This is a genomic window from Undibacterium sp. GW821-FHT11H02 (assembly GCF_058808015.1).
Genome location: NZ_JBXARG010000016.1, coordinates 1 through 57,671, shown reverse-complemented (window position 1 = coordinate 57,671; position 57,671 = coordinate 1). Strand labels below are relative to the sequence as shown.

Genomic DNA, 57,671 nt, shown 5'->3' with positions numbered 1-57,671 from the left:
AGTTATTGGAATCGAGTTTCGACATGCTACATTAGCGTCACAAATGCATCCGGGCTTCCAATTTGTTGGATATATGGTGCTTCCTTTGATGTCCCAATACGTTCTCGTACGCGTGCCACCGTGTCAGCGAGTCAAGCCGGATCCACCGGATTCAAAAAATACCAAAGCACCTTGTGTAAAGACTTCCACGGCATATTCACTATACCTAGGGCTTTTAGCGTGTATCCGCCTCGGCGCTCAGAATAAGTGATTGGTATTTTCTCGCAATAGCAATTCGAAACGATCAGCGCTGACCGGTTTGCTGAAGTAATATCCCTGTACCTGGTCGCAGCCGTGTGTACGCAAAAAGGCCAACTGATCGGCGTTCTCCACGCCCTCCGCTATGACTTGCAAGCGCAAGCTATGCGCCAGAGAGATGATCGATACGACAATGGCAGCGTCATCATCATCAACCATAATATCGTTGACAAAAGATTGATCTATTTTCAAAACATCGATAGGGAAACGTCGCAAGTACGACAGGCTAGAATAGCCAGTGCCGAAATCATCAATGGCAATATGGACGCCCAAGCCCTTGAGATTACGCAGGATAGTAATGGCATTATCGACATCTTCCATCACCATGCTTTCAGTGAGTTCCAATTCGAGGAAACGCGATTCCAAGCCTGTGTTGTGTAAGGTATCAGCAATCGCCTGCACCAAATTCTTTTGTGTGAACTGCCTAGCAGAAAGATTGACAGCCACGCGCAGCTCACCAAGACCCGCTTGTTGCCATGCCTTGGTCTGAAGGCATGCTTGCTTGAGTACCCAGTCACCGATCTGGATGATGATACCCATTTCTTCAGCCAAACCGATAAATCGTAGTGGAGGGATCATGCCATGTCGTGGATGGTTCCAGCGGATAAGTGCTTCCATGCCAACGATACGACCATTCAATGCATTGATTTGTGGCTGGTAGTGCAAGGAGAATTCTTGTCGTTCCAATGCGTGACGTAGATCAGCTTCGATAGAGAGTCGGTCGAGTGTTCGCTCGTTCATCGATGAGGTATAAAACTGAAAGCTGTTACGACCCGTTTCCTTGGCGCGGTACATGGCAATATCAGCGTGTTTTGTCAGGAGCTCAGCACTTAGCCCGTCGTTAGGGTAGACCGCCACTCCTATGCTGCAAGTGAGAAAAAATTCATGCTGCTCTAAGACCAAAGGCAGTGCTACCGCATCCATAATTCTATGCAGGACTTCAATACCCGTGCCTTCTTCTGCGCAATTGGGCAGTACCAAAACGAACTCATCGCCGCCCACGCGCGCTACGGTATCCGCATCGCGCGCGACGGATTGCAAGCGCATCGCTACCGTTTTGAGTAAGGCGTCGCCCGCCTCATGACCTAGCGTGTCGTTGATAAATTTAAAGCGATCCAAGTCAACAAACAAGATCCATACTGGTAATGTATTTCTTTCGGCATCAGCAAGTGCGTGTGTCATTCGTTCGCGCAAGAGATTTCGATTAGCCAGACCAGTTAAGGTATCGTGCTTTGCTTGAAAGTCTAATTCGGCTTCATAACGCATCACAGCAGTGATGTCATATTGTGCGACTACAAAGTGGCTGATGACACCCTCGTCATCTTGCACAGGTGCGATAAACAAATCATTCCAATACCCTGTCCCATCTTTTTTATAATTACGCAGCAGAGCATGCCCTTCTCTTTTCTCGCGCAAGGCGGCACGAATTTCTTCCATGTTTTGCTGATCTTGGCTATTGCCTTGTAGGGATTCCAATCTTCTTCCCACCACATCGTCAGCTCTATAGCCGGTAATGCGCTCAAATGCGGGGTTGACATATTCAATCGCAAAATCGGGTGCATTGGCACTGCAAATGATGATCGCATTTGATGAGACTTCAATGACACGTTCGCGCAATCGCAAGGATTCTTCGCTCGTTTTTTGTAGCGCTTGATTTTCGGATAGCCGTAGATTGGCAAATTGCAGGGCAGTAGTGTGTTCAGCAAGACGCTCTACACATACGCGCTCTATTGTTTCAGTGCGCGATACCACAACATAAACATAGGCAGCGACCAGCAGGCTAGATAGAAAACCGCCGATTAGCACAAATAGGGAGCCACTGTTTGCCGCAGTGAATATCGTCGCTGCCCGTGCTATTTCTATGTGCCAGGGCTGGTCGCCTATCTCAAAGTTTGCGCTGATCGGGCTGGACTGATCAAATAACAACCAGCTTGGGAGTAACAGCGTGCCACCGGTTGGGGGCAGCTCAGTGCCATTGCGAAAGGCTAGATTATCTTTGTCAGCCTTGTTACTGGCGTAGACGCTGATGGTTAAATTGGAGAGCTGCAAAAAACCTGCCTTACTGACGATGGCATCGAGCAAAAGATCGACACGAAAAACAGCGGCGGTCTCGCCTATCGTCGCACGTTGACGTGCGTTCGCCGTGTCTAGTGGCGCACCTTGAAGGTAAACAGGCGCCAGCACCAAGAAGCCGGTATGCCAACCTTTGTGCTGCGCCAATGTGAGTAAGCCGGTAGCGGTGACCCGTCCTGTCGTACGTGATTGGGTTCGAGCTTTTATCTGATCCTTTGTCAGTAAAGTATTGAGCCCTAATGCTGCTTCATTGCCCGCGATCGGCTCGATATAGTCAACCACGTTGTAGCTATCTCTGTTTTCCGCGCGCTGTTGAACTCCATCGATAATTTCAGTGATATTAAAATCACGATTATTTCGTCGCATCGTGGTTTCATAGGCGTGCCGTTCAGCATGCATAATCATACGTTGGAAACTGAGCGCCTGTATCTGGGGATAGCGTTCTAAAAGTGGCGTCGTAAAGACATGAAACTGCTCGCGCGTAACGACGCCGACAGTTCGAAAGACTTGGTTCAATACCACCAATTGTTCGACGGCATCTTGCAAGCCGCTGGTGACCGCTGCGATGCGCAGAGTGGCATTTTGCTTGAATAGGACGTTCTGGCGTTCTGCTTCGACTTTGCGGACGGAGGCGAAAAGGAGTGCAGTTAAACTTAAACCAATCAAAAACGCCAATATGGCCGAGACAGAAACGGAAAAGTGGATACGATGGAAAATTTTTTGCATTCAATACCCCAGCAGAAGGAGGTCTGTCTGAGAATAGAGTCGTGCAGACAGCCGCATATCTGAATTCTAGATGGCTAGCGAGATTAACTCTGTACGTTGTCGTACATAGTCCGCATTAAACTGAGTAAAGAATGCATTTTTATCGATGAGGTGCGAGACTTGACATGCAACATTCCCATTGCAAATGGACTATCGCAAAACTTGAACCCATCACTCGCGCCAAATTGAACTGGATGGTCGGACTTAATTAGCCCGACCAATACCGATCAGAAAACTACATCTGCTTAAAATGATGCAAATAGCTACGGCTCACGGGCAATTTATCGGCGCGCCCTTTCATGAAAACGGTGGCGGTCTCATTCTCTCCGCGCGTCACATGGCTCACCATATTGATATTCACGACCACCGAGCGATGCACCTGAATAAAGTGGGTGCCGTCGAGTTGATCTAGCAATTCCTTGAGTGAACTCCGAATTAATGCTTCCGCTGGTTTGCCATCTTCGCCGCGCCAGGCGATTAAGGTGTATTTTTCGTCCGAACGTAAAAAATCGATATCAGCGACAGCGATCATACGCAAAGACTGACCGACCATGGCTTTAATCCAACGTAAAGGTTCAGGTGCAGCTTTCTTTTGCATCCGTGCTTCCAATTTGTCCAGCAAGACTTCGATATCTGGTGCTTCCTGTGATGTGCCAATACGTTCTCTCACGCGGGCGACGGTGTCAGCCAGGCGGGCAGGATCTACAGGTTTCACCAAATAGTCCAAGGCACCTTGGGTAAAGGCTTCGACGGCATATTCACTATAGGCCGTGACGAAAACCAAATGCACGCCACGCCCCATTTGACGTGCTGCTTCTATGCCTGTCATGCCTGGCATATGCACGTCCAAAAAACACACGCTTGGTTTGAGTGCTTGATATTGTTCGACCGCTTCGCGTCCATTGCGTGCTTCTGCCACGATGTCTAATTCGGGCCAAGCCTGCGCTAGCATGCGGGTTAATGAGCTCCTCAGTAGAGGTTCGTCATCGGCGATCAGTGCGGTAGGGCGGGTTGAACTCATGTGGTTTCCCTATGATAAATGGGTCGTTGTAGTGTTGATCTGCGCTGGAAAGTTGATTTCTGCAAGAAAGCCATGCGGTTCAAGTGCTGTCAAACTGAGCTGTGCTTGATCTGCGAATACCAATTGTAATCGTTCACGCAGATTTGCCAAGCCGGTGCCCAGTCCCTTGCTCTCATGACCTCCACTTAAGCCTACACCGGTATCGCGCACTTGCGCCACACATCGATCATTTTGCAATTGCACCGTAACATCAATTCGACCACCTTCTTCACTAGGATCAATACCGTGGCGTACCGCATTTTCCACTAAAGTCAGTAAGCTCATCGGCGGGCACGGCACCTTTAGCGCGCTATCATCAACATCAAAAGAAAACTGTAGTCGATCCGGCATACGCATATGCATCAACTCCAAGTAAGCACGCACTAGTTCCAGCTCTTGTTCCAAGGTGCTTGCTGCGCTATTTAAATTCGGAACCGCAGCGCGAAGATAGGCAATCAAACTACCCAATACCTTCGACGCTTGAGAAGAACCAGAATCCACCAACTCACGAACATTCGCCAAGGTATTGAATAAGAAATGTGGCTCGACTTGCGCTTGCAATAAACGCAGGCGCGAATCAAGCGCATCACGCGCTAACTCACTACGCTCTAACTCAAACGATAGCGCCTGTCGCTGTGCTTGCCCATTAATTTGGCGATATAAAGCGGACATGGCTATCCATGGTGAAAATAGCAAACCGGCACCAATCATCTGCCCACAGCCATTCAACTTTGTCTGCACTTTGTACCAAGGGACGGGGTCTCCAATCGTCGTCAAGGTATAAACAAATGCAGCTGCAAATGGAACAACGATCGCTACCGCGGCCACTTGAAGCACCCAACGCGCAACCCAAGCTGGTAGTCGTTTCGGCCAACGTTCAATAATCCCAAACGCCGTCAATTGGATCATGCCTATCAAGGCTAAACGGACAAAAATCGTGATCCACCAAGTCGCCCAAGTGAACTTCATCATAATACTAAGGATAAGTGTCACCGCTAAAACCACTTTGACACGCTGCCAGTTGTACATAGGAGGTGGTGTCGACAATGCGTTTGATAATTCTTTGTTATCCATGATGTGAGCCTATGCGAAGGATGAAAATGAACTGCCCTAATTTTCTTGAGTGACTAAGAATAAGCAGAGTTTACCTTGCTTGATTGAGTACGGCTATGTCAGCCAGACGGTTGACGCCCGGCAGTAGTTAAACGACGCTATAGATAGACCAACTGCGGTCGATCTGTCCTGCATTGAAATACGCGGGTCAAATACAAGAATGAAATAGCGCCATCAAAATGTGGCAATCAAGGGTGGGCTACGTTCATGCAGAGCTTACATCATAAGAAGTAACAATTTGGCAGCGCATCGTGACACCCGCCAAAGTTCTCAAAAAGCATAAGCATGAGCTTGATCCTATGGCCGTGACAGATATGCGGTGAACGACGGCAATCATCGTCCTATACCGCCATTGAATCCACAAGGTCCGTCATTCATCGCAATCAATTTAGTGAGATTTGTCGTTCACTTTATTCTGACGAACATCAATCAAGGCAGGTCAACTAATTACCGAGGAACGCTCATGAAATGGATACATATTATTGCCGGCCTAATGGCCATTGCCTCCGGCTTCATTGCTTTATATGCGGCTAAGGGTTCGCCTTTACATCGCAAATCTGGAACCATGTTCACACTGTCGATGTTATGCATGACGATCAGTGCCGCCATCATTTCGCTATTTTTACGTACTGATCACGTGACTGGTGTTGCCGCAATGTTCACGGCTTATCTCGTTTGCACATCATGGTTAGTGATTAAACGAACCGTTCAGGAAAGTAAAGCCGTATTGGAGGGATTTGCGCTCGCCGCAGCGGTTCTAGGCGTCTATTCGCTGAATCTATGGTTTGACTTTTTGGCCGATCCCAAAACGCTGATCACCAAGAATAGCCCACCGCAAACTTTACTCGTTTTTGGATCGATCAGCTTGTTATGCGCCGCTTTAGACCTTCGTATGATCTGGGTCGGAAACATCCTTGGCTCACAGCGTTTAGTGCGCCACCTGTGGCGCATGGGCTTTGCTATGTTGATCGCAACGGGCTCCTTCTTTACTGGGCAAATGCAAGTCTTTCCAACGATTATTCGTAAAAGCAATTTGCTGGGGATTCCGGCCCTGGCAATCCCCGTGCTGCTGGTGTTGGTGACGACTTTGTACTGGCTAGGGCGCACGCTACTCAAGCGCAAAGCATCTGCTTCAATAGGGCGAAGAAACGCCTAATGAAACACCAACGTCTCCCGTATGCTCAAACGTGCTGAATGCCATGCGGGCATTGCTGAAGCTGCTATGCCAATGAAGTTCGTAATGAGCCACCAAAGTGCCAAAGATTGCCAAGAAACGACTAAGGGGAATGCCTCTTCCATTAATAGGTTGCCGACGAAGTGACCGATGAATGCAGAGAGTGGCAGGGCAAGAATGACCGCAAATAAATAGCTGATAGCGGTAATCATGCAGGCTTCGACGATGATGTTTTGCATGATCGTGCCACGGCTTGCACCCAAACTTCGCATAATGCCAAATTCGCGGGTGCGTTCGACCACATTATTGCTGATGGTCGCGCTTAATCCTAACGCTCCGACGCTTGCCATTATTAGTGCAATAAACAGCAAAGATAGAATCAGCAAATTGAAATGGCCGTCCACTTCTGTTCTTAACATCGTTTCGGTCACAATGGCAGCGACTGGGATCTGATGGTCATTGAGGACTTGGCGTATCGTGTTGGCAAGTGTAGTGAGTTCTGGTTCTGACGGCTTCGCTTGTGTGCTGACGATTTTGTAGTTTCGACTGAGCTCACTCTGGCTCGGCAAGGTGGATAACGTGGCTAGGGTGGCAGGAGATATATAGGCTGTCGCCCCAGTCATTTTTTGTCGCGCAATGCCAGTGACTTGTAAGGTTTTGATGTTTCCGAAACTACGGATTTGTATCTTGTCGCCTACTTGGGTGTTGAGAAAAAATGCCAATGCTCGTTGATTGAGAATGACCGCATCGAGGTCCTCGGCCAACAGCTTTCGCCCCTGCGTGAGTGGTAAGTCGATCAATTGACTCTGCACTGGCATGGCGACCATGGTCAAAGTGCCATGCGCGCCGTCTGGATAGGATCGTTCGATTTCTATGCCCGATTTGCCAACGCGCGCGACACGGCTAGCGGGCCACGCTTCTATACTTTGAATTCCATCGATGCCCTGCAATAGTTGTCGCATTTTTGTTTGATCCTGTGGCATCTTGCTAATCACTTCGAGTTGGTAATGGCGCTCCGTAGCCGCATTGAGCAAATGCTGTTGTGAGGCATTTTTGACGTTGAGACTACTGATAAACATCGCACCTGCACTGCTTAAGAGCACCAAACTTAAGATCAAGCGCCCACGGTGTCGAAAACAGTTTCGTAAGGACATAATCAAACTTCGATTAATCCACGTGAGCTTATCGATGATTTTCCAATTACCCACAGCGGAATAATGTTGCTGACTTGTTCCAAAATTGCTCAAGGCGGAATGAACGCTAACGCGTGTTCTTGTGAGAATGGATCTCGCGGCGATCAACATCGGTAGTAAGATGCCAGTCAGTATGAGTAAGGACAGCGGGATTGCTGGTAAGGCGCTGCTGTGCAAGCTGAAATTTAGGATTTTTAGTAAAACTAATTTGGATAAAGCGAAGCCCGCAGCTAGACCAGCAGGCACCGCAATCGCTGTCGCTAGCGCAGAAATCATCAAGATGAAAGCGAAATACAGTATTGCGATTTGAGAGACGCTGGCACCGATGGCTTTCATTACCGCCATTTGTCGACTTTGTTGCGCCATTAGGCCTTCAATCATGGAGGTACTTAGTACACTGCTGAGCAATAAGGCGAGCAGACTAAAGCACATCAACATGATCAATACGCCTTGCATAATCGCCTGATGCGGATGTTCTCCTGGTGGCGGTATTTGTATCCTTTCTACTTGATAGCCAAGTTGCACCAAGCGTCCCGTCAATTGGGTTACGACCCGTTCGATGTGTTTGGCATCGAGCTTGTTTTCACTGACGATGATGTTCAAGTTTTGTGGATTTTTGCCATCACTGAGACCACGCATCGTCGCTAAGCTCACATACGCAAATGCGGACATGCTGGGTGTTGGCATAGCGGGGTCATGCACAGTGCCCGCAATCAGCAGGGTTTTGCTGCGACCATCACCAAGGTCTATCGTCAAGCGGTCGCCGACTTTGCGTTGCAATTGTTTGAGAGATTCTTGTTCTAAAAGTAGAGAGTCTGGCGGCGGTGGCCACGCGCCTTCTTTAGGGAAAATGCGGCTGATGGTCTTTTCCGAAAAATCGAGATTGGCAAAGATTTTTATTTCTTGCGGCGCGCCGGGTGTCGACCTGTCATTGACAATCGAGGTATGAAAAGTGCTGCTACCTTGCGCTGCGCCTATGCCCGGAAAAGCCCTGACCTCACTGAGCAATCGTTCGTCGATACGATCTAATTTAATGGTCGCTGACGCGGGATTCGTCGCTAGATAATTGAGAGGAATTTCTCGATTTAAAATGACGTAGCTAGTGAACATGGTCGCTAGCCCAAAGACGCCAGCAGCGATCGCTATCATCATCAGAATAATGCGACCAGGTCTAAGCTGTACGTCCCGTAGCAATTTAATCCATCGCGTGCTAAGCATATTGCACCTCTTGCGTTGCGCCAGATGTCGTCGCGACAGTAAGCGGCTCAAGGAGCTGTTCATCGAGCCGTCCATCGGACAAATTAATCGTACGAGAAAAGAAGTCACGATAATCTCGCTCATGGGTGACCATGACCACTGTTTTTCCCTCGCTGACCAAAGCCGAAAATAATCGCATTATGCTTAAGGCCGTTTCGGTATCGAGATTACCGGTCGGCTCGTCGGCCACTAAAATCGGTGGATTATTGGCAAGCGCACGAGCAATCGCCGCACGTTGTTGTTGCCCGCCAGAGAGCGCAGCAGGAAGTTTGTCGGCTTGTTCAAGAATGCCGAGTTTTTTCAACAATGAGAGCGCGCGAGGTCTCCGTGCTTTGGTGGGAAAGGTTTGACAAAAATCCATCGCTAACATGATGTTTTCTGCGACAGTCAAGGTCGGGAGTAATTGAAAAAATTGGAAAATGATGCCAACATTTTTCCCGCGCCATGCGGTGAGGTTTGCCTCGTCGAGACTATGAATCGGCAGCTTGTTAATGATAATTTCACCGCTATCAACACGATCAATCCCGGTCAATACATTCATGAGAGTAGATTTACCACTGCCTGACTTCCCAATCACAGCGACAAACTCCGCGGGATGAATCTGTAGACTGATATTTTTTAATGCCATGAATGCACCAGTTGGGGTATCGTATGATTTACATATGTTTCTGACGTCGATTAAGGGTGTCATATAGGAGCTCAAGAAAGTGTTGATAGAAGTGTGTATTACAAACCTGCCACGTATCCGGTCTATGTTCGTAGCAGACTTTTTTGTCTCTACCTTGTTTCTATTCAAGAACAGAAACATTACAGAAACAAAGTTCAATTAGACTGGATAGCGCTCCAGTAAAATTTTTTAAGACGCAGCCACTATGCAAGCAACAGATCATATTTTGATAGTCGATGACGATGAAGACATCCGTGACTTACTGCGTCAATACTTGGAACGGCATGGTTTCCGTGTAAGTACTGCTGCTGGCGGACGTCAAATGCGCCAAGTGTTGGCGAGCTGTGCAATTGATTTGATCGTTTTGGATTTGATGATGCCAGTAGAAGATGGATTGTTGCTGTGTCGTGAGCTCACTAGTCGGAGCGACCATGCGATTCCGATCTTGATGTTGACCGCTAAAAATGAAGAGGCGGATCGTATACTCGGACTGGAAATGGGGGCTGATGATTACTTGACTAAGCCATTTGCCAGTCGAGAATTATTAGCAAGAATTCGTGCGATTTTGCGACGCAGTCGTATGATTCCTAAACAAGCTCAGGTTGACCTTGCCAGGCACGTTTTAGGTTTCGGCGAATGGATAGTCGACACGCACGCGCATCATTTGATCAACACTAACGGTGCGGTTATTTCTTTAAGTGGAGCCGAGTATCGTTTACTAAAAGTTTTCCTGGATCACCCTCAACGAGTTCTGACGCGTGATCAATTGTTAAATCTGACGCAAAATCGGGAAGCGGAACTATTCGATCGTTCCATCGACATTCTTGTCAGTCGATTGCGTAAACGTCTGCGCTCCTCATCCAAGCTAGTAGCGGAAGACGGCGCTTCTGATTTTGAATACATTAAGACCATGCGCAGCGAAGGCTATTTGTTTGCTTGTCAGGTTAATGTCATGGATGCTTTGCCATGAACAGTTGGAGGGGGCGTCTTGCTAGCCTATGGCCGGGGTCCTTGTTTGCCCGCCTCGCTCTAGTGTGGTTGTTGGCATTGGGCCTTGGGCATTTGATACAGCATATTTATGGCTATGTAAGGATTTATGATGATCAAATTGCCAGAACTGACTATTACTTAACGCAAGATTTGATGGTGCTTCTACCGATACTGGAATCGGCTTCACCAGCGGAACGGCAAGCATGGCTAAAAAAGATGCAGCGTAAGGCTTATCAATACGAATTGAAAGCCATGGGGCGTGATGCATTGCTGAAAGAGACGATCGCATTTACTCCCGAATCGTCGCTCGAACAAGACGTGGCTGTTTCGATGCAAAGAGGACTTGCCGCACACTATGAGATACGGTATTCCGAAGGGAGAAACCCTGAGGAGACGCGTCGTTTTTATTTCGCATTAAAAGACGGTCAGGTACTAATCGCCATTTTGCACAAAACGATCTGGCCTATCGATTGGGGTAGTGGCATCGTATTTAGTCTGCAAGTTTTTGCAGTACTAGGTTTTACCTGGATCGCGGTCAAACAAGCTACTCGCCCCTTACAAAAACTTGCTGAAGCAACGGAAGCACTGGGTACGTCACTCCATAGCGAGGCATTGTCTGAAGACGGTCCTAGCGAAGTCGCGCGCGCGGCGGCGGCATTCAATCTTATGCAGGCACAGATCAAACATCATTTAGCCGAACGGGTACAGATTTTGGCAGCTATTTCACATGACCTACAAACTCCCATCACGCGCATGAGAATACGTACTGAACTAATGGAAGCAGGGGAGTTACGTGAAAAATTGCAAAGTGATTTGAAAGCGATGCAAACCTTGGTGGAGGAGGGAATCACCTTTGCTCGAAGCGCGCAAAAGAGCACAGAACAGCCGTGCAGGGTCGACCTTGACGCTCTGCTAGATAGCTTAGTTTATGACTATCTCGACGCACAACACTCGGTGGTTTTGACTGCTCATTTAGGAGAAGTGATTTGCACTCGCCCCAATACACTGAAACGACTCATCATTAATCTGGTTGATAATGCTTTGAAGTTTGGTGTGGAAGTGGAGTTGTTTGTACAGCGCATCGATAACAAGCATATTGAGATTAGTGTGCGTGACCGTGGACCTGGTATTCCTGAATCAGAATTGCAAGCGGTTCTGGATCCGTTTTATAGGATAGATAATTCACGCAATCGGGGTACGGGCGGCACTGGCCTTGGTTTGGCGATTGCCCAAAGGCTCGCCCATGCACTCGAGGGAGAAATTGTGTTGCGGAATCGTGAAGGTGGAGGTTTGGAAGCACGCTTTGTTTTTGAGTGTCAAATTTAGAGAATTTCAAATAATTTGATTTGCAGGTCAGTGACGTTCAATCTCTTGGAAAAGCAATATTTGCCGTACTCCCCGTAAGCTCAATCGTGCTGAATGCCACGCCGGCATTGCTGAAGCTGCTATGTCAATGATGGTGGTAATGAGCCACCAAAGTGCCAAAGATGGCCAAGAAACGACTAAGGGGGAAATGCCTCTTCCATTAAGAGCTCACCGACAAAGATTTTCTTGGGTACGATGGTAAATCGTCTGCAAAATTTCCTGTTTCATATAGAGGCAGTTTTAATTTTTGCCGACACGTATATTTTCGTCTAAGTGCAGGGCGCTGCATTTACTGCAGCGCCTTGTGACATAGAGCTTACCCTATGCCTTACTATCAGATTTACCCCGCTAAAAGTCGAACAGGCAGTTGGTCGCCAACTTGTGCCACGGGCACAAAGCCTGGCGGAACCGGCAGCCCGGCCAGCTTGGCCATGGTTGTGATGAAACTGGCAAAAGGCCACGCGACAGGCTCATCCTTCGCGCCCAGTATACCGATGCCCAGCCAGGTCTCGCTGACCAGCGCAACGGGCGCCAAGCTTATCTGCATCTTCACCATAATCGGCTCCAGTAGTTTGCGCACTGCCACTGGGTCGGGGTGCTCGGGCAGTGCTTGTAGCAGGCTGGCCGCTTGGGCTGCAAGATGACGTAGACGCATCGGGGTTTGGACAGTAGCTGACAAGCGATGGTAAGCCTTGAACTGCATATAGCCTCTGCTATGCCATTCGCTGTCCCTCGCTACGATGTTGTACTTTTCTTCCAACTCGGTAGCACTGGGCCGGCTAACGTAGCCTTCTGGGAACAACTTCAGGTAATTCAAAATCGCATCATCGCCGGCCAATTTTGCACCGGTCTGCGCCATGATCAGTTCACGCAGATCAGCAACGGGATCCTCTGAGAACAGCGAGTCGGTGATATAGCGCCGCTGAAACTGGGCTAAGGCAACTTCAAGCGATACGCCTTCGATCTGGGCCGCGTCCAATGCGGCAAACCTAGCCCACTGCTGGGGATTAAGCGCAACAGGAACCGCGATGGTCAATGCTTTCCAAAATTTGCGTGCGCCGTCACTGTCGCTGTTGGAGGGGACGTCGAGCAGTAGACCTATATTGCTTCGCTGAGCGCCAGTGGCATCGGCATAGGAATTCAAAAGATCTTGTACTTTTGCTTCGCTCGTTCTTTCGTTCTTCGCAGTGAAGGCGCCGTCCAGCGATACTGATAATTGTTTGAATGTACCAACATCGCTCAGTTCCAATTGGAGACCAAGCCGTGCGCTACGGTTTTTCCAAGGGTTTAGGATCATCGTTTCTCCGACAACGCTTACCTTGACTCCGAGTAGGTTGCCAGTGACTAAATCCGTCTTGACTGCGACTTCCCTTAGCCAGGTCGAACCACTGGCAAACTCTATGCCAAAGAAATTGAGCGTCACGCGCTGCTCTTGAAGCGTTTTCCTTGCCGACAGCAGCCAGCCTTTGGCATCTGCCACCGCACCCATGCTTGCTGCAGCCTGCACCAACTCGGGTAGCGCCAATAGTTGTCCACCATGAAGTGCGCTAAACAGGCGTTCCGCCTCAGGCGTCACGATATCGTCCGGTCGGAACCAGGCCTCGAATGCCGCTTCGGCCACCGTCTCCTGGGCGTATAGCGCAGCTAAAGTTAGCGTCAACTTCTGGCGATGGCTGTCTGCCAGCGCGCCCAGCAGCTTGCTGCGCAGGTCGGCATAGGTCTTCAGAGCATTCCTGATCGCGGCAGAGGCGGTGTTATCGTCCAAGTTTTGCAGTGCTTTTTCAAACTGCGCACCCAGCTCGCCCAAGCGCTTAAGCACGGCATCGACTTCCGCCTCGGCTTTGCCAACGATTTGTGCTTGCAGTGTTTCAATCGCATCTTTGAGGCCTTTGGTGGCCTGAATAAGTGCTTCGGCGACGAACGCTGCGATCTTTTCATCTATAGTCACAAGAACAGTCGCCTTGCCTAGCAGCTGATTTAACCATGCCGCCACAGCTTTATTGATATCTGCCTGGCCACTGGCTAGCTCCCCTAAGGCGCCGTCGAGCATGTCCGCTAGGCCGAAAGTGAGTTTGTTTACCAGATCGTCACGCATTGAGGCTGTTGGTTTGCCACCAATCAGCACCTTGACCAGCGGTTGTAGTGCGTCATTGAGATTACTTTCGATGAGACTGCGTAGACCATCCAAAATGGCTGTTCCCGGCTGGGTCAACGCGTCCAAAAGCTTACTCTTTTGGAGCTCTGGCCACGCCGCACGCAATGCGCGTTCAGCACTGGAGGCCACAGCAGAGAAGTCTGCGCCGGCGGTGAGTGCTATCGAAGCGTTGCGCTGACGCTGGCGCAAATCATGTAGCTTGACGCGCAGGCCGAGGACGGTGGCACCGTCGTCCTGAGTTCTTGCCTCGACCATGGCACTGAGCTTCCAACGACTTACGTGCGCTGCTTTAAATCCAGCTGTGACACCGAACGAGAGGCCTACGTTAGAGGTTTCACCGTTCATGCTGAATGTCCAACCTGGTCCTTGCGCGGACGCATCAATGTCGATAGCCAATTGGGCTTCTCCATTCAGCTCGTACGCCATGCCAAACCAGTCGGTGCGCTGAGCCAGTCGCAGCATGCCCTGAATGTCGCTTGGCCAGATAAAGTGGCTTTGTGCCGCCTTCAAAGACGCGAGCAGAGTGGCGTCATCTTTAGCTTGCACGTACCAGTGCAGGCCAACGCTGCGCTTGCCGTCAGCTTCGATGCCCACTTTCCCCCAAGGCAGCTGATTAGCATGGGCTCCAGCCGTAGCGCCAGCAGATAGCGTGGCACCGTAAGCGATTAGCGTGTGGCCAACATCAGGCTGGATGGGCAAGTGCTTTAGGTCTTCTTCGGTTAGCAGATCCATGCCGAGCGATGCGTTGGCTTCTATCGAGGCGCCCCATGCCCAGTTGCTCGATATCGCCCCACCATCTGTCATTGACTCATCCAGCAATGGCAGTGTCAACTCGGTTTCTTCAGTTTTCGCCAGGTTGGAACCTATTTTTTGCGTGAGCAGATCCCAGCGTCCATTCGGTGCCAGATCTTTTAGCGCTAATGGCAATGCGTTCTTTGGATCCTTGATGATCGATTCCAGATCCTTAAGCGTTTCTGCACTCAGTTTTATCGTGTTCATACTTTATCCATGTTGGTTGTGATTCAAGTTGGAGATAGGATTTCCTTGATTCGGTACGATATTGACGCAGCAATGCTGTTTACGTGCTGTCCCACGCGCCGCCCCAGCAAGAACATAGCTCGAAGGGTTTGCAGTCACGTGTGACAGTGTGCATCTCAAGCCTTAGAAGCTGTCTTTGCGCCAGCCAATCGAATCACATTGTTTAAGATCTTGAACCAGTAATCGCCCCCGAGCGAAGCTGCTACTGCCGCGATAAAAATTCCGAATAGCCAAGATAAACATCCAAATAAGAACTCATATATATTCATCTTTTTATAGTCGGCGATAAACCTTGGAGTGTGTTCCCAGCCCAATACGAAGGATGAAGTTTTATTGGATACTGGCAGCAGAGTGAGTGAATTGCTTAAACTGCATTGCAAGGTTTCAACCGCGGTCAACTTTTCATTTGTCGACTTTTCCTTGCATTCGCTTTGAATTTTGCTGCTAATGTCAGCGCTGAGATTCCTGCCGACATCCATCATGACACTGCGCGCCTTCGGATCCTGCGCCAAGCCCTTTATGAAGTCGATAGCGTTGATATTTAGACCAAGGCATAAGATGAATGCAATGCACATCGACACAATTTTTGCGTTGCGTCGCACCGCACCGATTGCGCGATCCATTGCTGCATCGAACCACATACCAATTTCGGTTTTGAATTTTTCGATCAGCTCGATTTCATTTTGGGCACTCAACTCTGCGTTGAAGTAGAGGCTTTGCATTGCCTTTTTTAGCTCTGGGGATGGAATGGCATTCAAGGCGGCGCGGAATCTTGTTTTCAGTGCGTCAAATGTGGATTCTGCTGCTGTGGCAGCTTTTTGGTCGGTGGATGTGAGAAATATATCGATGATCACCCTTCCAATAAGATCAGTCGGAATATAACTGGGCTTTCTTTTTCCGGACGACAGTGGCTTGATTAAGGGATGATCAAAAACTACATCAAAAAAAGTACTTTGCTTAGTCGTATTTAGAGTTGCAGAGGGCGCGAGCAATTCTCGTAAATATTGCTGTAGATATTTGGCTCGAATTTGCTGCAGGAAAGTTTGAAATGCTTCGGTAAGCGTTGTAACAATGATACCCAGAAGAGTGAACAAAGTCAGACTACCAATGACCAGTTCAATGATAAAAGATTCAAACATATCAATCCTTTTAAAAATGCTATTTATGGTAGTGAAATAGTACTTTTTTGTATTGTCATTGAATTTACTTAGAAGCGCAATTCATTTTTTTAACTAGCAAAGACTTCAGCGAATAGTCTAGGGTGTGACGATGTTTGCATGTCATGTACCGGGTTGGAACTCGTAGTAAGATCGATGCGGCGCTGGTTAGGAATGAAGCTCGTCAGAAAATTTTCGACTTCGTTTATGCCTGTAGAAATCGCGGTTTATTTCAACTTGCAACTTCGCTGAAGGTGAACACAAAAGATTTTGCATCTCAAATGCAGCCACTACCAAGCGCGCTTACGTGAGCAAGGATCAGTTAATTCTTAGGATTGAAATTTGGCTTTAATCCAGACTTTCTATTGGCAACGAAGAGTAACAAAAATGGCCGAAAATGCGCTGTCAGCGCGAAAATCGCACCGCACATGTCCCTAATGGCAAATTTGGGTTTAGCCGTTGAGCTTGAGACGCATCGCTGATTTGGAGAAGATAGGCGCAGCGCAGTCTGTTGGTAGTGAAAATGTTGTGAATTCCACCTGACTTTTAAAATACGGTTTTGTTAGTCCCAACCTCGATCGTGCTGTTAAACATGATTGTTATTTAGTGTTTTTTGCGTGCGGCACGGTTCCTGAACCTAGCTAAAACCTCGGCTTTTGTTGTGTATGCTAATGTCCTTGAGTCTGAATCGATTTTGATCGCAATTTCTTTGCGCCAGTAAAAATAATCAGAATTCCAATGACAAGCCAAAACCAAGCCTTGAAATACACAGCATAAGAGCCGAAGAAATGAATTAATGTTGCATAAAAGGCTTGCGTCTTCCAGCGACCAAATTGAGGAAATTCGTTGGTGCTGGACTGAGCAATGCCAAAACGAAAAGCAATGACGCCCAACAGAATAAAAACGCGCACAAACAATCTTTGTTTATACGATTAGTTCGGCTTAGTTAATATGCAGCGTCGACGTGCTGATCTGTCCATCTTTATCCAGCAAGTATTTTCTCCACGAACTATTATCATTCATCGTGATCCAGCGTCTTTCCTCAGTACGATAGAACCAGTCTTTGTCTTGTTGATAGAAGGCCTGCGCTCCGGTGGTTTCCAAGATGTTCAGAATTTCATTGCCATGCGAATTGACTTCATCAAAGTCTGTCGTGGCGCGCTGTCCCATTTCGCTATAGAGAGAATTCAATTCCAGTAGCAGACCATGGATGTTTTTATCCATAGGTTTCGCATTCATACCTATGGTTTGCGCTTCCTTCAATAAAATTGGATAGCCATGCGATGGATATTTAGAGTTGAGAACCGTAGCGATGTCCATCGCTGTTGCATCGTCACTGATGTGATGGGACAAGATTTCTTTGCAGAGCATGATTGAGAGCGATTCTGCACGATCGACCGCACCGATGACTAAAGGGTGTACATACTTAAACAAATGGCGATATGGGTTAATGCCTTCTTCTTTATTTTCTTTTTGCCATAGTTTGACGGCACGAGATAATTCATCGAGGCTGACACTTACACGGTCATTATCTCTATCAATCGGTGACAAATCATGGGTCAATGAGGTATCAACCGCCGACAAATAAGCCATAGGTCCCATGTGAATTTCATTCGCCCCAATCGCGACCATTGTGGCGGCAGAAGCACATTCTAGGGGGACTAAGGCGGTTAATTTGTCGCAGTATTGGCGCAAGAGATTGACGATGCGCAAAGCAGCACGACCGTTTCCGCCATTTGATTTAATGAATAAGAAAATATGTTCTTGTTTTCCTATCTGTTCCAATATTTCATGAAAGGCGACAACATCGTCACTGCAAACTGTGCCGCGTGGATTATTCCAATATGAAATGATTGGGCCGCCTAAAGCCAGGCTGATTTGTTTAATAATTAATTGTGTCTTTTCGAATAGAACTGGAGGTTGTTTAACGGGAATATTTTTCTTTTCTTCCATTTTAGACTCACTGTCGTTGGTAAATTTATAGTGCTATCTTACTATGTATTTTTTAATTTGAATTCAATAAGGCGTTTTCATTAGTCTCAATAAATCTATTTTTGAGGCGTGTAATATCTGGTGAAAACATCAGTTTCTATAATAAATGTTCAATGTTTTTGTGAATATGCGGAATTTCCTCAGGCTTTTTTACCATAGTTCAAAAGATATCTGCACAAAAGTAAAGACTGTTTCTGCGTGGTGCAGCGCAATACGCTAGAATGGATCTAAATCTAATTCAATCCCATCCATCAATACCGTCCAATCAATTGCAGATGAATGCTCCAGCCCATAATCTAGGTAGTCTTCCCTTTAATGATGATCAAGCAGCGCAAGGTGCTGCTCCTACCCGCTTACGCGAAATTCCGTATAACTACACCTCGTTTTCTGACCGCGAAATCGTGATTCGCTTATTAGGAAAAGACGCTTGGGCTTTGCTTGATAGCTTGCGTGGCAAACGTCAGACCGGTCGTTCTGCCCGTATGTTGTATGAAGTGCTCGGTGATATATGGGTGGTGCGTCGTAATCCTTACTTGCAAGACGATATGCTTGAAAACCCCAAGCGTCGACAAGCCTTGATCGATGCTTTGGATCACCGTTTGCATGAAGTCGAAAAACGCCGCGTTGCGACCGATTCTGTGAATTCTGAAGATGCAGATCGTAGTAATTCCGTTGAAATTTTGGTCAATGCGGCACGTAAAGCGGTCGCTGACTTCTCTAAAGAATTCCGTGACACCTACGATTTGCGCAAGAAAGCGAACAAACTGCTGGCGAAATTCACGGCAAAAGACAATATCAAATTTGACGGCTTGAGCCGTGTTTCTCATGTGACCGATGCGACCGACTGGCGTGTCGAATATCCGTTCGTCGTGTTGACACCGGATACCGAAGATGAAATGGCTGGCTTGGTTAAATCCTGTATTACGTTGGGATTGACGATTATTCCACGTGGCGGCGGTACCGGTTATACCGGTGGTGCGATTCCATTGACGCCAATGTCGGCTGTGATTAATACCGAAAAACTGGAGCAATTAGGCGCCGTCGAAATGCTGCGCTTGCCTGGTGCTGATCGTGATTACGCAGTGATTTACTCGGGCGCTGGCGTGGTGACTAAACGTGTGTCGGATGCAGCAGACAAGGCCGGATTTGTATTTGCAGTCGATCCAACTTCTGCCGAAGCCTCCTGCATAGGCGGCAACGTCGCCATGAATGCCGGTGGTAAAAAAGCGGTGTTGTGGGGTACTGCTTTGGATAACCTCGCGTCTTGGCGCATGGTCGATCCGAATGGCGATTGGTTGGAAGTCACGCGTCTCGAACATAATTTCGGCAAAATCCATGATGTTGAAGTCGCTAAGTTCCAATTGGAATGGACACATCCGGGTGAGAAGACGCCGTTTAAAACTGAGTTGTTGAATATCCCGGGACGCACCTTCCGCAAAGAAGGTTTGGGCAAAGACGTGACCGATAAATTCCTCGCGGGTTTGCCGGGTGTGCAGAAAGAAGGTTGCGATGGTTTGATCACTTCGGCACGCTGGATATTGCATAAGATGCCGAAATTCGCCCGCACGGTTTGTTTGGAATTTTTCGGGCAAGCACGTGATGCGATTCCTAGCATTGTCGAAATCAAAGATTATCTCGATGGCGAAACCAAAAAGGGTGGCGCGATCCTCGCAGGTTTGGAACATCTCGACGAACGCTATTTGAAGGCGGTTGGCTACACGACCAAATCGAAGCGTGGCGTGATTCCCAAGATGGCGCTGTTCGGCGATATCGTTGGTGATGACGAAAACGCTGTCGCGCAAGCCGCATCTGAAGTAATTCGTATGGCGAATGCACGAGTCGGTGAAGGCTTTGTGGCAGTTAGCCCGGAAGCGCGTAAGAAATTCTGGTTAGACCGTGCTAAAACGGCGGCAATTTCTAAACATACGAATGCGTTTAAGATCAATGAAGACGTGGTCATTCCGCTGGATCGTATGGGCGAATACACGGACGGTATTGAACGCATTAATATTGAACTCTCGATACAAAATAAGCTGGCCTGTGTCGCCGCTTTGAAAGAGTTTGTCTTGCGCGGCAATCTGCCTTTGGGTAAAAGCGAAGATGCAGATGGCGATGATATCCCCGCGGCAGAATTACTTGAAGATCGCGTGTCGCAAGCCGATCAATTGCTGACTGAAATACAAGCACGTTGGACGTATTTGCTGACGCAACTTGATCAGCCCTTGCGTGATGCACGTGCAGAACTCAATAAGCTAGGCCTCGATAAACTCGATTTCGTGTTTGAGCAACGTTTGCAAAAGCAGCCAGATGCGACCCTGTTTGATGTGGTGCAAGACCGAACTATCCGTGTTTCCTGGAAAACCGAAGTGCGCGCCTTGTTGCGTCAAATCTTCAATGGTGCGGCCTTCAAATTAATCTTGGATGAATGCACCGCGATACATAAAAAAGTATTGCGCAGCCGTGTCTTTGTCGCCTTGCACATGCATGCTGGTGATGGCAATGTGCATACCAATTTGCCGGTCAATTCCGATGATTACGACATGCTGCAAGTGGCGCATCATGCGGTCGCTCGCATTATGGTGTTGGCGCGCTCTTTGAATGGCGTGATTTCGGGCGAACACGGTATCGGAATTACCAAGTTAGAGTTTTTGACCGAAGATGAGATCAAAGATTTCCGCTCATATAAATTGCGGATTGATCCAGAAGGCCGCTTCAACAAAGGTAAGCTCTTGAATCTGCCCGAATTTGCGGCCGATTTGCGCAACGCTTACACCCCTTCGTTTGGTTTGATGGGGCATGAGTCCCTGATCATGCAACAAAGTGATATTGGTGCGATTGCGAACAGCGTGAAAGATTGTCTGCGTTGCGGCAAGTGCAAACCAGTTTGCTCGACTCATGTACCGCGTGCAAATCTTTTGTACTCACCACGCAATAAGATTTTGGCGACGTCTTTGTTGGTTGAAGCTTTCCTCTACGAGGAACAAACACGCCGCGGGATTTCGATTAAGCATTGGGATGAATTCTCGGATGTTGCGGATCACTGCACGGTTTGCCATAAGTGTGCGAACCCTTGCCCAGTCGATATCGACTTTGGCGATGTGTCTATGAATATGCGCAATCTCTTGCGTAAAATGGGACAGAAAAAATTTAATCCGGGCACCGCTGCGTCGATGTTCTTTTTGAACGCGACTGATCCTGCGACGATCAATGCGACCCGCAAAGTGATGATAGGTTGGGGTTATAAAGCGCAGCGTTTTGGTCATGATTTCTTTAAGAAATTTGCCAAGTCGCAGACCAAAGCACCTCCAGCAACGGTTGGTAAAGCGCCGATCAAAGAGCAAGTCATTCATTTCATTAACAAAAAAATGCCGGGCAATTTGCCCAAGAAAACCGCACGTGCTTTGTTGGATATTGAAGACGATAAAATCGTACCGATTATCCGTAATCCACAAACCACCACGGCCGATACCGAAGCTGTGTTTTACTTCCCCGGCTGCGGTTCTGAACGCTTGTTCTCACAAGTCGGTTTAGCGACGCAAGCGATGTTGTGGAATGTGGGTGTGCAAACTGTTTTGCCTCCGGGTTATTTGTGCTGCGGTTATCCGCAACGCGGCGCAGGGCAATTCGATAAAGCCGAAAAGATGATGACGGATAACCGCGTGTTATTTCATCGTATGGCAAATACTTTGAACTACCTCGATATCAAGACGGTGGTCGTATCCTGTGGTACTTGCTATGATCAATTGGCTACCTACGAATTTGATAAGATATTCCCAGGCTGTCGCATTATCGATATCCATGAATTTTTGATGGAAAAGAACGTCAAGCTCGAAGGCGTGACTGGCACGCGTTACATGTATCACGAGCCTTGTCATAATCCTATGAAATTGCAGGAATCAGGTAAAACGATCAATAGCCTGATCACGACGGTCGATAATGTGAAGATAGAAAAGAATGAACGTTGCTGCGGTGAATCCGGCACTTTGGCAGTGAGTCGCCCTGATATTTCTACTCAAGTGCGTTTCCGCAAAGAAGAAGAGATGACCAAAGGCGCAGATAAATTGCGCAATGACGGTTTTACTGGCGATGTCAAGATTTTGACTTCTTGCCCATCTTGTCTGCAAGGCTTGTCACGTTATAACGACGATAGCGGTACTCAAGCAGATTACATCGTGGTTGAAATGGCGCGTCACATACTCGGTGAAAACTGGATGCCAGAATATGTCGCGAAGGCGAATAACGGCGGCATAGAACGTGTTTTGGTCTAAGCGAGAAAACCATGACAATGAACTGTGAATTATGTACGAGTGATGGTGGAGAGCTTATCGTCAAGACCGACAAGTTACGTGTGGTCTTGATCGACGATGCCAATTATCCGGGATTTTGTCGCGTCATTTGGAACGCGCATGTTAAAGAGATGACCGATTTAGCGATTGCCGATCGTTCCTCATTGATGCAAGCAGTATGCAAAGTCGAACAAGCATTACGCGATGTGATGCAGCCGCATAAAATCAATCTGGCTAGTCTGGGCAATATGGTGCCCCATCTGCACTGGCATGTGATTCCACGTTATCAGGACGACGCGCATTTCCCAAATCCTGTGTGGGCGGCGACGGATAGAGTGTCTGCTGAAGTCGATGCGAAGTGTGCTTTGCTACCAGCTTTGCGTGATTCAATAGAACGAGAATTTGCAAAATAGCTTGTGTTTGAAAGCAGAAGTCAGCAAAGCAGGGCGGGTGCAACCCCATAGGCGCTAACCAAATTCTAAAACCACTAACCACAGAGGCACAGAGACACAGAGAAAGCACAGAGGAAATGTCTAGCTGAAGAAAATTGGATAATATTAGCCTTCTCCTGCCTTTCTCTGTGCCTCTGTGTTGAGAGGTTTTGGTTTTGACTTTCTGATTTTGGTTAGCGCCTATGGGGTGCAACCCGCGCCGCCAGAATGTTGAGCAACAGTGCTAATCGGAGTGTCAGCGCGGGTTTCACCCGCTCTACGCACTGAAAAAAAGAAAAACCCCTAAACGCCGAGACGCAGAGGCGCTGAGAAGTACGAAAAGAGAGGAAGCAAAAGTCTTTCCTCTATGTTTGCGGTTCCTCTGCGTCTCGGCGTTGAGGGGTTTTAAGATTTTATAAAGTATTAAAAAACATGAACCAATTGCCACCACCCATATCCCACAAAGTCCACCCATCCGCACTCAACGCCAGAACCGTATCGCGTTTGTTAGAAATCGAATTTGACGATGGCAATCGTTTTGAACTGCCATTTGAACTAATGCGCGTGTACTCACCCTCAGCCGAAGTGCGCGGTCATGGTGAAGGGCAAGAAGTTTTGCAAATTGGTAAGCGACTAGTCAGCATCACCGGCATAGAACCAGTCGGTAACTACGCGATTAAACCGATTTTTACCGATGATCACAGTACTGGTATTTTCACTTGGGAATACTTATATTGGTTGGGTACTCATCAGGCAGCATTGTGGCAAGACTATTTAGCACGCCTGCAAGCAGCTGGCTATGCAGGGGAAGATGGTCGTGACGCCGTTCCCGCGCCTAAAACCGGATCGAAATGCGGTTCATAGGTAATTTTCTGAAATTTCTACCGCAGAAATATTGACTTAAGTCCGAGTCGAAATCCCGATTCGGCTCTATAATCGCGCCTGTCGATTTCTAACAACGCCGCGTCCTTCTCGTCGACAAGTTGGAAGCTAAGCGCAGAAATCATAATCTTTCATTCTCTGCAGAGTATCAAGATGAGCGAGCAAGCAAATAATGTAGATGGGACGACTACCCATTTCGGTTACACCACGGTGGCCGAAGAAGAAAAAGTCCATAAAGTAGCGGAAGTTTTCCATTCAGTTGCAGCCAAATACGATGTCATGAACGATCTGATGTCGGCTGGTTTGCATCGTGTTTGGAAAATTTTCACGATTGCACAAGCAGGCGTGCGACCAGGATATAAAGTCCTTGATATTGCTGGTGGGACTGGCGATTTGGCCAAAGAATTCGTCAAGCAAGCGGGGAAGACAGGGGAAGTTTGGCATACCGATATTAACGAGTCGATGCTGCGCGTAGGTCGTGATCGTCTCTTGAACAAAGGGCTGATTACCCCAACCTTATTGTGTGACGCTGAGAAGTTGCCATTTCCGGATAATTATTTTGATCGCGTCAGTGTCGCATTTGGTTTGCGCAATATGACGCACAAAGATCAGGCACTGGCAGAAATGCGTCGGGTTTTGAAGCCGGGTGGCAAATTGCTGGTACTAGAATTTTCCAAAGTGCCAGAAGTTTTGCAAAAACCGTATGACCTGTATTCGTTTAAGGTCTTACCATGGTTAGGACAAAAGATCGCCAATGATGCGGACAGTTATCGCTACTTAGCAGAGTCGATACGCATGCATCCAGATCAGGAAACCTTAAAAACCATGATGCAAGACGTTGGTTTGGAAAGAGTGGAGTATTTTAATTTAACCGCAGGAGTGGCGGCTTTGCATACCGGGATTAAGTTGTAACGCAGTGATATTGTCGGAACATGGTTTGTAGATAGTTGGAAGTACAAAAAGGAGATTTACATGAAACACATTTTATTAAGTATCGCTTTGTTGTTTGGTGCCACGACGATGATCGTTGCCGATGCTGATGCGCAGCGTATGGGCAAGCGTAGTTCATTTGGTCGCCAATCAAATAACGTGACGCAAAAGGCACCTGCTGCAAGCACAGCAAATCCTGCACAGGCGGCTAAACCAGGTGCGCCAAATGCGGCAACACCAGCGGTTCCACCTAAACCGTCTATGCCTTGGAAAGGCATTGTGGGTGGCTTGATCGGTGGTGCCTTGTTAGCTGGTTTGTTCTCGTCTTTAGGTATGGGTGGTGCTTTGGCTAGTGCGATGGGGTCGATTTTGACTTTCGCTATGATAGGTTTGCTCGCATTTATGGCCTACCGTTTCTTCACTCGCAAGAAAGTTGCGAATGCACCGTCTATGTTTAATTCCTCACCTAATGGGACAAATTCAAGTTCAATTTTTGGATCGCAACCAGCATACGCGGGTGTGCCAGACAATAATGCCTTGCCGGAAATCGGTTCACGTATTAATCCTGTACAACAAGCACCAGCGGCATTCACGCCAGCGTCAGTAAGTACCGCTAATTTGAACGGTACTGGTTCTGCACCTTTAGCGAATCAAGGCAATTGGACGATTCCAGCGGATTTCGATGTGACAGGTTTCTTGCGTCATGCAAAATCGAATTACATCCGTTTGCAAGCAGCTTGGGATCGGGGTGATATCAACGATATCCGTGAATTCACTTCACCAGAAATGTTTGCCGAAATGAAGCTGGAATTGCAAGATCGTGGTAATGCGAAGAATGAAACCGATGTAGTGACCTTGGATGCAGAATTGTTAGGCATAGAAACGCAAGCCTATGATTATGTTGCTAGCGTTAAGTTCACCGGCATGATCAAAGAAGGTGGTGCGACTAATCCAGAAGCATTCGCTGAAGTGTGGAACTTGGCGAAGCCGGTGAATGGTCAATCAGGCTGGTTGTTGGCTGGTATTCAACAATTAAACTAATATCGCCTGAATACTGTTTTGATACCGTATTAGTACCGTTTGGACAGCGAGCAAATTTGTTTTTGAACAAGCTGAACCACTGAGTTTTAAGGTGTTTTAAGGGTTTGCTGTTAAACTAAGAACCGCGCATGATGTCATGCGCGGTTTTTTATTTTATTCCTATGATTTCCACTCCCTTTATTCTGTTTGTAAATCACCTATTGGCACAAGAACCTTGGGCCGCAGTACGTTTGCAGAAACACGCCAGTAAGACAGCCTGTATTGATATCGAACTATTTCAGTTGCGTGTAAAAGTTGGTGCAGACGGCTTGTTGCAAGCCGCCGAGGAACAAAGCGAAACCAATGTCGATCAGGTTACTTTGCGTATCAAAGCGGCGGATTTGCCTTTGATTGCACAAAATCGTGAACGCGCAGTGTCTTACGTGAAGATAGAAGGTGATGCCGACTTTGCGAATACCTTATCGCAATTGAGTCAGGATTTACGTTGGGAAGCAGAAGAAGATCTAAGCAAATTGTTTGGCGATGTAGCCGCAGTACGTATGGTAGCAACTGGCAAGAGTCTCGTTGAAAATGCGAAACGCACGCATCAAAACTTGCAAGAAAATCTGGCCGAGTATTTTTTAGAAGAGAATCCTATGTTAGTGCGCCCGCAAGCTGTGCGTGCTTTTGCTGAGCAAGTGAATAAAACGCGTGACGATGTAGAGCGTTTGATGAAACGCTTGGAACGATTAGAAAAGATGAAGGTAGCAAAGCAATGATTTTAAATTCCTTACGCTTGTTTAAAATTGTTCGCATCGTTTTGAAATACGGTATTGATGAAATCGCGATGTCCGGCTTGCGCATTCCACGCACGGCAAAACTCATCAAGACTTTATTGTTCTGGCGTGATTTGTCCGCACCTCGTGGTGAACGTCTGCGCAAATCCTTAGAAGATCTCGGTCCTATTTTCGTCAAATTTGGACAGGTGTTGTCAACCCGCCGTGACCTGATGCCACCGGATATCGCCAATGAACTAGCTCTGTTGCAAGATCGTGTACCATCGTTCGATCCTGACTTGGCTGTCGCACAAATTACAAAGTCTCTCGGTGCGCATCCAGATCAATTGTTTGCCAGTTTTGAACGCGTTCCGGTCGCGTCGGCATCGATTGCCCAAGTCCATTTTGCGACTCTAAAAGATGGCCGTGAAGCGGCCGTAAAAGTATTACGTCCGGGAATGAAGGAAACTATCGATCGCGATGTCGCCTTGATGAAAATCGCCGCAGGTTGGTTAGAATTTTTATGGGCTGATGGCAAACGCCTGAAAGCCAAAGAAGTGGTGGGCGAATTCGATAAATATTTGCACGATGAATTAGATCTGATGCGCGAAGCTGCGAATGGCAGTCAATTGCGCCGTAATTTCGCTGATTCTGATTTGCTGATCGTGCCAGAAATGTACTGGGATTATTGCTCGGCATCCGTGATCGTCATGGAACGCATGAAGGGTATACCGATTTCGCAAATCGACAAGCTCCAAGAAGCGGGCGTTGATCTGGCAAAGCTCTCGCGTGATGGTGTCACGATTTTCTTTACACAAATTTTCCGCGATGGTTTTTTTCATGCCGATATGCATCCCGGGAACATTTTGGTATCGACCGAGCCTGCCACATTAGGACGTTACATTGCGCTCGATTTTGGCATTGTCGGCACGCTCAATGATTATGATAAAGATTATTTGTCGCAGAACTTCTTAGCATTCTTTCGTCGTGATTATAAGCGTGTGGCAGAGGCGCATATAGAATCAGGCTGGGCACCCAAGGAAACTCGTGTCGACGAGTTAGAAGCCGCAGTACGCGCCTGCTGTGAACCTATTTTTGACCGCCCTTTGAAAGATATCTCTTTTGGTCAGGTCTTATTGCGCCTTTTCCAAACCTCGCGCCGCTTTAATGTGGAAGTGCAACCGCAACTGGTCTTACTACAAAAAACTTTACTCAATATTGAAGGCCTGGGGCGTCAACTGGACCCTGATCTGGATTTGTGGAAGACTGCGAAACCTTACCTAGAACGCTGGATGAGTGAACAGGTCGGTTGGCGCGGTTTAATTGATAAGCTGAAAGCGGAAGCACCGCGCTACAGCCATATCTTTCCTCAATTACCACGCCTCGCACATCAGGCTTTAAGTCGTGCCGCAGAAGCCGGAAATAACGAGGTACTGCTGGCAAGTTTGATTGCTGAACAGCGCGCAACCAACTCCTTGTTGCGTACGATAATTTATGTGGGTGTTGGTGTGTTGGCTGGGGTTATTCTGGCGTTTTCCTATGTAAATTTTTTCATGCTTGCTGGCGTATGACACCGCAATTTTCTAGCCGCGATCCAAATCATCCCGAGTTTTGGGATGAGCGTTTTCAACAAGGATTTACCCCTTGGAATCGTGGTGCAGTACCACAAGCCTTGCGGGATTTTGTGGCACATTCTGAGTCGCTAGGATCTGGAACTCAGCATTGTTTAATTCCGGGTTGTGGCCACGCGCACGAGTTAGGATTTTTATCGGAAGCGGGTTGGCAAGTCACTGCGATTGATTTTTCCAGTAGCGCAGTAGCCACCGCAAAATCTCAAGTCGGAAAATGGGCCGAGCGCGTACAACAAGCGGATTTTTTCAAGTTTGTCCCCGAGCGAGCGCTGACATTGATTTATGAACGTGCCTTCTTTTGTGCATTGCCACCCGTGATGCGCGAAGCAGTGGTGGAACGATGGGCGGCGTTGTTGCCAGCCGGTGGCAAGGTGGCAGGTTTTTTTCTGCTCGACGATGCTGAGGGCGCTAGTAAAAAAGGTCCACCATTTCGTACACATCCTCAAGAATTTCAAACTTTAATGCAAGCGTACTTTGAGTGTCTGGAAGATGCGGAAGTGAGTGATTCACTCGCGGTATTCGAAGGCAAAGAGCGTTGGCAGGTTTGGCAGCGATTATAGGAAAATAAACAGCAAAATTTCTCGAATTAATTGCGCTGAAACATCATCTTGATGGTCAAATCAAAGAACAAAAAGCGGATAAAGTTTATCCGCTTTTTGCTGATTGCTTAAGGTGGAAAATACTTGATGACTACCAAACCCGAATACGTTTCTCTGGTGCTACATACATCTTATCACCCGCTTTCACATCGAATGCTTGGTAGAACTCCGGCATATTCGTCAGCGGTCCATTCGCGCGGAATACACCTGGTGCATGTGAGTCCGTCGCTAACAAACGAATGGTTTCGGCATCACGTGCTTTGCCGCGCCATACCTGCGCCCAACCCATGAACACGCGCTGATTGCCGCTATAGCCGTCGATTACTGGCGCTTTCTTGCCATTCAGTGACAATTGATAGGCTTTATAAGCGATGGATAAGCCGGCATTGTCACCAATGTTTTCACCCAAGGTCAGTTTGCCATTTACTTTGTAGCCTTCGATAGGGCTGTAGTTACCGTATTGGGCGACCAAGGCATCGGTGACTTTGCCAAAATTTGCTTTGTCTTCGGCAGTCCACCAGTCACGTAAATTGCCGTCGCCATCAGATTGGCTACCGGAGTCATCAAAGCCGTGACCAATTTCATGGCCGATCACCGCGCCTATACCACCGTAATTGACCGCGTCGTCCGCTTCAGGATTGAAGAACGGTGGCATCAAAATCGCTGCTGGAAAGACGATTTCATTTTGACGTGAGTTGTAATAGGCATTCACCGTTTGTGGGCTCATGCCCCATTCGCTACGGTCGACTGGCTTACCAAGTTTATCGACTTGGCGCTGATAGGCAAAAGCACGACCAGCTTTGATATTCGAGACCAAGTCGCCTTTGACTATGGTCAGCTTGCTGTAATCACGCCATTTATCTGGATAGCCGATTTTTGGTGTGAATTTTGATAATTTGGTCAGCGCTTCTTTCTTAGTCGCTTCACCCATCCAAGGCAATGTCTCTATGCTTTGCTTGTAAGCCAATAAGAGATTATTGACCAGCACCTGCATGCGGGCTTTGTTCTCGGCCGGGAAATGCTTCTCTACATACAATTGACCTAAAGCTTCTGACAAACTTTCTTCCACGCGACTCACGCCACGCTTCCAGCGCGGTTGATTTTCTGGAATACCACGCAGTGTCACATTCGAGAACGAAAAATCCTGATCAACAAAGCGTTTACTCAGATACGGTGAATAAGCATTCAACACGCGCCAATTGAAATAGGCTTGCCAAGTTTCAAGTGAGGTATCTTGTATAACTTTATTTAAGCCAGTTAAGTAACTTGGTTGACGAACGATGACAGAGTCAGTTTTGCCGCCAGTGCCCATTTCTGCGAAGTATTTATTCCAGTCAAATCCTGGTAATAAGTCGCCGAGTTTAGCGATGTCCACTTTGTTATAGGTTTTGACTGGGTTGCGATTTTCTACATTGCTCCATTGAATTTTGGCAATCTCAGTTTCGAGCGCCATAATAGAAGCCGCAGCTTGCTGTGCATTGCTGATACCTGCCATGGACAGCATTTTTTCTATGTGCGTCAGATAGGCGGCACGTATAGTTTTAAACTTAGCGTCATCGAGTTTTAAGTAGTAATCTCGATCAGGTAAACTTAAACCACCCTGACCAACTGAGATGGTATATTTTGAAGAATCTTTTGCATCTTGCGTGACGCCAGAACCTATCGGCGTGCCGACGCTGATACGCGACAAATAAGCGAGCATTGCAGGTAATTCGGCTTTATCTTTGAGCTGTTGAATGCGCGCGAAGTCGGCTTGTAAAGGCTGGATGTCGAGTTCTTCCAAACGCGCCTCATCCATAAAGCTGTTGTAGAGATCGGCGATTTTTTGTTGGTTGCTACCTGACTTCAAATCAGACTTTTTGGCCAGATCTTGAATGATTGCTGCTGATTGTTTTGCTGATAATTCGGCCAATTGATCGAATGCACCATAGCGACCACGATCTGCGGGTATCTCTACCGTATCTAACCATTTTCCAGACATGAACCGGAAAAAATCATCTTGTGGACGAACACTTTTGTCTATCCACTGCAGGTCAATACCTGACCGCAGTTTTTGGGATGCTGCTTTGATCTTACTTTGTTTGTTGACTGTGGCTACTTTGTTGGCTGGCACGGCGCTTTGTGCGAAAACTTGAACACTGAATGAAGTGACAAAGAGTCCAGAAATAATAGAAAAAAGCAGACGGTGACGCATAGGAGTTCCTCTAGAAGTATTGTTATTGACTGTGGAGAAAGAGTCTCTGATCAGACCGTATAAATGCTGGAGAGTTCAGATGTCATTAGACACTTTCTAAGTAATGTTGGCAGACAAATGGTTAAAAAAAAGCCCCAGGTTTCCCTGAGGCTTTAAAAGAACTTAAAACTTAAACGACTGTTTTAAACTTTGACTATGAAATTCAAAATTAGAACTTCAAGTTGCCGACTACGTAGAACTGACGACCCAATGGATCTGTGTAGCGACCATCGTAACCCAATTGGTTACCACCACCTTCGATACGCTGAGAGAATGGAGGATCTTGGTTCAACAGGTTTTTGATACCGCCTGTGATAGTCAAGTTTTTGCTGAAGTTCACTTTAGATTGCAGATCCAATGTGTAATAAGCCTTCACATTGCGAGTCACGCCAGTGTAATCGCCAGGAGTGCCGTCAGAATTCAAGAAGCGAATTGCGCCGTCATCTTCAGTAATCACAGAATCTTTGTAGCCAGAGTGGTAACCGATAGTTGCACTATGTGTGTAACGATCTGATGGCTTCCAGATTGCTGACAAACGAGAGATTACACGGAAAGTAACGTCATTGTACTTGTTGAATTTACCAACGCCTTTTTCGATTTCGTCACCTTTAACGCCAGAATCCAAGTCAGCTTTCATCATGTAAGTACCTGTCCAGTTGAAGGACAGCTTACCGTATCCAGCAGGGATAGGCATGCGGTAGGTGTGATCCCAATCAATACCTTGGAACTGAGCTTTAGCCAAGTTGAATGGTGTCAATGTTGCAGCGATGACGTCTTGCTTTTGGATAGGATCATAGTAAGCAGAGAACAAGGCCGCGTATTTCACTGGGTTCAAAAACACTTCGCTTTGTGACAAAGTCTTGATTTGGTCTTTCAACTGTACATTCCACAAGTCGAAGCCCATAGACAAGCTTGGCATAGGTTCGATACGGAAGCCAACTGTCCATTGTGTGGATTTTTCAGGCTTCAATGCTGTTGAACCTGTGCTAGCGTTACCACCTGTCAACAAGTTGTACTCTGCAGTGCCAGTACACAATGGGAACAATGGACCAGACGTTACAGGACATGGGAAGAAGTTAGAAGAACCGCCATTAGCTACTGGTTGCGTAATCGCTCCCATTGTTGGTGCTTTGAAACCCGTACCATAAGATGCACGCAACAAGACTGAATCGGTAGGACGGAATGCAGCTGCTAACTTGTAAGTTGCAGAGCTTTGCTTAGTACCTTGTGTTGCAGGTGACAACAAGTTGCCTTGATCATCAAAGTTCTTCGCATTTTTTACTGCGTCATAGCTATCATAACGTGCAGCAGCAGTTAAGTCGAAGTTCTTGGCAATCGGCATGTACAACTCACCGAAACCACCCCAGCTATTACGTGAGCTGTCGACTGGTAAAGCACCAGTGCCACCGCCAACGTTAGTATCTGTCCAATTTGGTTGTTGCTTATTTGGACCTTGCGCGATCGCGCTTGGATTGTCCACAAAGGTTTGTTTCATTGCATCAACGCCCAAGCCTAAGCTCGCGCCGCCGCCTGCCATTTTGAACAACTCTGTAGAACCGCGCAGATTCACTACATTAATTTGTGAAGTGGAGACGTCTAAGACTTGTTTCAACACAGCTGGTGCCAATGCTGCTTTTGTCGCAGCGCTTGGTGGCAAGAACGGATTCCATGCGCCAGATTTGATCAAAGCATCTAATTTTTCGCCGCTGGTGTAACCTGCTACAGCGGAGTCAATTGCTTTGTTTTCGGAGAAGATATAAGAAGCGGTGTAATCCCAGTTCTTAAATGTGCCTTCGAAGCCTGTTGCTAAATGTTTGGATTCAGTCTTCCAGCCATCAGTACGACGACCAGCATCAACCAGACGCAAGGTCATCGTTGCCTTGGTGATTTTGGTTGGGTCGTAGCCCATTTTTGCATAAGCTGGAGCAATCGTGTTCTTCCACAATGCGCTATTCAAATCAACACCTAAAGGTTGCGCTGGTGGAGCGAAGCCTGCAGTGCTAGTAAACTTGGTGAACATACCTTCAGCGAAGAATTTCAGGTTGTCATTGATATTGACATTGACGGAACCCAAGATACTGTCACGCTTCAATTCTGGCAATAATTGTACTGTTGCGCCATAGTTGAACAAGCAGCGATTACCGACTTTGAAGGTATTTTCTGCTGGGCAGTTACCATTCATAGCTAAGTATGGATTGAAGTTAGGAATTGCACCACCAGTCAAATTGACGTTACCTGGGATGGAGTTACTACTCAACATATACATTGTGTAGTCTTTGCCGTTGTGTTTGAACGGAGTTACGCCACCTTTAGCCGCGAAAGCACGGTCAGATGCGCTCAATTCAGCTTGTTCATCATGGCTGTAAGACAATAAAACATTGTAGCCATCGCTGTTCAAATCGCCGAAGCCTTTGGACAATGCGAAGTTAGTTGTTTTGCCTTTGGAAGATTCTTGCGGTGTGCTGTAAGTAAATTCGACGTTGAAATCTTTTTGATTTTTCTTCAACACAAAGTTAACTACACCAGCAATCGCATCAGAGCCGTACAGCGCAGATGCACCGTCGGTCAAAATTTCTACGCGTTCAACAGCTGACAATGGAATGTTTGCCAAATTGACTGTAGAGCCTGTTGTGAACGGCGCTACGCGGCGACCATTCAACAAAACCAGCGTATAGCCATCGCCGATACCGTGGATAGATGCAGTTTGTGTACCGCCGCCGCCACCGTTAATGGAGGTAGAGGACGTTACGAAACCTTGCATAGATGGCAAAGAAGCGATCAAGTCAGCAGCAGTTGTCGCGCCGGATTGTTCGATTTGTGCTTTTGACAAAGTTTGAACTGGCAATGCACCTTCGACTGCGATACGTTTAATAGACGAACCAGTAATTTCGATACGTTGTGTTGTTGCATCTTGTGCAAAAGCAGGTTGCACGAGCATACCTGCACCCGCTACGACGCCACTTGCAAACATCAGGCGTACTGAGCGGGATAAGATTTTTTCTACCATGTTGACTTCCTCCAGTGATTAAACAACAAAATTAGCTTTTAAAAATATCTTGGATTCTTGAGTATTTCTTAAAGACTTATTGGGAAATGAATTTCTTACCGGGAACTTCTAATCTATATAGAGCTTTTTAACGTTTGTTGTGCCTTGATAAAACCCCATTTAAAACCTCGAATTATCATAAGGAGTGCACTTACATAGCGGAAAAAGTTATCTATTTAACCCTGAAAAAAACATTCATTTGGAATGAGACCATCTGCAGCACTTGAGTGTCAAGCCAGCAGAATTGATGCAAGTTTGAAAAACAACAGTTACTTGTAAGAACCAAATTAATACCAGTTGTGTTTTATATAATCTTTTTTAAAGCTAATCCGATTAGCGATGGGATTGATCTAAGTGATGAAAATTTATATTTCATTAAAGTGGTTCATATCGAAATTTTATTCAAAAATTTTGATTTTTTTCCGCCGTAAATTCAGTTAAAAATGAGCAATATGGCAAATGTGATTTAGTCGCGCCAAATTTTACGTAAAGTTTCACCAATGAAATTTATTGTTATTGTTACTATTTGCAAAAAAAAATAAATTTCATCGAGCTAGATGATGCGTCATTTTTACAACAGTTCTGGTCGTAATCGAGAAAGTTGAGTATTGCTATTTAGGTAATTTTTATTTGAGCGTGTGCAGCGCAGCAATCATTTAAAAATGAAGATCTTAGCTAGGTTTATTAATGTTATTCGCTTAATTTTAAAGAAGCAATTTTTCAGCTGGATCAGTCAGAGTTCTATCGGTATTTAGATATATCAAGCCGACGGGAAGTTGAGAGAGGGGTTTATTTCTCTTTTTTTTGGGGGGGCACTATAACTGGTGGTCATTGACGCACTTTTTACGTGCGTGCTACCACCAGTGTAAGAGATTGAATAGGTGCGGAGATTATAGTTCAGTGCGGATAGAAAATAATTCAGGGAAAAGCACGACATCGAGCATCTTACGCAAATAGCTGACGCCGGCTGTGCCGCCAGTACCTGTTTTGAAGCCAATGATGCGCTCAACGGTAGTAACGTGACGGAAGCGCCAGATACGGAAGGCGGTTTCCATATCGACCAATTTTTCGGCGAGTTCATAAAACATCCAGTGCTGTTCAGGCGCTTGATAGACTTTTTGCCATGCCAGTTTGACCGAATTATTTTCGATGACAGGTAAAGTCCAGTCTTGCTGCAATCGAGTAGCATCAATCGCAAAACCGTTACGCGCCATGAACATGATGGTTTCGTCGTAAATGGATGGTGATTGTAATGCCGCTTCTAAACTCGCATGAGCTTCGGCCGATTTTTCATGGACTTGTAATAAAGTCGCATTCTTATTGCCTAGTATATATTCCAGTTCACGATATTGATGCGATTGAAAACCAGAAGAATTACCTAGATACGGGCGGATGGCGGTGTATTCACTGGGTGTCATGGTCGCCAACACATCCCAGGCATGAACCAGTTGATCCATGATGCGAGCCACGCGTGACAACATTTTAAATGCTGGTGGTAAATCGCCGAGACGAATCTGGACACGTACCGCATGCAGTTCATGCAGCATCAATTTGATCCACAGTTCGCTGGTTTGATGTTGGATGATGAACAGCATTTCATTGTGATTTGGCGAGCGAGGATGTTGCGCGCTGAGAATTTGATCTAAGCCCAGATAATCGCCATAGCTCATATCTTTGCTGAAATCGAGTTTGGCACCATGCCAGGACATCGGACATTTACCTTCTGGAGCTTGATTTTGATCGTTCATGATAGTCTTTACTAAAGTGTTTAGTCAGATGTGACGCTTGCTTCAGGTCACTGCATTTCTTTGTATGTCGGCTTGGTAAGCTTGCCGGTCAAGGATGTCGCGCAGGTGTTCCACTGCATCCCAAACATCAGTAAAGCTGGTGTACAAGGGCGTGAAACCAAAACGCATAATGCCAGGCTCGCGATAATCACCAACGACACCACGTTCGATCAAGGCTTGAATGATGGCATAGGCATGTTGGTGCTGAAAACTGACATGGCTACCACGTTGCTCGTGCTGGCGCGGCGTGACCAAAGTTAGAGGATGACTGGCACAGCGAGTTTCTACTAATTGGATAAACAGATCCGTCAATGCTAGGGACTTGTCGCGTATTGCGGTCATGGTGGTTTGTTTGAAAATGTCGAGTCCGGATTCAATCATCGCCAAAGACACAATAGGCTGTGTGCCGCACAACGCACGGCGTATGCCGGGTGTCGCCTCAAAAGTTGGCTGCATTGCGAACGGCGCGGCATGACCCCACCAGCCAGTTAGTGGGTGTTGAAATGCAGCCTGATGTCGTTGCGGTACCCAGATGAAGGCGGGCGCACCGGGGCCGCCGTTCAGGTATTTGTAACAACAACCTACTGCGAAGTCAGCATTCGCCTTATGCAGGTCTATTTCAACCGCACCGGCAGAATGCGCCAGATCCCATAAACACAGCGCACCGTGTTCATGCGCTAATCGGTTTACGTCTGCCATATCGTACAAATAACCGCTACGGTAATTCACATGCGTCAGCATGACTAAGGCGGTTTCGTGATTGATTGCACCAGCTAATTCGTCTGGCGAGTCGATCAGATGCAAGCGATAACCACGATCTAGCCAGCGCGTTAAGCCCTCTGCCATATAAATATCGGTAGGGAAATTGCTGCGTTCAGTGATGATGACTTTGCGTGCCGCAAGCTTGCTGGTTTGCGCTTGCAGGTGTAAGGCGGCAGCGATTGCTTTGAACAGATTAATCGACGTGGTATCGGTGATTACGACTTCCTCTGGTTCCGCCCCGATTAGCGGTGCTAATAAATTTCCCAATCTCGATGGGAGATCAAACCAGCCCGCTTTGTTCCAACTTTTGATTAAATCCATGCCCCATTCTTCTTGTATTACTTGGGTGGCACGGACTAGTGCCGCTTTCGGTTGCGCACCTAGGGAGTTACCGTCGAGATAAATCATGCCGGATGGCAGTTGAAATTGTTGTCGTAAAGGAGCGAGAGTATCGTGGAGGTCTAGCTGCAGGCAGTCTTCTCTGAGGCTATTTTCTTGTTTCGTGTCATTCATTTTTTATCCCAATTTCTAACTTAGTTTTCGCCTTAGTTTGATCGCAATGACTTCTGGGAGTGATGCGTCGGCAGTATCCCTATTCCTCTGTCTTGTTTCTTGCATGATAAGTACATCGAAATAATTTGCAATAAAGGTATTTTATGCGAAATTTCTAGATGCTTTCTTGCAAATTGTCGCGTTTTTTTTTGTGAAACTAGAATAATATGTAAGCTTGCCGATCAAAAGTGATGGAAAAATTCACATGCAACTCGACCCTACCGATTTGAAGATTTTACTGCTATTACAGGCAGATGGACGTATCAGCAATCAAGACCTCGCCGAAAAGGTTTTTCTCTCGCCTTCTTCCTGCTTGCGCCGCGTGCGTATGTTGGAGGAAAGCGGTGTGATTAGCCATTACCGAGCGGTGCTCGATACAAATGTGCTTGGTTTGGAAGTTGATGCATTTGTTCAGGTCACCATGCGGCGCGATGTAGAACATTGGCATGAGAATTTCTCGGCTGCATTGCAGAGTTGGCCGGAGGTCGTCGGCTCTTACATTATTACGGGCGATGCGAACTATCTCTTACGAGTGCGTGCCCGCAATTTAAAACACTATTCGTCGTTTGTGTTGGAACGATTGTATAAAACCACAGGTGTGCTGGACATACGTTCGAACATCGTACTGCAGACTTTGAAAGAATGCACTGAGCTGGCACCAGAATTGCTGAGCGAACAATTCTGATACTTGCTTGCCCAGTGGTTTGGTCAAGACTTAATTATTGTTAGCTAGCGGTAAAATAAATCTCCCATTCGCAGGATCACTGCGGCTAGGACGTCCAGTTTCTAAATGACCGGCGAAGCGACGCAAATAGGTCTTATCGTTAGCCAATCGGACCTGCACGTCATACCAGCCAAAACTATTTTCCTGATTCAAGTACAGTGTATGATTACTTAGTGGCGTGAGCTGTATGCTTTGTTCAGGTGCGCCGTAAAATGTATCGCTGATGATTAAGGTTTGAGTCTGCGTGCCATGATTCGACAGAATTAATTTAAGCACCGGACTCTGATCAGGCACTCGAGTATGACTATCCAAACTCAGCATTTGTGCCTCAACTTGATGTTGCTGCTGACCTTGAAATTCACGCATAAAACCGTTGGGGCCAAACACGCGCAATGCGTAGCGACGGCTGGCGAAATCGTCTAAAAGCCAGGTCTCAGAAAAATTCTTTTGACTACCTATTGTGTAGTACCACGGACCCGCATTGTGTCCGTTGGCGTAGACGGTAAATACGGCAGCCGCTGTTCCGACATTACTCAATTGTATCGAGAAATTATCGCTCTCTTTGTGGAATGTGCCATTCACTTCCAGCATATAGTAGAGCGCGCGAGCAGGGCGTGTGTTGGCAAATGGCGAGTCAGAAGCATCGCGTTCTTGCTGAGGCAAGCTGCTGGTATTGAGCGGTAAATTGCTTTTCACTGAGCTGCAACTGCGCTGCGCATTTTCTATGTACTGCTGATGCGGGATGTTGAATAACTGATCTGGACGTAGATTATCTTGCCTTTGGAAGTCAAACATCGAAGTCAAGTCACCGCAGACACTTCGTCGCCATGCTGAAATATTCGGCTCCATGACGCCGAAACGTTGTTCTAGAAAACGTAAAATCGAGGTGTGATCAAATACCTCCGAGCACACAAAGCCACCACGACTCCAAGGCGATATCGCCATAAACGGCAATCGTGCGCCCAGGCCAAAGGCCTCTCCGCCACTGATTTCGCCTTCAGTTGATACTGTGCTGTAACCCTGATCACGAGAGCTTGGCGCGACCGGGGGCGGCAAATGATCAAAGAATCCGCCTTCTTCGTCATAACATAAAATCAGTACCGTTTGCGACCAGACTTTGGGGTCTTCGGTCAGCACATCGAGGATGCGTGAGGTCAGAGATTCGCCATAACCAGGTGGGTTTTTTTCTGGGTGCTCACAGAATTTGGTGGGGGCAACAATCCATGACACCGCGGGTAAATTACCGGAGCGCACATCTTGTGCAAAATAATCGACCAGTGCCTGTGCATCGGGTGGATTGGTATTGAGCGGCAGGCCTTTAGCATCTAGCTGCGTGGTTTCACCCGCATAAGCTCTTCCACGTTGATACCTGTCCTTTTGTATAGGATCATCCAAGTTCAAATTACGGAATTGAGGGAAATAGGCGAGCGAGTTATCGCCGTAATTATCATATTCCTGATACACCTTCCAACTGATTTGATGTTGACTCAAGCGTTCTGCATACGAGGTCCAGAGATAGGGTGACTTCCATTCTTTTTTATCGCGAGACATACAAGAAGTTTCATTGCCGTCGTCGACATTTGATAAAGTATGACGGCCATCACGTCCGACTGACACCCCGCTAGTTCCAGAAAACAAAAACATGCGATTCGGATCAGTAGGACCAAATACTGAGGCGTAGTAGGCATCACCCACCGTGAAAGCATCTGCTAGCGCATAATAAAATGGTAGTTCTTTACGGCTTAAATAGCCCATGCACATAGTGCCTTTCTCGTGCACCCAGACATCGTAATGCGCCCACATTTTTTGACTGTATTTCCAATTGTGAGGTAGATCTTTAGGCAGGCATTGGCTGCGGTCGAAGGCAGAGTCATTGTCGCCAGCGTTTAATGGAAAGGGTAAATGGAAGCGACCATATTCCCCCGATTGTTGCCACACGGGCTTGCCTTGCCGTGTAAAGCTAGGGCGAGGATCACCAAAACCACGTACACCTTTCAGGCAACCAAAATAGTGATCAAAGGAGCGATTTTCTTGCATGAAGATGACGACATGTTTGACGTCTTGGATACTCTTGCTGGTACTGTCAGGTGCAATCGCGAGCGCTTTTGCAATGCTAGTGGGGAGTGCTGCAATACTCGTCGATACGACGCTGGTTTGTGCCATCCATTTGAGGAAAGTTCGTCTGGAATTTTTCTTGTTCGTTGTGTCCATATGAATTGCGATTTTTTCTTAAATTGTGAAGTGAGGTTGTCAGGTGAATTAATGCTGCTGCTTCTTACCGATTTCTAGCAAATCGACTTCAGCATAACTTAATGGATGTTTGTGACACAGATATTAAGATTGAAGGATGCCTTGAGATTTTTTTAATGAACTTCATTGGAGTATGCTTAAAGCCCTGTTCGAATCTTATTTCATATTTGAAAGGACTGTGGCTTGGCAAATATCGCTACATTCTCTGATTCGCATTGTAAGTCGATAGCGTAGTTGTATTTCTGTGGCGAATTCACAACTTCGAATACCTGTATGGCGTTTTTTCTTCATGACTTTTTACTGATCTCATCAGAAAAAACTAAATGAGTAAATCAATCTTGCCTGAGCAATGTGCGCTTTCTATATTCCTAATTTCCTATGAATTAAGGACGATTTGTCTTGCCAACGACCTGGCAAGAAATCACGCAATCAACTTCATTAAGTAAATCTGAATGACGAGTTGAATTTATGTCGTTGGCGTCCTTGAGTCGACCTGATTAGACTTTTTTATGCCGACTCTGTCTTGCTCCCGATCTGATACAGATCTCCGCAATTTCATAAGAATTGTTTTCGCATGATTGCTGCTGGCGAATAAGAAATCACAGCTCATTGTTGGTGGAGAGCCGGATGAAAAACCGATTTCTCGACGCAAGGTGCGTCACCTAGTCAATGAAAACTTAATGCAAACTCAGTTCTAACCTATTTGAAACGATTATGTCCAAACCTACTAAACTCATACAACATTCTGTCATGGCGCGAGCACTTGCTTTGGCATTCGGCACAGCGCTATTCACTTTCGGCGTATCTGGTAGCAGTATGGCGCAGTCCAACGCTACAGGTACTATTTTCGGTCAGGTCACGGCACAGCCCGGCGTAACGGTAGTGCTTGAAAATGCTGCGACAGGCGTCAGCCGCGTGGTGACTCCTGACGCCAAAGGCAAGTATCAGGCGACCTCGATGCCACCCGGTCGTTATCAAGTCAAATTGATGCGTGACGGAAAAGTCGAAAAAACTTTAGATGTCGAATCGCTGATAGGTCAGGGGGTTGAAGCCTCGTTCAATAGCGAGATTCAGACAGTGACGGTACAAGCGAAAGTGAATCGCATTGACGTTTCCAACACGAATAACGGTACGGTGTTCACTTCTAAAGAATTGATCAAGTTGCCGATGTCGCAGAATGTGCAGGCGATTGTTGCCTTGGCACCAGGAACCATCAAGAACGTTTCGGGTTACTACGGCAATGTTTCTAGTTTCGGTGGCGCTAGCGTCTCTGAAAATGCCTACTACATTAACGGTTTTCCGGTAACGAATATCTTGACGCAAGTCGGTGCATCGGAATTGCCTTTTGGCGCAATCGCCAACGCCCAGGTTTTATCGGGTGGTTATAGCTCGGAGTTTGGCCGCGCGACTGGCGGTGTGGTAAATATCACGACTAAGAGCGGTACCAATAATTGGGAGGTAGGTGCGCGCTTATCAATTGCGCCGTCGAGTTTAAGTGCACGTCAATTAAATACCTATTTCCCCAACACGGGCGACAACCCTAAGACCGATGGTAAGTTGCAGTACTACGCACGTGACAACGCATCAACCAGTAAGACTTTGGGTATCTATGCAGGTGGACCACTGATCAAAAATAAGTTATTTATTTTTACGGCGCTCGAACAAACACGTTCAAACAGTGAATCGGTAGGGGCTAGTTCCGATACTAATTACAACGCCAGCGGCTGGTCGGTTAATAAGGGTGAAGTTGGACGTTATTTGGCGAAGATCGATTACAACTTAACTGACGACCACCATTTTGAATACACCTACATTTTAGATCAATCAAAAAATACTTCATCCAGCTACGGCTTTAATTACACCACACTGACACACGACAATGTGAAACGTAATGGAACGACAGTCTGGAATGCTGGTAATACCCGTGGCGGGAGCGGTGGTAGCAGCCCAGGTAGCACAGATCATATTTTTAAATACACTGGCTATCTTACAGATGATCTGACAATAACTGCTTTGTACGGCAAATCGAATACAACGCCACGTGTGATTCCTTATGGTTATAACCCAGCCATCAGTTCAGTGAGCAGCTCAGTAACCTCCCGTGCTCCTGGTTTGACTTATCCATCAAGTAACCCGCAACCATTTGGTGATCAAGTACGCCCCGATGCGCGCGATGAGCAGCAAACTTTGCGTCTGGATTTGGAATACAAGCTGGGCAATCATGCTTTGCGTGCTGGTATCGATTACAACAAAGCGGCATCATGGGTCGGTGCGACGCGTCCTGGCGGTAAGAGCTATAGCTATCAGTATCATAATAATCCGACGACCTGGATGCCGGGCGGTGCGAATTTGACATTGGCGCAAGGTGGTGGATTTGGTACACAAGGGTATTACGTGTCTGAAGGCACTTATTTCAAATCCGGTGCTCCCACGACCAATCAGTCTGCACAATACATACAAGATCGCTATCAAGTCACGGACAATGTTTTATTGGATTTGGGTTTGCGTAACGAGCAATTTCACAACTACAACAATAAGCAGGAGTTAGTTATTTCGCAGACTCGGCAAATCGCACCGCGCTTAGGTGTGACATGGGATGTAAATCGCGATGGTAGTTTCAAAGCGTTCGCGAATGCTGGACGTTACTTTATGCCAGTACCCACTAATTTGGTAGGTAATATGGGCTCGGAGTTAAAGACGACCACACGCTATTACACTTACACTGGCGTTGATGCGGTAACGGGTTTGCCACAAGGGATGAAGCCTATCAGTGATGTGATTGTGAATATCAATACCTCACCTGATGCTCGCTCGGTGGCAGCAGAAAATATTAAACCATTCTATCAAGATGAAATGTCTATCGGTTTTGAAAAGGCGATTTCTGCGAAATTCAACTTTGGCTTGATGGGAACGTATCGTACATTGCGTACCAGCTACGATGATACTTGCGATCCACGTCCGATTTTTGCCTGGGGTAAGCGTAATGGTTATCCTGATTTAGAAGCTGATACTGGTGGAACGGACAATAGCTTGTACCCATCCTGGTGTATGGTAATCAATACCGGGGAAGCGAATACAGTTTGGTTTGATCCGCATGGTTCTGGTAGCGGCAGTGCCTTAGTAAAAGCGAATTTGACAGCGGAAGATATTGGTCTGCCAAAAGTGAAGCGCACCTATACAGCTTTGAATTTCTTCCTAGAACATCCTTTCCGTGATGGCTGGTACGGTAAGCTCAATTACACCTGGTCGCGCAGTGTTGGTAATACGGAAGGCCAGACTGATTCCGGTGTCGCGGGTGGTGATGTGGGTTTGAGTGCTGGTTCGGATTACAAAGAATTAGCCTACAACGCTTACGGTCCTTTATCCGGTGATCGTACGCATGTGATTAAAGCTTACGGCTTCTATCAAGTTGCGACTGAATGGATGATTGGTGCCAATCTGCAGGTGGCCTCAGGTCGTCCACGCAATTGTCTTGGTCAATTGCCAGAATCTGCAGGGCAAGATGTCGGCCATTATGCGGGCAATTATTTCTTCTTCTGCGATGCTGATGGTGGCAAGCCATCACCACGTGGAAGTCGTGGTCGTTTGCCTTGGACCACGCAATTGGATATGAATTTATCGTATCAACCATTGGCGATCAAAGGGCTGAATTTGAAAGTGGATGTGTTTAATGTATTTGATAGCCGTACCTTCAACTCTGAAAACAGCGGCTCGAATAGTGGTAGCGGTAATATTAGTCCAACTTACTTACAAGGTGGTAATCGCATAGGTCCACGCTCTGCACGTTTGACGGCTGAATACAATTACAAATTCTAATCTTGATTCGGGGGAATCGTATCGTCTGTTAATCCTCAGTGACTATAGGCGATACTTGTATCTGCGCTCTCAGCATGTTACCTTGGCTGAGAGCGCTTTTTTTCTTTGTTTGCTAAAAAATTTCTATGAACATCAGCCTATCTACCTACCTCTCTCCCATTCCCTTGATTGCAATTTTGCGCGGTATACAAAGTAGTGAATGCGTTGATATTGCACGAGCGATTTATGCTGCTGGTTTTCGTTGTATAGAAATTCCGTTGAACTCGCCAGATGCCATTACCAGCATCGCGTTGCTGGTACAACATTTACCTAAAGATTGCCTGATAGGGGCAGGTACCGTGATGACGCCTGATCAAGTCGCTGCGGTACATCAGACAGGTGCCCGATTGATTGTGATGCCACATGCAGACACGGAAGTGATTCGTGCAGCCAAAGGACTGGACATGCTATGCACACCTGGCGTGGCTACATTAACGGAAGCGTTCGCCGCCTTGCATGCTGGTGCTGACGCTTTGAAATTATTTCCCTCCGAAAGCGTACCGCCCTCAGTCTTGAAAGCTTGGCGTTCTGTCTTGCCAGCGCAGACTATTTGTTTGCCAGTTGGTGGTGTAAAACCGGACGGTATACAAGCGTATGTCGATGCTGGCGCGCAGGGATTTGGCTTGGGTTCGAATTTGTATAAAGCATCTTGGAATGCGATGCAGGTAAAGGCGAATGCGGAGGCCTACGTTCTTGCATGGCAAGCTTTATCTACCGCTTAACTCCTTATAGTCTGACGGCATTCTATTTGAAAAGAAGAGCGCATTTTATGTCGAAATGCGCTCTTTTTTCTTTGATTTTTTCTTTCGCTAAATCGCAATTTTATTCAGTTAATTCATCATCTAATTTTTCTTGATGAACGCTTAAACATTCCTCGCTGTTGCGCTTTTTATTTTTCCTTTATCTTTCATCAGTACGACACACTTTGTATGCCTGCGCGAATTTTTTTTGCGAGTCTTTCTGATGGTGTCCCTACATACGCATCGATATTCAAAAAAAGGAGATAGGAATGAAACTGAAGAAAATAGTGATCGCGCTCACCGCTGTTGGTTATGCCTCAATCGCTTGTGCTTATGCTCAAGAGGTACAAGAAAAACTTGAGAAAAAAGAAGAGAAAGTACAAAGAGTTGAAGTGACAGGCTCCAGCATTAAACGCGTGAATGCCGAAACTGCATCACCAGTGCAAATCATAGATGCAAAACAAATCGAACATATGGGCGCCCGTACTCTGTTGCAAGTACTTGACAATCTGCCTGCCGCCCGGCCAGCACAACAAGATTTTCGTTCCATGTTCACAGGTTCCGATGGTGCCTCGCAAGCGAACTTGCGTGGGCTAGGCGCGCAAGGTACTTTGATTTTATTGAATGGCCGCCGCCTGTCTTTTTACGGTGCGCCAGAAGGCTTTCAAACGCAATTCGTGAACATAGATGCGATCCCCGCTGCGGCAATTGAACGCATGGAAGTACTGACCGATGGCGCTTCCGCTGTGTATGGATCTGATGCGGTGGCAGGTGTGATCAATATCATTACCAAAAAATCTTATAATGGTTTGCAGGCCAGTGCGACTTTCGACAGTTCACGCGATGTGAAATCCTATGGTGAACGTCAGGCTAGTGCTCTGTTTGGTTTCGGTGATTTAAGTCAGGATAAATACAATATTTATGGTTCGGTGAATTTGTATAAGCGCGACCGCATCGCATTAGAAGACACTTACCTGAAACGTCCGGAACAATTTTATATTAACAATCCCAGCTATATCACTAACTTCCGCCTCACTGAAGGTAGTCAGCCGGGGCAATTAAATCCCGGTACGCTGTTTGTGTTTGATAAAAATGCGAATAATAAACGCTACCAACAAGCCGCTGCAGGTTGTTCCACTTTTATTACTGAAGGCTCAGGCACCCGATGTGTTTGGAATACACTGCCTTACGCTTTAGATACGGGGCCAAAGTCAGATCGAGCCACTGTTTTTGTCAGCGGACGTTTACAACTGGCAAACGATTGGGAAGGCTTTGGTGAGCTTGCCTTTACCGATATTGATATGCGCGGAGCGAATGGCCCTCGTTCATTTAATAGTGGCGGCGGCACGGCGAATTGGTATTCACGTAACACGGGGACGACACTTAACACGTTTACTTATCCTTACTTAGGGCCGAATAATGTGTACTTGAAAAACATGAGTGCCGATCTCAAAGATAAAATGGGCGGTGCAGCTGGCTTAACGTATCTGATGCAAGATGCTAAAGGTCATTTCGGTCAACAAAATACTGATAAAACCTATCGCGCCATGGCAGGTGTTCGTGGATCATTAGGTCAATGGGACTTTGAATCGGCATTGGCGGTCGCCGGCAGTCATTCCACTCTGTATCAAACTATTAATGTGAACAAAGATGGCTTTGAAAAAGCCTTCGGCCCATTCACTGTGGATCCGGTGACCAAGCGTACTTACATCGCAGATAATCCCGCCTATCAATTTGGTGTTATCAGCGAAAAAAATGCAGAGCTCTTACGCCAAGCCTACCCCACGTTTGACATTCAATCCTGGACTAAATTAGTGACCTGGGACGCAAAACTCGAAGGTAGTTTGTTTAAAATGCCGGCGGGAGATGCGCGTGCGGCTTTCGGTGTTAACTTGATGCGCGAAGAATTTGAAACGCCAGGCAATAAAGATGCTGCCGACGGCAAGATCACGCAACAAGGTGGCTCCTGGTTTGATGGTTCTCGTACGATAGCTGCGGTATTTGGGGAAGCAATTTTCCCCTTGGCGAAAAATTTGGAAGTGAACACGGCAGCCCGGATTGATAAATATCCAAATTTCGCAGCGAACCTGGCGCCAAAAATTGGTGTCAGCTATCGACCCATTACAGATCTGCTGATACGCAGCACTTATTCTCAAGGATTCCGTGCACCGAATTTGGCGGAATCTGGTGTTGGTGGGGTTTACGCTCAACGAGGAGGTATGCGTGACACCGTGCGTTGCGATGAGACGAATGCCATTGCAAAAACTTTGATGAAATCGGTTAGCACCACTGATCAGGATTTGGGCAAGTCTTTATTGAATTCAAACTGCAGTATTAACATCGGTGGATTGACACCGCCGAATCCTAACCTGCAACCGGAAAAAGCCAAAATCAGCACCTTAGGTTTGGTCTATCAAGCAAGCAAACAGTTTGATATTTCGGCTGACTATTGGTTCGTGTATCGCCGCAATGAAATCGTTCGTCAGGATTTTACTGAAGTGTACGATCAGGCAGTTGAAAAATATGGACCTGCATTGATCGGCGCGCCGAATGCGGTACGTGCACCGATTACGGATTTCGACAAAGCGAATATGGCAGCGGTCGCGGGTATGTGTGCGAATCCAGCCAATGCCGCGGCGTGCGCGGGTGGTGTGCCTAAATATTCCGTCGGTATTTTGGCGGGCTTAACGAATAAGTATATGAATCGCGGCCGCACCATGATAGATGGTTTTGATATTGACGCGCATGCACGTTTTGATCTTGGGACTTACGGTAAATTGAGTTTCGGTTCGTCCGCGACCATCATGAATCGCAATGCGTATAACGGCGATGATGGTTACGGATTTTCACAAAACTATGTTGGCTATTATGGCAATCCAAAATTGCGGGCAAACCTCAATGTTGATTGGCAGTATGGCGACTTCAGCAGCAGCGTGTTCGTGAATTACACCGGCGGATCAAAGTGGGCCTATGACAAGAATGATGAGGAAAACAATAATCCTCAATCGTGTACAGCAGCCGATGTTCCAGTCGCACCGAATAATTGTGGCGGCGCACCTGCATTTAAAACTGTGAACTTGAATTTCGCTTGGACACCAGTGAAAGATCTGCGTTTAGGTTTGAATATCAAGAATGTCTTGAATACCAAACCTTTCTATGATCCTTACGGTTGGGAAGGCTACAACCACGGTTTGAATTTGTTTGGTCGTGTGATTAGCGTGTCGGCGAGTTACAAGTTTATGTAATTTTGTAATCGTATTGTTGCGCCCTGTTGGGCTTCGCTTCACTTAGTGGCAATCTACAGTCGATGTAGCTTGGTGCTAAGTAGAGCGAAGCCCAATAATTTACAGAGATTCCCAAAATACTTTTAAGCACCAAGCCAGGGCAAATCTGCCGCGCACCAGCCTCCCACCGTTTTGCGGTGGCCATGCGCATCCTTATCACCCTCAAAACCTTGCAAAATATCAAAGCAGGCCGTGTAGCCATTTTCAGTCGCCAACTTTGCACCATGTCGTGATCGCACACCTGAACGACATAGAAATAATATTGCAATATTTTTGTCGCTCACGGCAGCTTCAAGTTGCGCTATGAAGTCGGGATTTGGCGTGCCACCAGGATAGAGACTCCATTGCACTGCTTTGTGTTGGTCTTCATTGATATTGACGCGGCCTACCCAGTCTCGTTCAGCGTTAGTGCGCACGTCGACTAGTACTACCGGCTGACTTCCTCGTAAAAGTTGGTAGGCCTCCTCAGGTGTTACAGCGCCGGCGTAAGGCAGGTTTTGTTCTTGTCCGCGTTGTTTTGCCTTGTCGATGATCTCGTTCATCTATTCCTCCGTCTTATCGTAAATTTATATTAAGAAAGTGATTTCTTTCGCCTGAATGTCTGATGCGATAGGTCCACCCGTAGCCGGTATTTGATTTATATGCCAACAGGCTCTGGTCAATCTTGAGAATCTTACCAAAAGCCTAGGGCCTGTTGACATAAATTTTAGTTAAGCGTTTCAATCAAAACGCAGGATGGCAAGGGTGTAGCAGGGGTTTCGCATAGCGTAGCGATGTGCCTGCGAAACAGTCATCGCATACTTGCGATGATGCGCCTTGCAAAGGCATCTCGCCGCTGCGGCTGGGCGCCCCAGCAAGAGATGCAACGCTGTCCATCGTGCGTTTTGATTGAAACCCTCCGGGAATGGCTCAAATGAGTACATGGCGTTGTTGCAATCTGCTTATAGTGCTCACACTACGGCGCAGCTTGCGGTGCAGTCAGGGCTTCGAGCAGCATGCGGCTCGCTGACGCAACGAAGCATCCTTGCAAGGATGCTTTCCCACAAGCGATAGCCTAGCCCTGTGCTCATTTGCGCACATTCGCTTACCTAAAATATATGTCAACAGGCCCTTGGGCCAGCGTTGCTCATTTCTTTCAAGGCTTAGTCCCAGCTTTCTAGAGGGAGATCGGAATAGGCACTTTCACTTTGTAGGTAATGGTAACTTTGCAATATTTTGAATCAGTACGCGCACTATTTTAAAGCATTATTTTTGCACTGAAATGGTGCTTTCTGGATTGTTAGCCCCGATTTGGTGCGTGATATATTTTATTAAATTATTAATTTGTCGAGTAGAATTTGATTTTCCCATATAAAACAAAGACTTAATATTGCTGATTTTATTGCCTTCTTTGACTTGTACGTGGCACGCTTTCTGCTAATATCCTCGACGTATTCTCGTTTCCTGTTTGCATTGTGATGGTGCGTTTTTGAAATGCCAGTGTCATATAGTGAGCAGAGAATTGAGATTAGTTGCAGTAATTTTGCGTTTTTACGCATACTTTGTATCGGTGCGGTAGTTCTTACACTTATTTTTGAACGATTATTTTGAACGATTGAAGGAGTTTCAAATGGCAATGACCCCAGCAGAAGTGTTGAAGATGGCGAAAGACAACGAAGTAAAATTTGTTGATTTCCGTTTCGCTGACACACGCGGTAAAGAACAGCACGTGACAGTGCCTATTTCTCACTTCGATATCGATAAATTCGAATCAGGTCATGCATTTGACGGCTCTTCTATCGCAGGTTGGAAAGGTATTGAAGCGTCTGACATGTTGTTGATGCCAGATCCAAACACAGCCAACATCGATCCATTCATGGAAGAGACAACCTTGTTTATGCAATGTGACGTGATCGAACCAGCCGACGGCAAAGGTTACGACCGCGATCCACGTTCTATCGCAAAACGCGCTGAAGCGTATTTAAAATCATCCGGTATCGGTGATACGGCTTACTTCGGCCCAGAACCAGAATTCTTCATTTTTGACAGCGTACGTTGGAAAATTGATATGTCTGGCTGTTTCGTGAAGATTGATTCTGATGAAGCATCATGGACAACTGGCGAAAAACTCGAAGGCGGTAACACAGGTCACCGTCCAACCGTCAAAGGCGGCTATTTCCCAGTGCCACCAGTCGACAGCTTTCAAGATATGCGTTCTGAAATGTGCCTGATCTTGGAATCCTTGGGTATCCCGGTCGAAGTACATCACCATGAAGTAGCTGGGGCAGGCCAAAACGAAATCGGTACTAAGTTTTCTACTTTGGTAGAACGCGCAGACTGGACACAGAACTTGAAATATGTTGTATGGAACGTAGCGCATACTTACGGTAAAACAGCGACCTTCATGCCTAAGCCTATCGTTGGCGACAATGGTTCTGGTATGCATGTACATCAATCTATTTGGAAAGATGGCAAAAACCTGTTCGCAGGCGATGGCTATGCTGGTTTGTCCGAATTCGCCTTGTTCTACATCGGCGGTATCATCAAACATGCGAAAGCATTGAACGCGATCACCAATCCTGGCACTAACTCTTACAAGCGTTTGGTTCCTGGCTATGAGGCACCGGTGAAATTGGCTTATTCTGCGAAAAATCGTTCTGCCTCTATCCGTATTCCTTACGTGGCAAATCCAAAAGGCCGCCGCGTTGAAGCGCGTTTCCCAGATCCATTGGCGAATCCATATTTGTGTTTCGCGGCCTTGATGATGGCTGGTTTAGATGGCGTGCAAAACAAAATTCATCCTGGTGAAGCGGCTTCTAAAGATTTGTACCATTTGCCACCAGAAGAAGACGCATTGATCCCAACAGTCTGTGCGTCTTTGGAAGAAGCTTTGGATGCATTGAACAAAGATCGCGAATTCTTGACACGCGGTGGTGTGTTCAGCGAAAGCATGATTGATGCTTATATCGAATTGAAGATGCAAGATGTGCAGCGTATGCGTATGACCACGCATCCAGCTGAGTTTGATATGTATTACTCTCTGTAATTTGTGGATTAAAAGAAGCGGGGCATGCCCCGCTTTTTTATTTCAATATTAGGTTTTTGTAGGCCTGTATGTTTGAGTTCTGGTTGAAATGAGCTTGGTAATTGTGCAAAATCGTCGCTTGGCATACACTAAGCCTGTTATTCACCACAAAGCGACACACTATGAAGCAATATTTGATCGGACTAGGTTTCTTGTTTGCCTTCTGCTCTTCTGCATATGCTCAGATCTATGTCTGCACAGATGCAAATGGTAAGAAAGACTATCGTAATACTGGTGTGACTAAGGGCTGTAAGCTATTGGATTTGCCTAGCAATGCGGTGCCAGCTCCGGCTAGCGCGAATAAAAAATCTGCTGCGGTTAAAGCAAGCTCAAGTCCTGCAAATTTTCCTAAGGTCGATAGTGGTACTCAGAAAGCGCGTGATTCTGACCGTAAGTTGATTTTGAACGAAGAGTTGAAAGTTGAAGAGCAAAAATTAGAGGCTCTGAAGAAGGAATATAACGGTGGTGAAGTAGAACGTCGTGCCGATGAGCGCATGCCAGCAAAGTACGTAGAGCGCGTCAATAATCTGAAAAATGATATCGCACGGACAGAAAAAAATATTGAGGCATTAAAACGTGAGATCAGCAATCTTAAGTAAGAACTTGACCTGCACTACCCTCAAAAAAGGTCGCAATCGCGACCTTTTTTATTTTGAAAATGTTTAATTTTAGTAATGTCTGAGTCCATGAATCAATTTGCCGGATTAGAGTTGCTTGCTTCTGCGGTGCTGGTGTTAAATCCCCAGGGATGCATTGTGCATGCCAATCCCGCTGCAGAGAACTTATTAGAGCGCCCCTCTAAATTACTGCTGAATACCCAACTCAGTGATTTATTTCTGAATGGTGATGAGCTACTTGATGGATTTCAACAAGCCATAGAACATCAATTTGCCGACAAAAGGCAGGATCTTATTTTAGAGCGCAATGGCCGTGAACCACTCCATGTGTATAGCATCGTAACAGCCCTGGATCTCCCTGATACCCCGGTCTTGATTGAGTTGCGCGAAAATGTGCAACAACTGAAGCTCGACCGTGAAGAGCGTATGCAGGATCAAAATAAAGAGAATAAAGAATTGATTCGCAATCTGGCACATGAGATTAAAAATCCTCTCGGGGGTATTCGTGGCGCGGCACAGTTATTAGAACTGGAATTGCCGGAACGTGATGCCAAAGAGTTGCGTGAATACACGCAGGTAATTATTAAAGAAGCCGATCGCTTGCAAGTCTTGGTTGACCGTTTGTTGGCACCGAACCGTTTGCCGCAAGTGATTGCTGACGTGAATATTCACGAAGTCTGTGAGCGTGTCCGTAGCTTAATCGTGGCGGAATTTTCAAAAGGCTTAGTGATTAAGCGTGACTATGATTTGTCTATCCCTGAGTTTCGGGGTGATCAACAGCAGTTGATTCAGGCGGTGCTCAATATCGCGCATAACGCGGCGCAAGCCTTGGTCATGCGCATGGCAGACGGTGATGCGGAGATTATTTTTAAGACTCGAGTGGTACGTCAGGTGACACTAGCCAAGGTGCGTTACAGGCTGGCATTAGATTTGCATATCATTGATAACGGCCCTGGTATTCCACCCGCGATTCGTGACCGGATTTTTTACCCTCTGGTGTCGGGACGTGATGGTGGAAGTGGTTTGGGTCTGACCTTGGCGCAAGCTTTTATTACGCAACATGCAGGTGTGATTGATTGTGAGAGTCGACCGGGCTGTACTGATTTCCGTATATTGATTCCTTTGCCTTGAGCGTTTTTTTTGCGTTTGCACCGCATTTGCAATGTGTTTGCACCGTGCTTGTGCAGCACTTGCGCTATAACTGAATTTATTCTTTGGAATGCTAAGCAATGATGAAAACCATTTGGATTGTGGACGACGATGATTCGATACGTTGGGTGTTGGAAAAAGCGTTGGCGCGTGAAGGCTTAGTGACGCGCAGCTTTACTAATCCAGACGATGTCCTGTCGGCGTTGGATGAAGAGCAGCCACAAGTTTTGGTATCCGACATACGTATGAATGGCGCTTCTGGGCTCGATCTTCTGCAAACGATTAAGCAACGCCTGCCTAGTTTGCCCGTGATTATCATGACCGCTTTTTCTGATCTGGACTCCGCTGTGGCGGCGTTCAAGGGCGGCGCATTTGAATACCTAGCGAAACCATTTGATCTGTCAAAAGCGGTTGAGTTGATTCGACGTGCGCTGGAGGAGAGTGCTCGCGAGACTACGGTAGAGCAAATTCACGATGTTGAAACTGAGATACTCGGCCACGCAGCTGCGATGCAAGAAGTATTTCGGGCGATAGGACGTTTGTCGCAATCGAGTGTGACGGTGTTGATTACCGGTGAATCAGGTAGTGGTAAGGAATTGGTGGCGCGTGCTTTACATAAGCATAGTCCGCGAGTGAATCAGCCTTTTATTGCATTGAATACGGCAGCGATTCCCAAAGATCTTTTGGAGTCTGAATTATTTGGTCATGAGCGCGGCGCGTTCACTGGCGCGCAGACAGCCCGGCGTGGTCGATTTGAGCAAGCCGAAGGCGGCACGCTGTTCTTGGACGAAATCGGTGATATGCCATTTGACTTGCAGACGCGATTATTGCGAGTTCTATCCGACGGACATTTCTATCGTGTTGGTGGGCATCAGCCATTAAAAGCGAATGTGCGTTTGATCGCAGCGACCCATCAAAATCTGGAAGCGCGCGTCAAAGAAGGTGTATTTCGCGAAGACTTATTTCATCGCCTGAATGTGATACGGCTGCGTGTACCTAGTTTGCGTGAGCGTCGTGAAGATATCCCTGTGCTGGCAAAACACTTTTTGATGCAAAGTGCAAAACAATTGGGCGTGGATGCAAAGCGCCTGTCCGATCATGCCTTAACATATATTTCGCATTTGGATTTTCCGGGTAATGTGCGCCAGTTAGAGAACTTGTGTAATTGGATTACGGTGATGGCGCCAGGTCAGGTGGTTGAGGTCTTGGATTTGCCAGGTGAGTTACTGCCCATAGATCAAGATCTGGGGGCGCACAAACAAGGTGCGAATTATGCACCTGAAGTTAGCGCAACAATGCAGAGTGCTTCGTCCTGGAGCGTTGCGTTAGAGCGCCAGGCAGGAGAACTTCTAAATCAAGATGTCGCAGAAGTGATGAATAAATTGAGCCGGGAATTTGAGACAGTTCTGATCAAGGCAGCGTTGAAACATACACATGGACGCAAGAATGACGCAGCGATTCGTTTGGGTATAGGTAGAAATACTATAAGCCGGAAAATTCAAGAGTTAGGAATTGAGGGTGTGAAAGATGAATAGCTGGTGAATGGGTTGTCGTTTTTTTGTAAAGATTAATTGATTGTAAATGTTCCCCTAAGGTATTTTACAGAGTATGATTTCTGTGTGCAGATGCTTATAAGCGGTTTCTGGAGAATGTCCACACTTCCCAGATTTTACGGGCTTAGTCTGCACTAAGTCTTCAATTCGCCTGAGACTTTTTTGTATTTGTTTAGCATTTGTTTGGCTCAGGGCATTTTTGATGGTGAAATAATTTGCTGTAATACTTAGGGGATTTTTATGAATTTCGACGCACTATTCCAGCAACAAAACGCATTGCCTACGATTCCAAAAGTAGTGCAAGAAGTCATTGATAGTTTTAATAATGAAGATGTCTCGATTGATGTGATCGCCAGTAAGCTGGCAGCCGATCAGGTGTTAAGTGCGAAGTTATTGCGACTGGCCAATTCTTCCTATTACCATGCTTCACGTAGTGTAGGGACGGTAGATGATGCGGTTCTGATGTTGGGATTTATGACGGTTCGGACTTTGGTCATCAGTAGTGGTTTAACGGGCGGGTTTAAAGCGATGCCTGGTGTAGACTTGAAGCAGTTTTGGCGCTATAGCATGCATACAGCGGTCATCGCAAAGTGGATCGCAAAAAAAGTACAAGGAAATTCAGATTTTGCTTTTACTGTCGGTTTAATGCATGCAATTGGCCAGTTAGTCATGCACGCTGCGATGCCAGAGCAAACGCTGCAAATTGATAAGATCGCCGGTCCTTTAGACTCACGTCGCCTGGACGTGGAAAAAACGTCTTTTGGCTATGATTATTCCGATGTTGGTGCCGAGTTGGCCAAGCGTTGGCGTTTCCCTGATAATTTTGCCAGCGTCATTAAAGCTTTCCCCGAACCTCTATCGCACGATACTTTTGAGCCTATGGCTGCGGTGATTCATTTGGCTGTCTGGTGCGCTCGCGCTGAAGAGAATAAGTATTCACGGGAAGAGCGGGAGGCAACCATCCCTTCTGAAGTGCTGGCTAAATTAGGCTTGAATGCATCAGTACTTTTGGATGATATGCCACCAGTGGCAGAATTGGCGGCTGGATTGGAAGATTTGGTGAATTAAATTTGATCGCTGATTGATTTCTGCGACGATCTCATTTTTGGGTGAGATCGTCGTGTTTGACATGTGTAGTAAGTGAGTGGCTGAGTTTTTTTTCAGACACTCTTTTTTATGCGTATTTCTTTTCCAAGCTAAGTGCCAGCGCTTCTGCTACTTTTATCCCATCAATTGCCGCAGAGAGTATCCCCCCGGCGTAGCCAGCACCTTCGCCTGCTGGGTAGAGTCCTTTGGTGTTGAGACTTTGAAGATCATTATCCTTTCGTTTAATCCGAATGGGGGAGGAGGTGCGTGTTTCAACGCCAGTGAGAATCGCATCTTTTAGCGAAAAACCCTTAATTTGTTTGTCGAATTCTGGAATGGCCTCGCGCATCGCTTCGATTGCGAATGCAGGTAGCGCGTCAGCCAAATTGCACAAGGTGATTCCCGGCTTGTATGAAGGAATGACATCGCCAAGCTCAGTTGAGGGGCGATTTGCTAAGAAGTCGCCTATCAATTGTCCCGGCGCATTATAAGTACTGCCCCCGAGAATAAATGCTTTGCTTTCGAGTTCACGCTGAAGCGCAATGCCTGCAAGTGGATCTCCTGGATAGTCGATTTCGGGAGAAATGCCGACGACGATAGCGCTATTTGCATTGCGTTCATTGCGTGAATATTGACTCATTCCATTTGTGACAACGCGCCCAGGTTCAGACGTGGCTGCAACTACAGTACCGCCCGGACACATACAGAAACTATATACAGAGCGACCATTTTTCGCGTGGTGGACTAATTTGTAGTCGGCCGCGCCAAGAATTTTATTTCCTGCGTTGGAGCCAAAGCGCGCCTTATCAATAATGGATTGCGGGTGCTCAATTCGAAAGCCGATAGAGAATGGTTTAGCTTCGACATAAATCCCTTTGGCATGAACTAGTTCAAAGGTGTCGCGTGCGCTATGCCCTACTGCAAGTACGACATGATCAGTTTGGATTTTTTCATGGTCGTTGACTGTCAGCCCACAAATCTCACCATTTTGTATGTCGAAATCGGTTACTTTTTGTTCGAAGCGAATTTCACCGCCTAATTCAATAATATTTGCACGCATTTCTTCTATCATCTTGACTAGGCGAAAGGTGCCGATATGTGGCTTGCTGACATACATAATTTCTTCGGGTGCTCCCGACTTGACGAACTCAGTCAATACTTTGCGCCCATAGTGCTTGGGGTCTTTAATTTGACTATAGAGTTTGCCGTCGGAGAACGTGCCAGCACCGCCTTCGCCGAATTGAACATTGGACTCGGGATTTAATTCGCGCTTGCGCCATAGTCCCCAAGTATCTTTAGTGCGCTCTCGCACAGCTTTGCCACGCTCTAATACTATGGGCTTAAATCCCATCTGGGCCAGTATCAATGCCGCAAATAATCCGCAGGGGCCAAACCCTATAACTACCGGTCGAGGATAACTGCCTGCTTTTGCATGCGTGACAAATTTATAGCTGGTGTCTGGCGTTTTGGAGATCTTATTTTGACCTTGCACACTCTTGAGTTTATGCAATAGAGCTTCGTCGTCAGCCACTTCTACGTCGATCGTATATATGAGAACGATAGCCGTCTTTTTGCGTGCGTCATAGCTGCGCTTAAATATAGTGAAGCTAATTAGTCCTTCGGCGCCGATTTTTAGGCGTGTGAGAATTGCCTCTTTTAAATCAGCTTCTTCATGGTCAAGTGGGAGTTGTATGTCGGTCAGGCGTAACATAATAAGCGTGCTCAATAAATCAAACGCGTATTTTAACTGTTACTGAATAAATGCCCCAAATAATCTAAGCTTGCTTAAATAGGTAAATCTTTGCTATAGTTCGCCTCCCGCAGAAATGCGGGGTTGAAATAAGAAGACATGCAAGTAGTAGTTCGTTGATTTCCTAAGGTTTAAATTGAAGTTGAAGAAACTAAAATTTAAACGATGTTAAAAACAGGGGGTTGACGGAAATTTAGAAGTGCTGCATAATCTCATTTCTCTGCTGCTGACGAACACAACGCTTCGTCGCAAAAAACAAAAACCTTCGGGTGAGTTTAGGTAGAAAAGAATAAGATCTTTAACAATTAACAGTCAATAAATGTGGGCACTTGATAATGAAGCGACTAGCTACTTCGGTAGTTAGGAAA

General features: G+C 46.7%; 35 protein-coding genes. 20 read left to right on the top strand and 15 right to left on the bottom strand.

Annotated elements, in window-relative coordinates:
- Nucleotides 1-237: 237 nt before the first annotated feature.
- The 3 genes from AC1RR2_RS15490 to AC1RR2_RS15480 all read right to left on the bottom strand — a co-directional run bounded on the left by AC1RR2_RS15490 (nt 238) and on the right by AC1RR2_RS15480 (nt 5,269).
- Entirely contained in the window at nt 238-3,096 is a 2,859-nt protein-coding gene (locus AC1RR2_RS15490; RefSeq protein WP_493223171.1) for a bifunctional diguanylate cyclase/phosphodiesterase, read from the bottom strand.
- 274 nt (nt 3,097-3,370) lie between these two features.
- Nucleotides 3,371-4,156: a LytR/AlgR family response regulator transcription factor gene (locus tag AC1RR2_RS15485; RefSeq protein WP_493223170.1), complete on the bottom strand. Its 786-nt coding sequence runs from the start codon at nt 4,154-4,156 to the stop codon at nt 3,371-3,373.
- Between the two features lie 9 nt (nt 4,157-4,165).
- Nucleotides 4,166-5,269 (bottom strand): sensor histidine kinase, encoded by a 1,104-nt coding sequence (locus AC1RR2_RS15480; protein WP_493223169.1) that lies wholly within the window; start codon nt 5,267-5,269, stop codon nt 4,166-4,168.
- A 502-nt stretch (nt 5,270-5,771) separates the two neighbouring features.
- Between AC1RR2_RS15480 and AC1RR2_RS15475 the strand changes: the two genes are divergently transcribed.
- Nucleotides 5,772-6,464, top strand: coding sequence for a DUF2306 domain-containing protein (locus tag AC1RR2_RS15475; RefSeq protein WP_493223168.1), 693 nt, complete (start codon nt 5,772-5,774; stop codon nt 6,462-6,464).
- Here AC1RR2_RS15475 and AC1RR2_RS15470 read toward each other — a convergent pair.
- Together AC1RR2_RS15470 and AC1RR2_RS15465 are read right to left on the bottom strand one after the other, a co-directional pair.
- Entirely contained in the window at nt 6,461-8,893 is a 2,433-nt protein-coding gene (locus AC1RR2_RS15470; RefSeq protein ID WP_493223167.1) for an FtsX-like permease family protein, read from the bottom strand. The two genes, AC1RR2_RS15475 and AC1RR2_RS15470, sit on opposite strands and share 4 nt — an antisense overlap.
- Nucleotides 8,886-9,560, bottom strand: a complete 675-nt coding sequence (locus AC1RR2_RS15465; protein ID WP_493223166.1) for an ABC transporter ATP-binding protein — start codon at nt 9,558-9,560, stop codon at nt 8,886-8,888. Before AC1RR2_RS15465 ends, AC1RR2_RS15470 begins: the two co-directional genes overlap by 8 nt.
- 244 nt (nt 9,561-9,804) lie before the next feature.
- On the opposite strand from AC1RR2_RS15465, the gene AC1RR2_RS15460 reads away from it, so the two are divergent.
- Nucleotides 9,805-10,569, top strand: coding sequence for a response regulator (locus AC1RR2_RS15460; RefSeq protein WP_493223165.1), 765 nt, complete (start codon nt 9,805-9,807; stop codon nt 10,567-10,569).
- Entirely contained in the window at nt 10,566-11,915 is a 1,350-nt protein-coding gene (locus AC1RR2_RS15455) for an ATP-binding protein (protein ID WP_493223164.1), read from the top strand. The genes AC1RR2_RS15460 and AC1RR2_RS15455 overlap by 4 nt, the downstream gene beginning before the upstream one ends.
- A gap of 379 nt (nt 11,916-12,294) precedes the next feature.
- Here AC1RR2_RS15455 and AC1RR2_RS15450 read toward each other — a convergent pair whose 3' ends face one another.
- The 3 genes from AC1RR2_RS15450 to AC1RR2_RS15440 form a co-directional block, all read right to left on the bottom strand.
- Complete coding sequence (locus AC1RR2_RS15450) at nt 12,295-15,108, bottom strand: hypothetical protein (protein ID WP_493223163.1); 2,814 nt, start codon at nt 15,106-15,108, stop codon at nt 12,295-12,297.
- 155 nt (nt 15,109-15,263) lie between these two features.
- Nucleotides 15,264-16,286: a hypothetical protein gene (locus tag AC1RR2_RS15445; RefSeq protein ID WP_493223162.1), complete on the bottom strand. Its 1,023-nt coding sequence runs from the start codon at nt 16,284-16,286 to the stop codon at nt 15,264-15,266.
- A 960-nt stretch (nt 16,287-17,246) separates the two neighbouring features.
- Nucleotides 17,247-18,257 carry an ATP-dependent Clp protease proteolytic subunit gene (locus tag AC1RR2_RS15440; protein WP_493223161.1) on the bottom strand — a complete coding sequence of 337 codons (1,011 nt, stop codon included), beginning with the start codon at nt 18,255-18,257 and terminating at the stop codon, nt 17,247-17,249.
- A gap of 314 nt (nt 18,258-18,571) precedes the next feature.
- Between AC1RR2_RS15440 and AC1RR2_RS15435 the strand changes: the two genes are divergently transcribed.
- The 8 genes from AC1RR2_RS15435 (at nt 18,572) to AC1RR2_RS15400 (ending at nt 28,812) form a co-directional block, all read left to right on the top strand.
- On the top strand, nt 18,572-22,564 hold the full coding sequence (locus AC1RR2_RS15435; protein WP_493223230.1) for a DUF3683 domain-containing protein: 3,993 nt from the start codon (nt 18,572-18,574) through the stop codon (nt 22,562-22,564).
- Nucleotides 22,565-22,575: 11 nt separating this feature from the next.
- Nucleotides 22,576-22,995 (top strand): HIT family protein, encoded by a 420-nt coding sequence (locus tag AC1RR2_RS15430; protein WP_493223160.1) that lies wholly within the window; start codon nt 22,576-22,578, stop codon nt 22,993-22,995.
- A gap of 450 nt (nt 22,996-23,445) precedes the next feature.
- Nucleotides 23,446-23,877 (top strand): gamma-butyrobetaine hydroxylase family protein, encoded by a 432-nt coding sequence (locus tag AC1RR2_RS15425; RefSeq protein ID WP_493223159.1) that lies wholly within the window; start codon nt 23,446-23,448, stop codon nt 23,875-23,877.
- Nucleotides 23,878-24,048: 171 nt separating this feature from the next.
- Nucleotides 24,049-24,807 (top strand): bifunctional demethylmenaquinone methyltransferase/2-methoxy-6-polyprenyl-1,4-benzoquinol methylase UbiE, encoded by a 759-nt coding sequence (gene ubiE, locus AC1RR2_RS15420; protein ID WP_493223158.1) that lies wholly within the window; start codon nt 24,049-24,051, stop codon nt 24,805-24,807.
- Nucleotides 24,808-24,867: 60 nt separating this feature from the next.
- Nucleotides 24,868-25,866, top strand: coding sequence for a TIM44-like domain-containing protein (locus AC1RR2_RS15415; RefSeq protein WP_493223157.1), 999 nt, complete (start codon nt 24,868-24,870; stop codon nt 25,864-25,866).
- A 161-nt stretch (nt 25,867-26,027) separates the two neighbouring features.
- Complete coding sequence (locus AC1RR2_RS15410) at nt 26,028-26,624, top strand: ubiquinone biosynthesis accessory factor UbiJ (RefSeq protein WP_493223156.1); 597 nt, start codon at nt 26,028-26,030, stop codon at nt 26,622-26,624.
- Nucleotides 26,621-28,192, top strand: a complete 1,572-nt coding sequence (gene ubiB, locus AC1RR2_RS15405) for a ubiquinone biosynthesis regulatory protein kinase UbiB (protein ID WP_493223155.1) — start codon at nt 26,621-26,623, stop codon at nt 28,190-28,192. Before AC1RR2_RS15410 ends, ubiB begins: the two co-directional genes overlap by 4 nt.
- Nucleotides 28,189-28,812 (top strand): methyltransferase domain-containing protein, encoded by a 624-nt coding sequence (locus AC1RR2_RS15400; RefSeq protein WP_493223154.1) that lies wholly within the window; start codon nt 28,189-28,191, stop codon nt 28,810-28,812. The genes ubiB and AC1RR2_RS15400 overlap by 4 nt, the downstream gene beginning before the upstream one ends.
- Nucleotides 28,813-28,942: 130 nt before the next feature.
- Here the strand turns inward: AC1RR2_RS15400 and AC1RR2_RS15395 are convergent, their stop codons facing one another.
- The 4 genes from AC1RR2_RS15395 to kynU form a co-directional block, all read right to left on the bottom strand.
- Nucleotides 28,943-31,045: a M13 family metallopeptidase gene (locus AC1RR2_RS15395; RefSeq protein WP_493223153.1), complete on the bottom strand. Its 2,103-nt coding sequence runs from the start codon at nt 31,043-31,045 to the stop codon at nt 28,943-28,945.
- Between the two features lie 208 nt (nt 31,046-31,253).
- Nucleotides 31,254-34,091 carry a TonB-dependent receptor plug domain-containing protein gene (locus AC1RR2_RS15390; RefSeq protein ID WP_493223152.1) on the bottom strand — a complete coding sequence of 946 codons (2,838 nt, stop codon included), beginning with the start codon at nt 34,089-34,091 and terminating at the stop codon, nt 31,254-31,256.
- 929 nt (nt 34,092-35,020) lie between these two features.
- Nucleotides 35,021-35,878, bottom strand: a complete 858-nt coding sequence (gene kynA / locus AC1RR2_RS15385; RefSeq protein ID WP_493223151.1) for a tryptophan 2,3-dioxygenase — start codon at nt 35,876-35,878, stop codon at nt 35,021-35,023.
- A gap of 42 nt (nt 35,879-35,920) precedes the next feature.
- A complete protein-coding gene (gene kynU, locus AC1RR2_RS15380) occupies nt 35,921-37,192 on the bottom strand; it encodes a kynureninase (RefSeq protein WP_493223150.1) in 1,272 nt (423 codons plus the stop codon).
- A 244-nt stretch (nt 37,193-37,436) separates the two neighbouring features.
- Between kynU and AC1RR2_RS15375 the strand changes: the two genes are divergently transcribed.
- Entirely contained in the window at nt 37,437-37,916 is a 480-nt protein-coding gene (locus AC1RR2_RS15375) for an Lrp/AsnC family transcriptional regulator (RefSeq protein WP_493223149.1), read from the top strand.
- A 30-nt stretch (nt 37,917-37,946) separates the two neighbouring features.
- On the opposite strand, the gene AC1RR2_RS15370 is transcribed toward AC1RR2_RS15375, so the two are convergent.
- On the bottom strand, nt 37,947-40,166 hold the full coding sequence (locus AC1RR2_RS15370; protein ID WP_493223148.1) for a phosphocholine-specific phospholipase C: 2,220 nt from the start codon (nt 40,164-40,166) through the stop codon (nt 37,947-37,949).
- Between the two features lie 753 nt (nt 40,167-40,919).
- Here AC1RR2_RS15370 and AC1RR2_RS15365 point away from each other — a divergent pair.
- The 3 genes from AC1RR2_RS15365 (at nt 40,920) to AC1RR2_RS15355 (ending at nt 48,045) form a co-directional block, all read left to right on the top strand.
- Nucleotides 40,920-44,021: a TonB-dependent receptor gene (locus AC1RR2_RS15365; protein WP_493223147.1), complete on the top strand. Its 3,102-nt coding sequence runs from the start codon at nt 40,920-40,922 to the stop codon at nt 44,019-44,021.
- Between the two features lie 125 nt (nt 44,022-44,146).
- Entirely contained in the window at nt 44,147-44,782 is a 636-nt protein-coding gene (locus AC1RR2_RS15360) for a 2-dehydro-3-deoxy-6-phosphogalactonate aldolase (RefSeq protein ID WP_493223146.1), read from the top strand.
- A gap of 287 nt (nt 44,783-45,069) precedes the next feature.
- The gene (locus tag AC1RR2_RS15355; protein ID WP_493223145.1) at nt 45,070-48,045 is read left to right on the top strand and encodes a TonB-dependent receptor plug domain-containing protein; all 2,976 of its coding nucleotides are present in this window, start codon (nt 45,070-45,072) and stop codon (nt 48,043-48,045) included.
- A gap of 122 nt (nt 48,046-48,167) precedes the next feature.
- Here AC1RR2_RS15355 and AC1RR2_RS15350 read toward each other — a convergent pair whose 3' ends face one another.
- Complete coding sequence (locus tag AC1RR2_RS15350) at nt 48,168-48,626, bottom strand: rhodanese-like domain-containing protein (RefSeq protein ID WP_493223144.1); 459 nt, start codon at nt 48,624-48,626, stop codon at nt 48,168-48,170.
- 1,067 nt (nt 48,627-49,693) lie between these two features.
- Between AC1RR2_RS15350 and glnA the strand changes: the two genes are divergently transcribed.
- The 5 genes from glnA to AC1RR2_RS15325 all read left to right on the top strand — a co-directional run bounded on the left by glnA (nt 49,694) and on the right by AC1RR2_RS15325 (nt 55,535).
- The gene (gene glnA, locus AC1RR2_RS15345) at nt 49,694-51,109 is read left to right on the top strand and encodes a type I glutamate--ammonia ligase (protein WP_422996015.1); all 1,416 of its coding nucleotides are present in this window, start codon (nt 49,694-49,696) and stop codon (nt 51,107-51,109) included.
- Between the two features lie 161 nt (nt 51,110-51,270).
- A complete protein-coding gene (locus AC1RR2_RS15340; protein WP_493223143.1) occupies nt 51,271-51,747 on the top strand; it encodes a DUF4124 domain-containing protein in 477 nt (158 codons plus the stop codon).
- A 75-nt stretch (nt 51,748-51,822) separates the two neighbouring features.
- Nucleotides 51,823-52,896: a nitrogen regulation protein NR(II) gene (glnL, locus tag AC1RR2_RS15335; RefSeq protein ID WP_493223142.1), complete on the top strand. Its 1,074-nt coding sequence runs from the start codon at nt 51,823-51,825 to the stop codon at nt 52,894-52,896.
- 101 nt (nt 52,897-52,997) lie between these two features.
- Nucleotides 52,998-54,449: a nitrogen regulation protein NR(I) gene (gene ntrC / locus AC1RR2_RS15330; RefSeq protein WP_493223229.1), complete on the top strand. Its 1,452-nt coding sequence runs from the start codon at nt 52,998-53,000 to the stop codon at nt 54,447-54,449.
- Between the two features lie 258 nt (nt 54,450-54,707).
- Nucleotides 54,708-55,535 (top strand): HDOD domain-containing protein, encoded by an 828-nt coding sequence (locus AC1RR2_RS15325; RefSeq protein WP_493223141.1) that lies wholly within the window; start codon nt 54,708-54,710, stop codon nt 55,533-55,535.
- A gap of 106 nt (nt 55,536-55,641) precedes the next feature.
- Here the strand turns inward: AC1RR2_RS15325 and AC1RR2_RS15320 are convergent, their stop codons facing one another.
- On the bottom strand, nt 55,642-57,264 hold the full coding sequence (locus tag AC1RR2_RS15320; protein WP_493223140.1) for an NAD(P)/FAD-dependent oxidoreductase: 1,623 nt from the start codon (nt 57,262-57,264) through the stop codon (nt 55,642-55,644).
- Nucleotides 57,265-57,671 lie beyond the last annotated feature (407 nt).

Bases quoted from the DNA above. Each gene is read 5' to 3' on its own strand.
- AC1RR2_RS15465 (WP_493223166.1), bottom strand. From the start codon at position 9,560: ATGGCATTAAAAAATATCAGTCTACAGATTCATCCCGCGGAGTTTGTC.
- AC1RR2_RS15450 (WP_493223163.1), bottom strand. From the start codon at position 15,108: ATGAACACGATAAAACTGAGTGCAGAAACGCTTAAGGATCTGGAATCG.
- AC1RR2_RS15370 (WP_493223148.1), bottom strand. From the start codon at position 40,166: ATGGACACAACGAACAAGAAAAATTCCAGACGAACTTTCCTCAAATGG.
- AC1RR2_RS15425 (WP_493223159.1), top strand. From the start codon at position 23,446: ATGAACCAATTGCCACCACCCATATCCCACAAAGTCCACCCATCCGCA.
- AC1RR2_RS15325 (WP_493223141.1), top strand. From the start codon at position 54,708: ATGAATTTCGACGCACTATTCCAGCAACAAAACGCATTGCCTACGATT.
- AC1RR2_RS15445 (WP_493223162.1), bottom strand. From the start codon at position 16,286: ATGTTTGAATCTTTTATCATTGAACTGGTCATTGGTAGTCTGACTTTG.
- AC1RR2_RS15355 (WP_493223145.1), top strand. From the start codon at position 45,070: ATGAAACTGAAGAAAATAGTGATCGCGCTCACCGCTGTTGGTTATGCC.
- AC1RR2_RS15490 (WP_493223171.1), bottom strand. From the start codon at position 3,096: ATGCAAAAAATTTTCCATCGTATCCACTTTTCCGTTTCTGTCTCGGCC.
- AC1RR2_RS15375 (WP_493223149.1), top strand. From the start codon at position 37,437: ATGCAACTCGACCCTACCGATTTGAAGATTTTACTGCTATTACAGGCA.
- AC1RR2_RS15390 (WP_493223152.1), bottom strand. From the start codon at position 34,091: ATGGTAGAAAAAATCTTATCCCGCTCAGTACGCCTGATGTTTGCAAGT.
- AC1RR2_RS15480 (WP_493223169.1), bottom strand. From the start codon at position 5,269: ATGGATAACAAAGAATTATCAAACGCATTGTCGACACCACCTCCTATG.
- AC1RR2_RS15400 (WP_493223154.1), top strand. From the start codon at position 28,189: ATGACACCGCAATTTTCTAGCCGCGATCCAAATCATCCCGAGTTTTGG.
- AC1RR2_RS15475 (WP_493223168.1), top strand. From the start codon at position 5,772: ATGAAATGGATACATATTATTGCCGGCCTAATGGCCATTGCCTCCGGC.
- AC1RR2_RS15365 (WP_493223147.1), top strand. From the start codon at position 40,920: ATGTCCAAACCTACTAAACTCATACAACATTCTGTCATGGCGCGAGCA.
- AC1RR2_RS15430 (WP_493223160.1), top strand. From the start codon at position 22,576: ATGACAATGAACTGTGAATTATGTACGAGTGATGGTGGAGAGCTTATC.
- AC1RR2_RS15395 (WP_493223153.1), bottom strand. From the start codon at position 31,045: ATGCGTCACCGTCTGCTTTTTTCTATTATTTCTGGACTCTTTGTCACT.
- glnL (WP_493223142.1), top strand. From the start codon at position 51,823: ATGTCTGAGTCCATGAATCAATTTGCCGGATTAGAGTTGCTTGCTTCT.
- AC1RR2_RS15360 (WP_493223146.1), top strand. From the start codon at position 44,147: ATGAACATCAGCCTATCTACCTACCTCTCTCCCATTCCCTTGATTGCA.
- ntrC (WP_493223229.1), top strand. From the start codon at position 52,998: ATGAAAACCATTTGGATTGTGGACGACGATGATTCGATACGTTGGGTG.
- AC1RR2_RS15435 (WP_493223230.1), top strand. From the start codon at position 18,572: ATGAATGCTCCAGCCCATAATCTAGGTAGTCTTCCCTTTAATGATGAT.
- glnA (WP_422996015.1), top strand. From the start codon at position 49,694: ATGGCAATGACCCCAGCAGAAGTGTTGAAGATGGCGAAAGACAACGAA.
- AC1RR2_RS15350 (WP_493223144.1), bottom strand. From the start codon at position 48,626: ATGAACGAGATCATCGACAAGGCAAAACAACGCGGACAAGAACAAAAC.
- AC1RR2_RS15415 (WP_493223157.1), top strand. From the start codon at position 24,868: ATGAAACACATTTTATTAAGTATCGCTTTGTTGTTTGGTGCCACGACG.
- AC1RR2_RS15485 (WP_493223170.1), bottom strand. From the start codon at position 4,156: ATGAGTTCAACCCGCCCTACCGCACTGATCGCCGATGACGAACCTCTA.
- AC1RR2_RS15470 (WP_493223167.1), bottom strand. From the start codon at position 8,893: ATGCTTAGCACGCGATGGATTAAATTGCTACGGGACGTACAGCTTAGA.
- AC1RR2_RS15410 (WP_493223156.1), top strand. From the start codon at position 26,028: ATGATTTCCACTCCCTTTATTCTGTTTGTAAATCACCTATTGGCACAA.
- kynA (WP_493223151.1), bottom strand. From the start codon at position 35,878: ATGAACGATCAAAATCAAGCTCCAGAAGGTAAATGTCCGATGTCCTGG.
- kynU (WP_493223150.1), bottom strand. From the start codon at position 37,192: ATGAATGACACGAAACAAGAAAATAGCCTCAGAGAAGACTGCCTGCAG.
- AC1RR2_RS15320 (WP_493223140.1), bottom strand. From the start codon at position 57,264: ATGTTACGCCTGACCGACATACAACTCCCACTTGACCATGAAGAAGCT.
- AC1RR2_RS15455 (WP_493223164.1), top strand. From the start codon at position 10,566: ATGAACAGTTGGAGGGGGCGTCTTGCTAGCCTATGGCCGGGGTCCTTG.
- AC1RR2_RS15460 (WP_493223165.1), top strand. From the start codon at position 9,805: ATGCAAGCAACAGATCATATTTTGATAGTCGATGACGATGAAGACATC.
- AC1RR2_RS15440 (WP_493223161.1), bottom strand. From the start codon at position 18,257: ATGGAAGAAAAGAAAAATATTCCCGTTAAACAACCTCCAGTTCTATTC.
- ubiB (WP_493223155.1), top strand. From the start codon at position 26,621: ATGATTTTAAATTCCTTACGCTTGTTTAAAATTGTTCGCATCGTTTTG.
- AC1RR2_RS15340 (WP_493223143.1), top strand. From the start codon at position 51,271: ATGAAGCAATATTTGATCGGACTAGGTTTCTTGTTTGCCTTCTGCTCT.
- ubiE (WP_493223158.1), top strand. From the start codon at position 24,049: ATGAGCGAGCAAGCAAATAATGTAGATGGGACGACTACCCATTTCGGT.